The organism is Lacinutrix iliipiscaria, assembly GCF_042686125.1.
GTDB lineage: Bacteria > Bacteroidota > Bacteroidia > Flavobacteriales > Flavobacteriaceae > Oceanihabitans > Oceanihabitans iliipiscarium.
In genome coordinates, this window is the sequence record NZ_JBHUOV010000001.1 from 1,280,712 (window position 1) to 1,338,382 (window position 57,671).

At 33.8% G+C, this 57,671-nt stretch carries 53 protein-coding genes and 1 tRNA gene (2 of these 54 cut by a window edge); 32 read left to right on the forward strand and 22 right to left on the reverse strand.

Features of this window, described 5'->3' with window-relative positions:
- The 7 genes in view from ACFS5M_RS05815 to ACFS5M_RS05845 are tightly spaced (at most 60 nt apart) and all read right to left on the reverse strand, a layout consistent with a single transcriptional unit that may run on beyond the window.
- Nucleotides 1-753, reverse strand: partial view of a LytR/AlgR family response regulator transcription factor gene (locus tag ACFS5M_RS05815; protein ID WP_183486721.1) — the 5' portion only. The gene continues 75 nt to the left of window position 1, outside the view; the window shows 753 of its 828 coding nt (coding positions 1-753); its start codon is at nt 751-753; its stop codon lies beyond the left edge, outside the window.
- Nucleotides 754-813: 60 nt separating this feature from the next.
- Nucleotides 814-1,566, reverse strand: a complete 753-nt coding sequence (locus ACFS5M_RS05820; RefSeq protein ID WP_183486723.1) for a pseudouridine synthase — start codon at nt 1,564-1,566, stop codon at nt 814-816.
- Nucleotides 1,567-1,586: 20 nt separating this feature from the next.
- Nucleotides 1,587-2,411 (reverse strand): alpha/beta hydrolase, encoded by an 825-nt coding sequence (locus tag ACFS5M_RS05825; RefSeq protein WP_183486725.1) that lies wholly within the window; start codon nt 2,409-2,411, stop codon nt 1,587-1,589.
- On the reverse strand, nt 2,408-2,779 hold the full coding sequence (locus ACFS5M_RS05830; RefSeq protein ID WP_183486727.1) for a cupin domain-containing protein: 372 nt from the start codon (nt 2,777-2,779) through the stop codon (nt 2,408-2,410). The genes ACFS5M_RS05825 and ACFS5M_RS05830 overlap by 4 nt, the downstream gene beginning before the upstream one ends.
- Before the next feature lie 12 nt (nt 2,780-2,791).
- Entirely contained in the window at nt 2,792-3,763 is a 972-nt protein-coding gene (locus tag ACFS5M_RS05835) for a YitT family protein (protein WP_183486729.1), read from the reverse strand.
- 19 nt (nt 3,764-3,782) lie between these two features.
- Complete coding sequence (locus ACFS5M_RS05840) at nt 3,783-4,337, reverse strand: hypothetical protein (RefSeq protein ID WP_183486731.1); 555 nt, start codon at nt 4,335-4,337, stop codon at nt 3,783-3,785.
- A 41-nt stretch (nt 4,338-4,378) separates the two neighbouring features.
- The gene (locus ACFS5M_RS05845; protein ID WP_183486733.1) at nt 4,379-5,905 is read right to left on the reverse strand and encodes a helicase HerA-like domain-containing protein; all 1,527 of its coding nucleotides are present in this window, start codon (nt 5,903-5,905) and stop codon (nt 4,379-4,381) included.
- A gap of 95 nt (nt 5,906-6,000) precedes the next feature.
- On the opposite strand from ACFS5M_RS05845, the gene ACFS5M_RS05850 reads away from it, so the two are divergent.
- Nucleotides 6,001-6,633 (forward strand): 7-carboxy-7-deazaguanine synthase QueE, encoded by a 633-nt coding sequence (locus tag ACFS5M_RS05850; RefSeq protein ID WP_183486735.1) that lies wholly within the window; start codon nt 6,001-6,003, stop codon nt 6,631-6,633.
- 56 nt (nt 6,634-6,689) lie between these two features.
- Here ACFS5M_RS05850 and ACFS5M_RS05855 read toward each other — a convergent pair whose 3' ends face one another.
- Complete coding sequence (locus tag ACFS5M_RS05855; protein ID WP_183486737.1) at nt 6,690-7,229, reverse strand: DUF2911 domain-containing protein; 540 nt, start codon at nt 7,227-7,229, stop codon at nt 6,690-6,692.
- Nucleotides 7,230-7,459: 230 nt separating this feature from the next.
- Here ACFS5M_RS05855 and asnB point away from each other — a divergent pair, with 230 nt between their 5' ends.
- The 12 genes from asnB to secDF all read left to right on the forward strand — a co-directional run bounded on the left by asnB (nt 7,460) and on the right by secDF (nt 22,140).
- A complete protein-coding gene (gene asnB / locus ACFS5M_RS05860) occupies nt 7,460-9,124 on the forward strand; it encodes an asparagine synthase B (RefSeq protein WP_183486739.1) in 1,665 nt (554 codons plus the stop codon).
- Between the two features lie 91 nt (nt 9,125-9,215).
- On the forward strand, nt 9,216-9,947 hold the full coding sequence (locus tag ACFS5M_RS05865) for a DUF6090 family protein (protein ID WP_183486741.1): 732 nt from the start codon (nt 9,216-9,218) through the stop codon (nt 9,945-9,947).
- A 45-nt stretch (nt 9,948-9,992) separates the two neighbouring features.
- Nucleotides 9,993-10,667 (forward strand): DUF6090 family protein, encoded by a 675-nt coding sequence (locus ACFS5M_RS05870; protein WP_379898182.1) that lies wholly within the window; start codon nt 9,993-9,995, stop codon nt 10,665-10,667.
- 32 nt (nt 10,668-10,699) lie between these two features.
- Nucleotides 10,700-11,437 carry a DUF6090 family protein gene (locus ACFS5M_RS05875; RefSeq protein WP_183487322.1) on the forward strand — a complete coding sequence of 246 codons (738 nt, stop codon included), beginning with the start codon at nt 10,700-10,702 and terminating at the stop codon, nt 11,435-11,437.
- A 322-nt stretch (nt 11,438-11,759) separates the two neighbouring features.
- Entirely contained in the window at nt 11,760-12,332 is a 573-nt protein-coding gene (locus ACFS5M_RS05880) for a DUF4870 domain-containing protein (RefSeq protein WP_183486745.1), read from the forward strand.
- A 22-nt stretch (nt 12,333-12,354) separates the two neighbouring features.
- Nucleotides 12,355-13,068 carry a CPBP family intramembrane glutamic endopeptidase gene (locus tag ACFS5M_RS05885; RefSeq protein WP_183486746.1) on the forward strand — a complete coding sequence of 238 codons (714 nt, stop codon included), beginning with the start codon at nt 12,355-12,357 and terminating at the stop codon, nt 13,066-13,068.
- Nucleotides 13,069-13,578: 510 nt separating this feature from the next.
- Nucleotides 13,579-15,528: a DNA topoisomerase (ATP-hydrolyzing) subunit B gene (gyrB, locus tag ACFS5M_RS05890; protein WP_183486748.1), complete on the forward strand. Its 1,950-nt coding sequence runs from the start codon at nt 13,579-13,581 to the stop codon at nt 15,526-15,528.
- Nucleotides 15,521-16,489 (forward strand): DUF6588 family protein, encoded by a 969-nt coding sequence (locus ACFS5M_RS05895; protein ID WP_183486750.1) that lies wholly within the window; start codon nt 15,521-15,523, stop codon nt 16,487-16,489. Before gyrB ends, ACFS5M_RS05895 begins: the two co-directional genes overlap by 8 nt.
- A gap of 93 nt (nt 16,490-16,582) precedes the next feature.
- Entirely contained in the window at nt 16,583-17,509 is a 927-nt protein-coding gene (gene mdh / locus ACFS5M_RS05900; RefSeq protein ID WP_183486752.1) for a malate dehydrogenase, read from the forward strand.
- Between the two features lie 89 nt (nt 17,510-17,598).
- A complete protein-coding gene (locus ACFS5M_RS05905) occupies nt 17,599-18,261 on the forward strand; it encodes a hypothetical protein (RefSeq protein ID WP_183486754.1) in 663 nt (220 codons plus the stop codon).
- Between the two features lie 135 nt (nt 18,262-18,396).
- A complete protein-coding gene (locus tag ACFS5M_RS05910; RefSeq protein ID WP_183486756.1) occupies nt 18,397-19,017 on the forward strand; it encodes a hypothetical protein in 621 nt (206 codons plus the stop codon).
- 141 nt (nt 19,018-19,158) lie between these two features.
- Complete coding sequence (gene secDF, locus ACFS5M_RS05915) at nt 19,159-22,140, forward strand: protein translocase subunit SecDF (RefSeq protein WP_183486757.1); 2,982 nt, start codon at nt 19,159-19,161, stop codon at nt 22,138-22,140.
- 324 nt (nt 22,141-22,464) lie between these two features.
- Here the strand turns inward: secDF and ACFS5M_RS05920 are convergent, their stop codons facing one another.
- The 6 genes from ACFS5M_RS05920 to folE form a co-directional block, all read right to left on the reverse strand.
- On the reverse strand, nt 22,465-22,953 hold the full coding sequence (locus ACFS5M_RS05920) for a DUF192 domain-containing protein (RefSeq protein ID WP_183486758.1): 489 nt from the start codon (nt 22,951-22,953) through the stop codon (nt 22,465-22,467).
- 87 nt (nt 22,954-23,040) lie between these two features.
- A complete protein-coding gene (lgt, locus tag ACFS5M_RS05925) occupies nt 23,041-23,967 on the reverse strand; it encodes a prolipoprotein diacylglyceryl transferase (protein WP_183486759.1) in 927 nt (308 codons plus the stop codon).
- Nucleotides 23,968-24,194: 227 nt separating this feature from the next.
- Nucleotides 24,195-24,428, reverse strand: a complete 234-nt coding sequence (yidD, locus tag ACFS5M_RS05930; protein WP_183486760.1) for a membrane protein insertion efficiency factor YidD — start codon at nt 24,426-24,428, stop codon at nt 24,195-24,197.
- A gap of 29 nt (nt 24,429-24,457) precedes the next feature.
- Complete coding sequence (locus ACFS5M_RS05935) at nt 24,458-24,820, reverse strand: four helix bundle protein (RefSeq protein WP_183486761.1); 363 nt, start codon at nt 24,818-24,820, stop codon at nt 24,458-24,460.
- Nucleotides 24,821-24,909: 89 nt separating this feature from the next.
- Nucleotides 24,910-26,391: a cysteine--tRNA ligase gene (cysS, locus tag ACFS5M_RS05940; protein ID WP_183486762.1), complete on the reverse strand. Its 1,482-nt coding sequence runs from the start codon at nt 26,389-26,391 to the stop codon at nt 24,910-24,912.
- Nucleotides 26,392-26,415: 24 nt separating this feature from the next.
- Nucleotides 26,416-27,093, reverse strand: a complete 678-nt coding sequence (folE, locus tag ACFS5M_RS05945; RefSeq protein WP_183486764.1) for a GTP cyclohydrolase I FolE — start codon at nt 27,091-27,093, stop codon at nt 26,416-26,418.
- Nucleotides 27,094-27,300: 207 nt separating this feature from the next.
- On the opposite strand from folE, the gene ACFS5M_RS05950 reads away from it, so the two are divergent.
- The gene (locus tag ACFS5M_RS05950) at nt 27,301-33,885 is read left to right on the forward strand and encodes a T9SS type B sorting domain-containing protein (RefSeq protein WP_183487324.1); all 6,585 of its coding nucleotides are present in this window, start codon (nt 27,301-27,303) and stop codon (nt 33,883-33,885) included.
- 66 nt (nt 33,886-33,951) lie between these two features.
- On the opposite strand, the gene ACFS5M_RS05955 is transcribed toward ACFS5M_RS05950, so the two are convergent.
- Nucleotides 33,952-35,472: an OmpP1/FadL family transporter gene (locus ACFS5M_RS05955; RefSeq protein ID WP_183486766.1), complete on the reverse strand. Its 1,521-nt coding sequence runs from the start codon at nt 35,470-35,472 to the stop codon at nt 33,952-33,954.
- Between the two features lie 102 nt (nt 35,473-35,574).
- Nucleotides 35,575-36,558: a hypothetical protein gene (locus tag ACFS5M_RS05960; protein ID WP_183486768.1), complete on the reverse strand. Its 984-nt coding sequence runs from the start codon at nt 36,556-36,558 to the stop codon at nt 35,575-35,577.
- 101 nt (nt 36,559-36,659) lie between these two features.
- On the opposite strand from ACFS5M_RS05960, the gene proS reads away from it, so the two are divergent.
- The 3 genes from proS to rpsT all read left to right on the forward strand — a co-directional run bounded on the left by proS (nt 36,660) and on the right by rpsT (nt 38,640).
- Nucleotides 36,660-38,138, forward strand: a complete 1,479-nt coding sequence (gene proS / locus ACFS5M_RS05965) for a proline--tRNA ligase (protein ID WP_183486770.1) — start codon at nt 36,660-36,662, stop codon at nt 38,136-38,138.
- A gap of 152 nt (nt 38,139-38,290) precedes the next feature.
- A tRNA-Glu gene (locus tag ACFS5M_RS05970) sits at nt 38,291-38,362 on the forward strand.
- Nucleotides 38,363-38,388: 26 nt separating this feature from the next.
- A complete protein-coding gene (gene rpsT, locus ACFS5M_RS05975; protein ID WP_183486772.1) occupies nt 38,389-38,640 on the forward strand; it encodes a 30S ribosomal protein S20 in 252 nt (83 codons plus the stop codon).
- Between the two features lie 259 nt (nt 38,641-38,899).
- Here rpsT and rho read toward each other — a convergent pair whose 3' ends face one another.
- Complete coding sequence (gene rho, locus ACFS5M_RS05980) at nt 38,900-40,507, reverse strand: transcription termination factor Rho (protein WP_183486774.1); 1,608 nt, start codon at nt 40,505-40,507, stop codon at nt 38,900-38,902.
- Between the two features lie 195 nt (nt 40,508-40,702).
- On the opposite strand from rho, the gene ACFS5M_RS05985 reads away from it, so the two are divergent.
- Entirely contained in the window at nt 40,703-41,113 is a 411-nt protein-coding gene (locus ACFS5M_RS05985) for a DUF4293 domain-containing protein (protein WP_183486776.1), read from the forward strand.
- Between the two features lie 56 nt (nt 41,114-41,169).
- On the opposite strand, the gene ACFS5M_RS05990 is transcribed toward ACFS5M_RS05985, so the two are convergent.
- Nucleotides 41,170-41,661: a metallophosphoesterase family protein gene (locus ACFS5M_RS05990; protein ID WP_183486778.1), complete on the reverse strand. Its 492-nt coding sequence runs from the start codon at nt 41,659-41,661 to the stop codon at nt 41,170-41,172.
- Between the two features lie 105 nt (nt 41,662-41,766).
- On the opposite strand from ACFS5M_RS05990, the gene truA reads away from it, so the two are divergent.
- Both truA and ACFS5M_RS06000 read left to right on the forward strand, forming a co-directional pair.
- Complete coding sequence (gene truA / locus ACFS5M_RS05995; protein WP_183486780.1) at nt 41,767-42,516, forward strand: tRNA pseudouridine(38-40) synthase TruA; 750 nt, start codon at nt 41,767-41,769, stop codon at nt 42,514-42,516.
- The gene (locus ACFS5M_RS06000; RefSeq protein WP_183486782.1) at nt 42,509-44,275 is read left to right on the forward strand and encodes an ABC transporter ATP-binding protein; all 1,767 of its coding nucleotides are present in this window, start codon (nt 42,509-42,511) and stop codon (nt 44,273-44,275) included. Before truA ends, ACFS5M_RS06000 begins: the two co-directional genes overlap by 8 nt.
- On the opposite strand, the gene ACFS5M_RS06005 is transcribed toward ACFS5M_RS06000, so the two are convergent.
- Genes ACFS5M_RS06005 through folP form a run of 4 tightly spaced genes read right to left on the reverse strand, consistent with a single transcriptional unit; the run spans nt 44,272 to nt 47,376 of the window.
- Nucleotides 44,272-45,084, reverse strand: coding sequence for a DUF3667 domain-containing protein (locus ACFS5M_RS06005; protein ID WP_183486783.1), 813 nt, complete (start codon nt 45,082-45,084; stop codon nt 44,272-44,274). The two genes, ACFS5M_RS06000 and ACFS5M_RS06005, sit on opposite strands and share 4 nt — an antisense overlap.
- A complete protein-coding gene (locus ACFS5M_RS06010) occupies nt 45,084-45,869 on the reverse strand; it encodes a diadenylate cyclase (RefSeq protein WP_183486785.1) in 786 nt (261 codons plus the stop codon). Before ACFS5M_RS06010 ends, ACFS5M_RS06005 begins: the two co-directional genes overlap by 1 nt.
- A 35-nt stretch (nt 45,870-45,904) precedes the next feature.
- Nucleotides 45,905-46,552 carry a hypothetical protein gene (locus tag ACFS5M_RS06015; RefSeq protein WP_183486787.1) on the reverse strand — a complete coding sequence of 216 codons (648 nt, stop codon included), beginning with the start codon at nt 46,550-46,552 and terminating at the stop codon, nt 45,905-45,907.
- On the reverse strand, nt 46,552-47,376 hold the full coding sequence (folP, locus tag ACFS5M_RS06020) for a dihydropteroate synthase (RefSeq protein ID WP_183486789.1): 825 nt from the start codon (nt 47,374-47,376) through the stop codon (nt 46,552-46,554). Before folP ends, ACFS5M_RS06015 begins: the two co-directional genes overlap by 1 nt.
- A gap of 106 nt (nt 47,377-47,482) precedes the next feature.
- Here folP and ACFS5M_RS06025 point away from each other — a divergent pair, with 106 nt between their 5' ends.
- The 12 genes from ACFS5M_RS06025 to ACFS5M_RS06080 all read left to right on the forward strand — a co-directional run.
- Nucleotides 47,483-48,019 carry a DUF1599 domain-containing protein gene (locus tag ACFS5M_RS06025; protein ID WP_183486791.1) on the forward strand — a complete coding sequence of 179 codons (537 nt, stop codon included), beginning with the start codon at nt 47,483-47,485 and terminating at the stop codon, nt 48,017-48,019.
- A gap of 1 nt (nt 48,020) precedes the next feature.
- Nucleotides 48,021-49,331 carry a BT_3928 family protein gene (locus ACFS5M_RS06030; RefSeq protein WP_183486793.1) on the forward strand — a complete coding sequence of 437 codons (1,311 nt, stop codon included), beginning with the start codon at nt 48,021-48,023 and terminating at the stop codon, nt 49,329-49,331.
- Between the two features lies 1 nt (nt 49,332).
- Nucleotides 49,333-50,409, forward strand: a complete 1,077-nt coding sequence (locus ACFS5M_RS06035; protein WP_183487298.1) for an ABC transporter permease — start codon at nt 49,333-49,335, stop codon at nt 50,407-50,409.
- A gap of 20 nt (nt 50,410-50,429) precedes the next feature.
- The gene (locus tag ACFS5M_RS06040) at nt 50,430-50,921 is read left to right on the forward strand and encodes a TlpA family protein disulfide reductase (protein WP_183486795.1); all 492 of its coding nucleotides are present in this window, start codon (nt 50,430-50,432) and stop codon (nt 50,919-50,921) included.
- Between the two features lie 29 nt (nt 50,922-50,950).
- A complete protein-coding gene (gene tpiA, locus ACFS5M_RS06045) occupies nt 50,951-51,700 on the forward strand; it encodes a triose-phosphate isomerase (protein WP_183486797.1) in 750 nt (249 codons plus the stop codon).
- A gap of 36 nt (nt 51,701-51,736) precedes the next feature.
- Entirely contained in the window at nt 51,737-52,864 is a 1,128-nt protein-coding gene (locus ACFS5M_RS06050) for a helix-turn-helix domain-containing protein (protein ID WP_183486799.1), read from the forward strand.
- An 88-nt stretch (nt 52,865-52,952) separates the two neighbouring features.
- The gene (locus ACFS5M_RS06055; RefSeq protein ID WP_183486801.1) at nt 52,953-54,563 is read left to right on the forward strand and encodes a T9SS type A sorting domain-containing protein; all 1,611 of its coding nucleotides are present in this window, start codon (nt 52,953-52,955) and stop codon (nt 54,561-54,563) included.
- 42 nt (nt 54,564-54,605) lie between these two features.
- A complete protein-coding gene (prmA, locus tag ACFS5M_RS06060; RefSeq protein WP_183486803.1) occupies nt 54,606-55,442 on the forward strand; it encodes a 50S ribosomal protein L11 methyltransferase in 837 nt (278 codons plus the stop codon).
- 21 nt (nt 55,443-55,463) lie between these two features.
- A complete protein-coding gene (locus tag ACFS5M_RS06065; RefSeq protein WP_183486805.1) occupies nt 55,464-55,739 on the forward strand; it encodes an ATP-dependent Clp protease adaptor ClpS in 276 nt (91 codons plus the stop codon).
- Nucleotides 55,740-55,802: 63 nt separating this feature from the next.
- Nucleotides 55,803-56,342 (forward strand): isopentenyl-diphosphate Delta-isomerase, encoded by a 540-nt coding sequence (gene idi, locus ACFS5M_RS06070; RefSeq protein ID WP_183487300.1) that lies wholly within the window; start codon nt 55,803-55,805, stop codon nt 56,340-56,342.
- Nucleotides 56,326-56,736, forward strand: a complete 411-nt coding sequence (locus ACFS5M_RS06075; RefSeq protein WP_183486808.1) for a 6-pyruvoyl trahydropterin synthase family protein — start codon at nt 56,326-56,328, stop codon at nt 56,734-56,736. The genes idi and ACFS5M_RS06075 overlap by 17 nt, the downstream gene beginning before the upstream one ends.
- 4 nt (nt 56,737-56,740) lie before the next feature.
- Nucleotides 56,741-57,671, forward strand: partial view of a type I phosphomannose isomerase catalytic subunit gene (locus ACFS5M_RS06080; RefSeq protein ID WP_183486810.1) — the 5' portion only. The gene runs 41 nt beyond the window's last position; only the first 931 of its 972 coding nucleotides appear in the window; it begins with the start codon at nt 56,741-56,743; its stop codon lies off the right edge, out of view.

Genomic DNA, 57,671 nt, shown 5'->3' on the forward strand with positions numbered 1-57,671 from the left:
GTTTGGCGAATTTGAAAGATTGAGTTCTTTAGCCATAGTCATGTTTACTATAGCCTTTCTGTGTACACGTAAAAAATTAGTGCTTAGTTTTTCTTCAAGTGCTTTTAATGAACTTCGCATAGTATAAGAATCATTATTTATAGTGTGCACTTTAACACAGTAATCATCAGCTTCAATCCAGCTAATTGTTTCTACAGGTATTATTTTTCGTTTGTTACCAATTTTTATATTCAGTATAGTTGCTTTTTCATCAATATCTTTAACAAGGTCATTATAAGTATGACTGTCTGTTTTTTTTATTTCTGATAGCTTTTGAACTTGTATTTGAAGTTTTTCGTTTGCAAAATAAAGCTGTAAAATAATAGTTATGGCTATATAGCCTAAAGTATAAACTGGCGCTTTTTGAAAGGCAAAAAAGGTCATGTATTCACCAACTAAATTGCTAAATGAAAAGGAGTCGTTAGTAAGCCATATTTGACTTATAGATATAATAAGAATATTTGTAAAAACTAAACTAAAAATTAAAACGGCATTTTTTAAGACTAAAGAGCTCTTTTGTTTATGTGATGCGTTTTTTTTGGAAAACCAGACTAAAAAAGTAGAGAGTAATAACCATATTAACCATCTGTAAGACTGAGTTTTTAAGACGCTGAAAAAGGAGACGTCCTGAGCTAAATTAAAGCGTTTTATATAAAAAAGCTGTTGTAAGGTTTCAAACGTAATCGCCATAATTAATATAGTGATTATCATCATAATGATTCGTTTTGTGTGCGATATTTTTGTAGCGAAACTAAACATTATTGTCTTTGCGTTTTACTTAGGTTTTTTGCTAGTGTGATAGGTTTTGGTTGAAGTTTCTAAAAGCTGATTAAGTGCTTTTAATTCTTCAGCTGTAAATTCACGATATTCACCAACAGGAACATCTAAAACGATATTCATAATTCGTACTCGCTTTAATGTTTGTACTTCATAGGTTAAGTATTCACACATGCGCCTAATTTGACGATTAAGTCCTTGGGTTAAAATAATTTTGAACTCGTAAGTTCCAAGTTTTTCAACAACACAAGGCTTTGTCGTTCGGTCTAAGTCCTCTAAATAAATGCCTTTAGACATGCGTTCAACAAAAGTTTGAGAAATAGGTTTGTCAACCGTTACAAGATATTCCTTTTCGTGATTATTACTAGCTCGAAGTATTTTGTTAACAATGTCACCATCATCTGTCATAAAAATTAAGCCTTCACTAGGTTTGTCAAGTCTTCCAATAGGGAAAATACGTTTTGGGTAATTTATAAAATCAATGATGTTATCTTTTTCAACTCGAGTGTCTGTCGTACAAACAATACCAACAGGCTTGTTGAATGCGAGGTAAGTAAAAGCCTCTTTGGAGTTTATAACAGGTTTGCCATCTACATGAATTTCATCATTAGGACTGACTTTAGTTCCCATTTCAGGAACCACACCATTAACCGTCACTCTACCTGCATCTATAAGTCGGTCTGCTTCTCTGCGAGAGCAATAGCCAACTTCACTTAAATATTTGTTGAGACGTTTAAGAGGTGTTTCCATAGTACAAAGGTAGGATAACTTTATTCAGCAATAAAAGTTTTTATATGTTCTATAACAGTATCATTATTTAATGAATGTCCGAACCCTTGTGTGGTGATTAATTTTGCGTTTTTAAATTCCTGCTCATACTGTTTAGCATCAGAGTAAGGAATTACCTTGTCTTTTTCATCATGTATAATAAGTCCAGAAGCTGTAATGCTTTTTGAAAATCTGGCTGCTGAAAAATAAGAAGGTAATTGACCGAGTTTATTTAATACAATCTGATCAATTTGTCTGTTCACTTTAGCGTTGTATCCCATCATTTTGGAATAACGATTAAAAACACCTGTGAAATTAGAAGGTGATCCAAGTAAAACTAATTTTTCAAGTTCTGGGTTTTGGTATTTATATTGATAAAAAATTGAAGCCATTCCGCCAACAGAATGCCCAATTATAACATCTGGGTTAAATTTTTTAACAGCCACGTTAATGAATTCTGAGTATAAGATGGCATTAAACCTTTTGCTTCCAGAGCGTCCATGTGCAGGTGCATCTAGAGCAATAATATTATAATCCTGTTTTTTTAATTTTTCAATTAAAGTTTTCCACCTTGCAGCATTGCTTTCCCATCCATGAGCAAGAAGGATGGTTTTGTTTTTACCAACCCATCTATAGGTCATTACAGGAAATACTTCGTAGGATAACTCTTCCTTAAAAGCAGTGTCTAAAAAGTCAAAATCTTTTTCATTGATTCTTCCTCTGAAAGGCGTAGAAAATAAAGTTATTGCTAAATGTCCAGCAAATTTTTTAGATATAAAACTTAATGTATTTATTTTAAAACCAATTATTTTAGCAATAATACTCATTCATTTTCTCTGTTAACTAAATCCATTGAAAATGCAGGTAAACAAATAGCAATGTATTCACAAGCTAATGTAAATGGATTTGAATATTGTACTCTGGTGTTTTTATTTATTTTGATAGATTGTCCAGCTTCTAAAATTATAACTTCATCTTCAATAATAAATTGCTTTTTACCTTTAATTATATAGGTGTATTCGTCAAAATCTGGTGTTTGAAAGGGTTCGCTCCAACCAGCAGGAGCTATCATATGAGCTATGCTTAGTTGTTTGTTATTATTACTTGCAAGCCCAAAATGTTCTTCAATAACTTTGCCGTCTGTAGTAGGAAATACAAAAGGAGAGGTTTGAATGGTATATTTTTTTGTAGTCACTAATTCTATAATTTATTTTAAAGGTTTCTTTTTAATCATTCCACCTTTTAAATCTTTAACAATGCCTATAACGACAAAAGCATTTTTATCAATTTTATCGATTTCAGTGTATAGCTTAGCTAATTCTAATCTCGTCATAACTGTATAAATAATATCTTTATCGTAGCTTTTTCCGTTTTTACCATAACCTCCTTTTCCAGCATAAATTGTGCAGGCGCGCTGTAGTTTTTCTGTAACCATAATTCTCATGGCATCGTGTTTTTCAGAAATAATTGTGATTCCAACATATTCTTCAACACCATCAACAACAAAATCTACTGTTTTTGCTGCAGATAAATAGGTGAGTATCGCATAAAGTGCAGTTTCAACAGACAGAACATAAGCACCAAAAGAAAATATGACAATATTGATAAGTAATAATACATCTCCTACAGTTATAGAAAGCTTACGACTTAAGAAAATAGCGAGTACTTCAGTGCCATCTATAACACTTCCACCTCTCATAGCCATTCCAATTCCTAGTCCTAAAAAGAAACCACCAAATATTGAGATTAAAAGTTTGTCTTCAGTAATTGTTGGGTAATCTAGATAATGCACTACTATGGCTAGAAAAGCAATGGCAACAACACTTCTTATAGCAAATTTAGCTCCAATAGTGCGTATAGCTAATAATAAAAAAGGCGTATTAACAAGAAGTAATAAGATACCAAGATTTATAGGTGTAATATTCTGTAATAATAATGAAATACCAGTGGCTCCACCATCAATAAATTGATTTGGTAACAAGAATCCTTTAAGTCCAAATCCTGCTGAAAACACACCAATAATAATAAAAATATATTCTTTTATAGCATGCGTCCATTCGACTTGAATATTTTTTATAATTGGAGTAATTTGTTTTTCGGTATATGGTGCTGTTGCATGCTTAGACTTAAGGCGTCTACGTGCTGCATCTGCTAATAATTTACCGAAAAATGGATTCATAAGTTTTTAATTATTGTGGTTAATTCCAACCAAACATGAAATACTTAATCTTAGCTTGGTCAGGAATTTGAATCGCTTCAATTTGTTTAGACATATCAAAACGTAATTCAGCAGGTAATTCTTTTTTGTCGATAGTAAAAAAGCCATTAATATCGTTGACAAATACAACCACATTCTTTATTGTATTTTGGATGCTTGATATTTTATAATTCTTTTTTATATCTCCAAAAGTACTTTCTACATTTAAGCCTTTTTCTGTTTTGTATTTAGAATCTATAATCTTAATTGTAGATATTGTAGTTAATGAATCTAAAGCTTGCTGAGGTGTTAAAACAAGTAATGGGTTTCCCGCTTTATCAAAGATTTCTATGTCATTGATGCTGCCTGTAAATTCATCACCTCCAATACGTTTTACGACACTGTCATTAATAAATATGGACTCGATGTCTTTAACTTTAGTTGAGTCGGTTAAAAGACCAATGCTGTTTTTTGTTATTAAATATGGATTGGCTTCTTTTTTACAAGAGGTCAATACTAGTGCAAATATGCAAAGTGAAAAAAATGTGTTTTTCATTAAAATGATATTAATTATTTATAGTTTGAATCTTCCTGAAATTATATGACTTTCTTTAAAATCCCAAAAACAGCACGAATAAACGTAGCGCTTGTTAATACTTTAACAACAGGATTTTGTCTTGTGCTTTTTCTTGAGCTGCTTGTACGAGTCGTAATCCTGCGTTCTTTTTCTTTGGCCTCTCGTTCTTTTTCTTTAGCTTTTACAAGTTCTGCTTTTTCAATTTTCTTGTTTAGCATTTCATAAGCACTTTCCCTATCTATAGTTTCATTGTATTTTAAAACCAATTTAGAATCGTCTAAAAGAGAATTTAATTCTGCATCTGTAAGCACATCCATGCGACTCATAGGAGCGCGCATCATGGTTGCAGCAAGTGGTGTTGGTCTTCCTTTTTCGTCTAAAGCAGAAACTAAGGCTTCTCCAATTCCTAAAGAAGTTAAAACTTCAGTAGTATCATAATAATCAGTATCAGGGTAATTTTGAGCAGTTAATTTAATAGCTTTTCTGTCTTTAGCAGTAAATGCTCTTAGTGCATGTTGTACCTTTAAACCTAGTTGGCTTAATACTGCTTCTGGAACATCTGTAGGATTTTGTGTCACAAAATACAAGCCAATACCTTTACTTCGAATTAATTTTACGATACTTTCAATTTGATTTAAAAGTGCTTTTGAAGCTTCATTGAAAATTAAATGCGCTTCGTCAATAAACATGATAAGTTCAGGTCTTCCAGAGTCACCTTGTTCTGGAAAGGTTTCATAAATTTCAGCTAATAAACTCAGCATAAATGTTGAGAATAATTTAGGCTTATCTTGAATGTCTGTTAAACGAATAATGTTTATATAGCCACGACCATCACGAGTAGTTCGAACTAAATCTTCAACTTCAAAACTTTTTTCGCCAAAGAAAAGATCGCCACCTTGTTGTTCAATTTCTACAACTTTACGAAGAATAGCACCAGTAGAAGCCGATGATATGCGTCCATAAGCATCTTCAAATTCTTTCTTGCCTTCTTGAGTAGCATATTGAAGCACTTTTTTGAAATCTTTTAAATCTAAAATAGGTAACTTATTGTCGTCACAATATTTAAAAATAACGGCAACGACTCCAGATTGAGTATCAGATAAATCTAAAATACGCGATAATAAAACAGGCCCAAATTCACTTACTGTGGCACGAAGGCGAACACCATCTTGCTCAGATAAAGACATGATTTCTACGGGGAATTTTTTAGGGTTAAAAGGGAGGCCTATTTTAGCATGACGTTCATCAATTTTAGCATGACCAGGACTTGGTTGTGCTAATCCGCTTAAATCTCCTTTAATATCCATGAGTAAAACAGGAATACCTTGCTCACTTAAATTTTCGGATAAAACTTGTAAGGTTTTTGTTTTACCAGTTCCAGTGGCACCAGCAATTAAACCGTGTCTGTTCATGGTTTTTAAAGGCACTTTTACAAAAGCATCTTTAATAGTTTCTCCATCTAACATGGCAGAGCCTAAGGTGATAAATTCGCCTTTAGTTTTATTGCCTTCTGTAATGTGATTAAAAAATTCTTCCTTTCTACTCATAATCATCAAAAATTTGGATAAAAATAGTGTAAATTTAGTCAACAATAAAATGGAAATATTAAAACTTATACCTTAAAAAACTATCTTTGCAGACTATGACAAGAAGTGAACGACAAGAGTTAATAGATAAAGGGTTATTATTACCATTAATGGAAGAGTTTTATACCATACAAGGTGAAGGCTATTATAAAGGTACTGCGGCTTATTTTGTTCGTATAGGAGGCTGTGATGTGGGTTGCCATTGGTGTGATGTAAAAGAAAGTTGGTTGCCAGAGTTACATCCTGCAACCGAAACATCTAAAATAGTTGCCAATGCAGCCAAGTATAGTAAGACTATTGTTGTCACTGGTGGCGAACCATTAATGTGGAATATGAACGAGCTAACAGGTCAATTAAAAGCTGAAGGCTTACAAGTGCATATAGAAACTTCTGGTGCATATCCTTTATCTGGAACTTGGGATTGGATTTGCCTTTCACCAAAAAAGAATAAACTTCCAACTGAAGCTGTTTATAATAAAGCACATGAACTAAAAGTGATTGTTTATAATAAGGATGATTTTCGTTTTGCTGAAGAGCAAGCTGCAAAAGTGAATGCCAATTGCATTTTGTATTTACAACCAGAATGGAGTAAAAGAGATAAAATGGTTCCTGAAATTGTAGACTACGTAATGGCTAATCCTAAATGGAAAGTGTCTTTACAAACACATAAATATCTAAATATTCCATAATAAAAAAAGCCTTCATCATGAAGGCTTTTTATTTTAGTCGCTATTAGATACTTTAATTATTTTATATTCATAGGTAAAGCTACTCTAGTATTTCCCCAGCCTAAATGCATGGTTCCTCCATCATCAAAAGCAATAGAAAACGCTTCTAGAGAAGTATCACTATTAGTCACATTTCCTTTTACTCTTGCAACATCATTAGCTTCGTTATAAAAATAAGTGCCCCAAACATTTAAGTCTGAGCTAAAAATGAAAGTCCATTCTGTTTCCCCAGGAATGGTAGATAAAGTATATGTTCCAGCTTTTATTAGTGTTCCAGCGACATCTGTGTCTTTGTAAAATGTGATTTCTGCAGCTTCATTTGCGCCAGTTCTCCATTGTTTGCCGTTTGGAGCTAAAGTTTCTAAAGATCTCCCTTTTAATTGTGGTCTGCTGTAAATGATTTTCACCGATTTGTTAGATTCTTTATAGTGGCTAGGAAAAGATGCAGCATCCATTGGACTTTTGTTTAAATCAGGAAATTCTTGCGCAGTAACAGTCAATGATAATAGCATTATAAATGCCATAGTTAGTGTTGAAATAAGTGTTGGTTTTTTCATGTTGATTTTATTTAGTGTTGATTAAAGTTATTGAATATTTGATTTAAAAGTCGCAAGCTTTTGTTAAAGTTTACACTTTGTAAAAAAAATAAAAAAATGTAGTGTATTATGTTTTGTATTTATATAAAAACAGAATATATAGTATCAAATTATAAGTAAAAAATGATTTATGGTTTAATTTTAATACAATAGTATGCATATTTGAATTATAATTTAAAGTAAAATATATTATGTGTGGAATTGTATGTGCGTTTGATTTAAAGCAAAAAGTAACAAAATTAAGGCCTCAAGTTTTAGAAATGGCAAAAAAAATACGTCATCGTGGTCCAGACTGGAGTGGTATTTATAGTGACGATAGCGCTATAATGGCGCATGAGCGTTTGGCGATTGTAGATCCAGCTTCTGGAAAACAACCCTTATTTAGTGAAGACCAAAAATTAGTTTTAGCTGCCAATGGTGAAATTTATAACCATCGTGAATTGCGTCAACAATTTGATGGTAGGTACAACTTTCAAACACAAAGTGATTGTGAAGTTATTTTAGCTTTATACCAAGAAAAAGGATATGAGTTTATAGATGATTTAAACGGTATTTTTGGATTTGCGATTTATGATGTTGAAAAAGATGAATACTTTATTGCTCGAGATCATATAGGTGTAATTCCTTTATATATAGGTTGGGATCAACATGGAACGTTTTATGTTGCTTCAGAGTTAAAAGCTTTAGAAGGTACGTGCACAAAAATAGAGCTATTTCCTCCAGGACATTATATGTCAAGTAAGGATGGCGAATTTGTGAAATGGTATAAGAGAGATTGGAGTGATTATGAGGCAGTAAAAGCGAATACTACAGAAATAGCTGAAGTACGTCAGGCTTTAGAAGATGCTGTGCACAGACAACTAATGAGTGATGTGCCTTATGGTGTATTACTCTCAGGAGGATTGGATTCTTCAATTACTTCAGCCATTGCTAAAAAATATGCACAACGTCGCATAGAAGACGATGATAAGGCAGAAGCCTGGTGGCCTCAGTTGCATTCTTTTTCTGTAGGATTAGAAGGCTCGCCAGATTTGGCGGCTGCAAAGAAAGTCGCAGATCATATTGGTACTGTGCATCATGAAATTAAATTCACGATTCAGGAAGGTTTAGATGCAATTAAAGATGTGATTTATAATATCGAAACCTATGATATTACTACAATACGTTCTTCGACGCCTATGTATTTAATGGCACGTGTGATTAAATCCATGGGTATAAAAATGGTGCTGTCTGGGGAAGGTGCAGACGAATTATTTGGAGGTTATTTATACTTTCATAAAGCACCTAACGCTAAAGAATTTCATGAAGAAACGGTTCGTAAATTAGACAAGTTACACATGTACGATTGTTTACGCGCCAACAAAAGCTTAGCGGCTTGGGGCATTGAAGGTCGTGTGCCTTTTTTAGATAAAGAGTTTATGGATGTGGCGATGCGCATCAACCCGCAAGATAAAATGATTAATGGAGAACGCATGGAAAAATGGGTCATTCGTAAAGCGTTTGAAGATATGCTTCCTGAAAGCGTAGCTTGGCGACAAAAAGAACAATTCTCTGATGGAGTAGGTTATAGTTGGATTGATACTTTGAAAATATTGGTGGACAAAGAAATTACAGATGAGCAAATGGAGAATGCGAAGTACAGATTTCCAATTCAAACACCACAAAACAAAGAAGAGTTTTATTATCGTTCTATTTTTGAAGAGCATTTTCCAAGTGATACCGCAGCTTATAGTGTACCACAAGAACCTAGTGTTGCTTGTAGTACTAAAATAGCCTTAGAATGGGACGAGGCCTTTAAAAACATGAATGAACCTTCAGGTAGAGCTATAGCAAATGTGCATGATGACTCCTACTAAATTTAATTTAGATTGATTATTTAAAACCAGCTTATTAGCTGGTTTTTCTATTTAAAAAATAGTTATCTTTAGGCATTAACCAAGCTATCAAATGATTAAGTTCTTCAAACGTATTCGTCAAAACCTCGTTACTGAAAACAAAACATCCAAATATTTTAAATACGCAATTGGCGAAATAGTGCTTGTGGTTATTGGAATTCTTATTGCGCTTCAAATCAATAATTGGAATGAAAAGCGTATAAACTCTAACAAAGAAACTGCTGTTTTAGCTAACATTCATAAAGAGTTTATGAAAAACAAAAAACAGTTAGATTCAGTTGTTGGTACGCATAAAAAAGTACATCGTAGTTGTAATGAAATTATTAATCTATTTCCCATACGCTCAAAACCAGAACCTAAAGTTTTAGATTCATTATCTGTTTGGTTATGGGATTCTTATGGAGGTGTCACTTTTAATCCATCTCAAACAAGTATTAATGCATTGGCGAGCACTTCTTCCTTTAATATTATAAAAAATGACACTTTACGCGATTTGTTAATTTCTTGGAACGATTTGATTACAGATTACCAAGAAGAGGAAGAGCGCTCCAGAGATCATATATGGGATGTCTATGATCCCTACTTTTCTAAACATTTTGATTGGAATATGAATTTTAAAGATGAACGGAACAATTTTGATGCCTTACAAACTTTAGAATTTGAATTTCTGGTAAAAAGCAGATACGATTTTAACGACCAAATTTTATATTCTAGTGGCGAATTGCAAATCGTTCAAAAGACGCTTGATAAAATCATTGAACTCACTCAACTGAAAAACAACTAGAATTTTATGATTAAATTCTTTAGGCAAATCCGTCAAAACTTACTCATGGAAAACAAAACAGGCAAATATTTCAAATACGCTATTGGCGAAATAATCCTCGTAGTTATTGGTATACTCTTAGCACTTCAAATTAATAATTGGAATGATGTACGGAAGAATCAAAACTACGAGCAAGAAATTTTGTATTTAATTAGCCAAAATTTGACAAATGATTCAATCGCATTGTCCAAAGAATTGTTTAAATCAAAAGAAGCTAATGAATTAACAAATCGATTAATTAAACAAGTTGCCTTAAAGAATTATAGTGATAGTTTAAATTTTTGGATGGGAAAAATTATTTCATTTGAAAGATTCAAATCTCAATCCAGTGCTTTCGAAGTATTAAAATCTAAAGGGATAGAGACGGTTTCAAATAATGACCTTCAATTGGCATTAATATCGTATTATGATGAAATGTTATATAATGTGTACCAGTCTCTTAATGATGTAGAACATGCCTTTAAAGTAGATTGGCAGCCAGTAATAAAACAAGAGTTTTCGGATTTTAAATGGAGAGAATATTGTGTGCCTATTGATTCAAAAGCATTTTTTGAGAATCCGTCTAACCCCACTTTTTTTAAACTCTATAAGGATAATAGATCTGGTTCAGTTAGAAATATAGGATTAGCATTAGAAAGGATATCTGAAATCAAAAGGCTTATTAAAAAAGAACAGCAATGATTAAGGTTTTCAGAAAAATACGATACGATCTCATGAAACAAAATAAAAAGGGTAAGTACTTTAAATATGCCATTGGTGAAATCATTCTTGTGGTTATAGGAATCCTGATTGCGCTTCAGATTAATAACTGGAATGAAAACCGCAAATTGCAACAACGCGAAGTTCAAATTTTAAAGGAAATAAAGAGTGATTTATATCAGACCAAAAAAGATATTGAAAGGGCTGTAACCATGCATAAAGAAGTATTGGTTACAAATAAATATGTATTAGATGCCATTCATCTTAAAATACCTTATTCAGATTCAATTTATGGCGGATTTGCAGATGCTAGTCAGGAATTTGAAATAGTACCAAAAACGAGTGGTTTTGAAAATTTGAAAACTATTGGACTCAATACCATATCAAACGATAGCTTACGTATTGCCATTTCTAATATCTTTCAATTACGATTTACACGTTTACAGAACGACATGCGATCAAAAGGCACAGAATTTAATATTCAAAGTATGTTATTTCCTCATCAAGATAAATACTTTGAGGTTGATTTCTCTAAAGCTCGTAAGATTCCACGAAAATATTCAGATACTCTTAAGATGTTTAGTCTCAAAATAAGAAATTATGACGATTTTTTAAAAGATACTGAATTGTTTAAATTTCTACAGCTAACCACGATTATTAGAAGTTCTATAGTAGAAGATGAAATGGAAGTTGTTGGAGAAATAGACCAAGTTATTGAAAGTATAGACCAAGAACTTAAGAGAAAAAATTAATCAATGATTAAATTCTTTAGTGCTTTCAAAAGGCGACTCCTACAGGTTGTCTATGCGTTATTTGCCACAGGTTTTAGAAAAAACAAATGCCTTGTTGGTTAAACTTCGAAAACTATAATCATGATCAAGTTTTTTAGACCTATTAGAAGATCAAGAATTAAATGTAAAATTAGATAAGTCATAAATCAGTTAAAGTTGTTAATTTGATGAAATTTAGCATGAAAACTCCTATAAAACCTATAAATGTCTGATAGGTGACATTTAAATGACGTGAAAAAATCAAAGACAACATTGTAGATTTGTACCAACAAAATGATACAAAATGAAAAAGCAATCGCTTAAAGACAATTTAGTTTATCAACGAAAGTTAAAAGGGCTTACTCAAGATGAACTTGCGGAAAAAACAACTGTTGGTGTTAGAACAATTCAACGTATTGAAAAAGGCGAAGTACAGCCGCATTTACAAACGATAAAATTATTAGCTGTAGGCTTAGATATAGAAGTCGATGATTTAATCGTGCTTAATAACCCAAAAGAAGAAACGATACAGCGCAAATGGATGCTTTTATTACATGCGTCGCCGTTTTTCGGATTAATTATTCCTTTTGCTAATGTGTTGTTCCCGCTTTTTACATGGATGGGTAAAGCCGAAGACAATAAAATATACGATACACATGGTCGTGCAGTGGTTAATTTTCATTGTACTATAAATCTTATGCTAATAATCTCATTATTGTTGTTTTTTCCTTTTCCAGGATATAATTTCATTATAACGGGACTTGTTTTTCTTTTTGGAATTGTATTTAGTCTTAAAAATGTGATGTCTGCTTTGGGTTCTGGCACATGTAATTATCCATTGTCTATTCCTTTTTTGAAACCTAAAATAAATAAATAATAACTTTAAATTGTATTGAAATATGTTAGGATTATTAGTCATAATAATAATCTCATGGATACTTTTGTATTTTATTGAGAAGAAAAATATAGATGTTTTAGGAATTGTCCCTAATAAAAAACGCGGATTACAATTTGTAATCGGATTTGTCTTTATAGTATTAATTACCCTTTCACTAGTTTATATAGAAACAATGATAAACTCAATTGTTTGGGAACAGAAATCTGTTGACTTCAGATTAATTTGTGATGCATTTGTGTATCATGTGAGATCTGCACTGACGGAAGATTTAGTCTTTAGAGGTGCTATTTTATACATACTCATTCGCAGGTTAGGTGCTAATTGGGGAATTTTGATTTCGGCTTTGTGCTTCGGAGTATATCATGTGTTTTCTTATGGCATGACTTCAGAAAGAATTGTACCTATTGTATATGTTATTCTGGTTACTGGTTTTACAGGATACGTTTGGGCCTATGCATTTGATAAAACCAAATCTATTCTCTTTGCACTCGGTTTGCATATAGGCTCTAATATGATTTTGACACTTTTCTTCCCATCACAAAATTACGGTGAGATCCTATTTACGGAACTGTCAAGAGTTCATCTTACAGAATGGAATGAGTTTTATTTCTCTTTATTTAAAGGGTTCTACGCTTCAGCAATGACCTTCTTGTTTTTGAGATTAATCTTGAAATCAAATTTTAAAATTTTTAAAACACCTCAAGAAACTGTATAATGAAATCACTCTTAAAAATGTATTCAACAGGTTTGTGAGTTAATTGTTATAACTAAAACTGTAAACTATTCAAGTGTTTTTTACACAGTAAAAATACTACTTTTGATGCAAGGTCATCATTTATAGGTTTTATTCTTGTCTTTAATAGTGTCTTTTTGTTGGTGACGTTTTTTGTTTGAAAATGGAATGGTTTTGGAGGTCAAAAATGAACATAAAATAGGCTGTTTTCGCTTCTAATAAAATTGTAAAATTTGAGTTTTAAGACGATTTGTAAATATAGCATTATCAAAAAGAATAAAAATACGTCTAAATCAATTTTAAGGTGTTTTTTAGTCGATTTAAGAGACTTTTAAGTAATTAACAATTGTTGATAATTTTCGTTCACCGCGTTTAAAATCCTTTTAAAAAGCGTTAAAAAGCCGTATATTTGTAAGTAATGAAAAATGATGCATTATGCGTCATTTTTTTATGCCAATAAAAACAAAATTTTAATACTAAGAATTAAATAATATGAGTCAAGAGAAAGAAGAGTTTAATAAACATAATTATTCCGCAGATAGTATTCAAGCACTTGAAGGTATGGAGCATGTTCGTATGCGTCCTTCCATGTATATTGGTGATGTTGGAACAAGAGGTTTGCATCATTTAGTATATGAGGTTGTAGATAACTCAATTGATGAGGCTTTAGCTGGTCACTGCGACAATATTACGGTAACGATAAATGAAGACAATTCCATAACAACAGAAGATGATGGTCGTGGAATTCCTGTAGATATCCATAAAAAAGAAGGTGTTTCTGCTTTAGAAGTCGTTATGACTAAAATTGGTGCTGGTGGTAAGTTCGATAAAGATTCTTATAAAGTATCAGGTGGTCTGCATGGTGTTGGGGTATCTTGTGTAAATGCCTTATCCGAACATTTAAAAGCAACAGTATATCGAGGTGGAAAAATTTACGAGCAAGAGTACGAACGTGGTAAAACTATGTATCCAGTAAAGCAAGTAGGCGATACGGATAAGAGAGGTACAACCGTAACTTTTAAGCCAGATCCTACAATTTTTACTCAAACCTTAGAGTATAGTTATGATACGTTAGCAAGTCGTTTACGTGAATTAGCGTATTTAAATAAAGGCATTACAGTTCATTTAATTGATAGACGACACAAAAAAGAGGATGGTGAATTTGAAGGAGAAACATTCCATTCTAAAGAAGGACTTAAAGAGTTTATAAAATTCTTAGATGGTAATAGAGAGCCTCTAATGAAAGATGTCATTGCTTTTGAAGGTGAAAAAAATGGTGTTCCTGTTGAAGTGGCAATGATTTATAATACATCTTATGCCGAAAACTTACACTCGTATGTTAATAACATTAATACGCATGAAGGTGGAACTCATTTGTCTGGTTTTCGTCGTGGATTAACACATACGCTTAAAAAATATGCAGACGAATCTGGAATGTTAGACAAGTTGAAATTTGACATTGCAGGAGATGATTTTCGTGAAGGCCTTACAGCTATTATCTCAGTAAAAGTTCAAGAACCACAATTTGAAGGACAAACAAAAACAAAGCTAGGTAATAGAGAAGTGTCTGCTTCTGTGAGTCAGGCTGTTTCTGAAATGTTAACGGATTATTTAGAAGAACATCCAGATGATGCTAAAACGATCGTACAAAAAGTAATTCTTGCTGCTCAAGCACGTCATGCTGCTCAGAAAGCTCGTGAAATGGTACAGCGCAAAACGGTTATGAGTATTGGTGGCTTGCCTGGAAAATTATCAGATTGCTCTGAGCAAGACCCAACAAAATGTGAGGTATTCTTAGTCGAGGGAGATTCGGCAGGTGGAACTGCAAAACAAGGTCGTGATCGTGCTTTTCAAGCAATTTTACCATTACGTGGTAAAATATTAAATGTGGAGAAAGCAATGACACATAAAGTATTTGAAAATGAAGAAATAAAAAATATCTTCACAGCTTTAGGTGTTACTATTGGAACAGAAGAAGATAGTAAAGCGTTAAATCTATCAAAATTGAGATATCACAAAGTAGTCATCATGTGTGATGCCGATATTGATGGTAGCCACATTGAGACATTAATTTTAACATTCTTCTTTAGATACATGAAGGAGCTTATCGAAAATGGACATATTTATATTGCAACTCCTCCATTGTACTTAGTAAAACGAGGTGCTAAAAAACAATATGCATGGAATGATGAGGAACGTGCTAAGATCATGGAAGAGTTTGGAGATGGAAGTAAGATACAACGTTATAAAGGTCTGGGAGAAATGAATGCGGAACAGCTTTGGGATACAACTATGAATCCTGGTTTTAGAACTTTACGTCAGGTTCAAATTGAAAATGGCGCTGAAGCAGATCGAATTTTCTCTATGTTAATGGGAGATGAGGTTCCTCCTCGTAGAGAATTTATTGAGAAGAATGCTGTTTATGCTAATATAGATGCGTAGCGTTCTCTTCCTAGTTGTGATGCTTCCATTTAGTGTAGCAGCTCAAGATGATCTTGCAAATGTTGCTGGAGATCTTATCTCGTTAACACAACAATACGTCTCGCCAGCTGTAGAAGCAACCACTTACCAATCATCTAGTGGTTGGTTTACAAGTGCTAAAAAAAAGAAGCTTTGGGAAGTAGAAGTCTCTGTACAAGGAAATTGGTTGTTTATTTCAAGTGGCAAAAAAACATTTGAAGTCAATGAAGCCAATCTTGTTAATATAGAAATTCAAGGCGCTGCCACTACAGCGACTATACCTACAGCTTTAGGAGGAGAAAGCGATGTGGTTTTACAAGGACAAATAGAAGGTGAAGCATTCGAGTTTGATGCACCTGAAGGTTTAGATGAATCTTATGTAAATCATTATCAAATGCAATTTGGTTTAGGACTTTGGAAAGGAACGACCCTAATTGGTAGATTTTCTCCAAAAATTAAAATTAATAGCACTTATTATCAGGTTGTTGGTGCTGGTGTACAACATAGTATTTCGCAATGGATTCCTAAATTAGAAGCTTCTTCTTTTGATGTGGCTGCTTTAGTGTCTTACGCGTCTTATAATGTAAGTGATGAATTTGATGCTGCAGATCTTACCTTAGGAACTATTAATTCAATTGATGTCGATGGCGATTCTTTCTTGTTTAATATTTTAGCTTCTAAAACAATCAAACAGTTTGATGTTTCTGCTGGTCTAGGCGTTAATGTGAGTAGTTTTTCCTATAAAATAGGTGGAGATGGTGAGCTTTTACTCGATGTATTAAATCAATCTTTACAATCGCTTGACAAAAGCACAACAAATTTTAATGCAGACCTAGGTGTGAATTACAATATTAAAAACTTTTCAGTTAATACAATGCTAACCTTTGGGAAGTATACAAATATTATTTTCGGATTAAATTACAATTTTAATAGGAAGAATTAGTCCTAAATTATCTTAGTTGAAATTTACTCAAAAGTGATTTATAAATATTAATTTTGTATTTCAATTAAATCAACACAAATAAAAAACAAACAAATGAAAGTAACAGTAGTAGGAGCAGGAGCAGTAGGAGCAAGTTGTGCAGAATATATTGCAATTAAAGACTTTGCTTCAGAAGTCGTTTTATTAGACATTAAAGAAGGCTTTGCAGAAGGTAAAGCTATGGATTTAATGCAAACAGCATCATTAAATGGCTTTGATACAAAAATCACAGGAGTAACAAATGATTATTCTAAAACAGCAAATAGTGATATTTGCGTGATTACTTCTGGAATACCTCGTAAACCAGGAATGACTCGTGAAGAATTAATTGGAATTAATGCAGGTATTGTAAAAATGGTGTCATCTAGTTTAATAGAACACTCTCCTAATACCATCATTATAGTCGTAAGTAATCCAATGGATACCATGACGTATTTAGTTCACAAAACAACTAACCTTCCTAAAAATAGAATTATTGGAATGGGAGGTGCTTTAGATTCTGCACGTTTTAAATTTAGACTCGCAGAAGCTTTAGGTGCACCAATATCTGATGTAGATGGAATGGTTATTGGAGGTCATAGTGATACAGGAATGGTGCCTTTAACTCGTCTTGCGACTAGAAATTCTGTGCCTGTTTCTAAATTTATTTCAGAAGATAGATTAGAACAAGTTTTACAAGATACTAAAGTAGGTGGAGCAACATTAACAAAATTATTAGGAACCTCTGCTTGGTATGCTCCTGGAGCTGCAGTTTCTGGTTTAGTACAGGCTATCGCTTGCGATCAAAAGAAAATGTTTCCATGCTCAACCTTATTAGAAGGAGAATATGGTTTAAACGATTTATGTATTGGAGCGCCTGTAATTTTAGGACGAAACGGAATTGAAAAAATTGTAGAAATTGAATTAAGCGATGCTGAAAAAACTCATCTAAACGCTAGCGCAGAAGGGGTTAAGAAAACAAATGGCTTATTAGATTTATAATAGTGAATTTTATTGTTTCTGTAGTTATGGCAAGATATTTGTCTTAATCACTGAAAAAAAACAAATATTTAACCTTAATAATTTTAACAATGAAAAAAATTTTATGCATCTTATTATTAGCTTTTAGTTTTAATACTATAGCCCAAGAGAAATTAACTGAAGGCGTTGTAACTTCTAAAATGACACTATCTTCAACGAATCCTGCAGCGCAATCGCAGTTTGATATGATCGGAGAAATTTTATCAACGACCTATTTTAAAGATAATAAAACGCGTTCTGAAGTTCAGAGCATGATGACTGGAGAAACGACTAACATTATTGATAATGACGAGAAGAAAATGTTAGTGTACATGAACAACCAAGCAGGAAAAGTTTATGCTGAAAGCACTTTTGATTCTTCTGAAGATGATTCAAAAAATGTAACAATTACTAAAGGTGAAGAAACTAAAACTGTAATGGGTTACGAATGTACTAAGTATAATGTTGTTGTAGAAAATGAAGGAACAGAAGTTAAGATGAATATTTTTGCAACAGATAAAATATCTGCCATTAGCCAACAAACAGTTACTTTTGGTGAAGAGTTTAAAGGATTTCCAATGTACATGGAAATTGAGATGAACCAAATGGGAATAGATATGACTATGACTATGGAGGTCACTAAAATTGAACCTCAAACAGTAAGTGAAGATAAGTTTGATATGACTCCTCCTGAAGGATACAAAAAAGTCGAGAGCTTACAACAAGGCATGTAATCTTAGCCATATTATAGTTAAAAAAAATGAGCAGCTTTTAAGTTGCTCATTTTTTTTAAGTGAACTTTGTATTCAACGTACTAATAATTATATAAAGACTTTAGTAATACAGTCTTTATTTTTTATATTAGCCACATGAAAACGAGATGGTACTTTAGTGCTCTAATTATTCTTGCCTTATTTGGTGCTTTAAGTCAGCAGCAAAATACAGTACCTAATCAAGAAATTGTATTGCAATTTGTTGATGCCAACATCTCCTCTCCTCAAGCTCAAAAAACAATTGCAAATGTAAAAGCGCAATTGCAAACCTTAGGAGTTCATAATATTCAAGTTGTTGAGAATATAGACGCTGGGACGCTAAAAATCACTTATTATAGCGATGCAGATGTTACTCATGTTAAAAGTATTCTTTCTAATGATGAAAAGCTTGAACTCGGTTTTGCTACAACAAATCAACATGAAGACCCAATAAGATTTCCTTCAGAAAAAGAAGCTGCAACATATAATTTTGATGTCTACAAAATCGCAGATACCAATGATTCTAATTCAGGTTTTGGTGGAAAATATGCCATACAACTCAATCAAGAATTTGATCGATTTTTTAATCCTACGATATACCCTTTAGGGAATCTAATTAAGACTTCAATTGAAAGTAATAATGTAAAAGTAGCTTATACTGTTAATAATGAAATTGCTGTAGCAATAAATAATATTCCTCATCAAATACCTGAAGGTCGAGCTGGACCTTCAGCTTAATTCATTAAGACTATCATATTAAATAGCTGTCATTATTCAATGAGTAAAGCTATAAATCGTATTTAAACATAAATAATTGTCAAATTATACCGTAAGTTTTATATTTGCGCGTTAAAAAATTTGACCACAAAAAAATAAAACATGCAAAATAAAGGATTAGTAAAATTATTTGCACTATTGTTTGGATTGGTAAGTATTTACCAATTGTCTTTCACTTTTAAAAATAATAGTATTGAAAGCCAAGCAAAAGCAATTGCAAATAGCGATACCGTAAAAGAAGCAAAGTACTTAGATTCATTATCTAATCAAGACGTTTATAACTTAGGAATAGCAAAATATACTTATAACGAAGTAAAAGAAAATGCTATGAACTTAGGACTTGACCTAAAAGGTGGAGTTAACGTGATTTTACAAGTGTCTGTAAAGGATATCTTAAAAGGGTTAGCAAATCAAACTTCAGACCCAACATTTAATAAAGCTTTAGACGATGCTTCAGAGCTTCAAAAAAACGGACAAAACACTTATTTAGAAGACTTTTTCATAGCTTTTGATGCCATAAAAGGAGATTCTAAATTAGCCTCTCCAGATATATTTTATACACGAGCATTAGATGGTGAGATCGATGGTAACATGACAGACGATGAAGTGAAGCCAGTTATCGAAAGAAAAATTGATGAATCTATTGTTTCTGCTTTTGAAGTATTGCGTAAACGTATTGATGAGTTTGGTGTGACATCACCTAATATTCAACGTTTAGGGAACTCTGGACGTATTCTTGTAGAATTACCGGGAGTTAAAGATGCTGAACGTGCTACAAAATTATTACAAAGTACTGCTCAATTAGAGTTTTGGGATGTATATAATAAAGCCCTTTTTAACGACTTTTTAATTCAAGCTAATGAGACCTTAAAAAATATAGCTAAAGCTAGTGAAACTACAACTATCGAAAACGTAGAAGAAGCCTCTACAGAAGATGATAAAATTTCTGACCTTTTAGGTGATGATCCAGATTCAACAGCTGTAGAGAAAAATCCATTAAGAGATTTACTGTTTCAAGCACAAGACCCTGCAGCTCTTGCCTTACTTAATATAAAAGACAAAGAAACGGTTAGTGAGTATTTAAATATGCCGCAAATCAGACATTTATTACCTGCAGAACAACGTAATGTTATATTTGCTTTTGGTAAACCTAAAAAAGATAGTGAGTTAATTGACTTATATGCTTTAAAAGGTAACAGAGAAGGTGTGCCAGAATTAGGTGGAGGTGTTGTTGTTGATGCTCGACAAGATTATGATCCAATGGGAAAACCATTAGTGTCAATGCAAATGAATAGTAAAGGAGCAAAAATCTGGGAAGAAATGACTGGACGTGCTTATACCCAAGGGAGTCAAATTGCCATTGTACTTGATAATATTGTGTATTCTGCACCTGGAGTAACTACTGGTGCTATTGCTGGTGGTAACTCACAAATTTCTGGTAGCTTCACACTTAACGAAGCAACAGATTTAGCTAACGTATTACGTGCTGGTAAATTACCAGCTAAAGCAGACATCATTCAAAGTGATGTGGTTGGACCATCGTTAGGACAAGAAGCAATCGATAGTGGTAAAATGTCATTTTTAATCGCATTAGGATTAGTGTTATTATGGATGATTTTCTATTATGGAAAAGCAGGTCTATTCGCAGATATAGCAATGCTATTTAATATCGTATTATTATTTGGTGTCTTGTCTGGTTTAGGCGCAGTATTAACGCTTCCAGGTATTGCTGGTATTGTATTAACCATTGGTATGTCGGTAGATGCCAACGTACTTATCTTTGAACGTGTTCGAGAAGAATTAGCTAAAGGTAAAGACCAAAAAACAGCTATTAAAGATGGTTTCGCTAATGCATTGTCTTCTATTTTAGATGCCAACGTGACTACAGGTTTAACAGCTCTTATCCTATTTGTATTCGGAACAGGTCCAATTAAAGGATTCGCTACTACCTTATTAATTGGTATTGGGACTTCTTTATTTACAGCTATCTTTATTACTAGATTGTTAGTAGATTGGTATGTGAATAAAGGTGGGAAACTAGAATTCTCAACAGGACTAACCAAAAACTTATTTAGAAATATCAGTATCAATTTCTTGAAGAAACGTAAAATCGCTTATGTGATTTCTGCGGTATTCATTCTTGTAAGTTTAGGTTCTTTGTTTACAAACAAATTAGATCAAGGTGTAGATTTTGTTGGAGGAAGAACATATCAAGTACGTTTTGCTGAGCCAGTAAGTGCTTCAGAAATCGCAGGTGTTTTATCTGCTGAAGATGTTTTTGGTTCTGCAGATGTGAAATCTATTGGAGCGAGTAATGATTTAAAAATTACAACAAAATATAAAATTAATGAAACTTCTGGCGAGGTCGATGAAGAAATAAGATCAAAGCTTTATAATGCTTTACAACCTCACTTAACTAATATTAGCTATGATGAGTTTAAAGATTTAAACGATGTCACTAAACAAATCGGTGTCATGGAGTCTTATAAGGTAAGTCCTTCTATTGCAGATGATATTAAACAAGCTTCATTCTGGGCCATTTTAGGATCTTTAATTGTTGTATTCTTATATATCTTATTCCGTTTTAAAAGATGGCAATTCTCACTTGGTGCAGTGGCAGCAGTATTCCATGATGTATTAATCGTTCTAGGAATCTTCTCTCTAACGTACAAGTTTATGCCTTTTACAATGGAAATTGACCAAGCGTTTATTGCAGCGATCTTAACTGTAATTGGATATTCGTTAAATGATACTGTGGTTGTGTTTGATAGAATTCGTGAATTCTTTAACGAACACACCTCTTGGCCATTTGATAAAGTCATCAATGCCTCATTAAGCAGTACATTAAGTAGAACTTTAAACACCTCTTTAACCACATTAGTGGTATTATTAGCCATTTTCATTTTTGGTGGAGATTCTATTAGAGGCTTTATGTTCGCCTTAATTGTAGGTGTAATTGTAGGGACATACTCATCGTTGTTTATTGCAACGCCAATCATGTACGATTCAGTAAAGAAAGCTGGCGATGCTACAGATGCTTTAAAAGTGAAAGAAAAAGAAGTTGAAGAAGACGCTAAAGCTTAAACCTTAACTTCATTAAAATATAAAACCTTTCAGTATCCTGCTGAAAGGTTTTTTTATGTCTTTATTTTGGGCGTTCCCAAGACTATAAGTCTTGGTCAGGCTTTCCGCAGTCGCTTTTTTTGATTTGTCCTTCTGCACTACACTGCAGAATCCATAAAAAAGAGCTCCAACAAATGCGTCAATCCTTAACGCAAAATAGCATTGAAATTAAATAGACATTATTTATTAAACCTTAAGGTATAAATGTTGTTTGCAAAGCAGTGCTTTATTATACTAACACCTCAACAACAAACAACCCAACAACAAACACCTCAACAACAAAACCTACTCTTTACGATATTCCATTCTGTCACCAACTTCTAAACGCCATTTTTCAGCAAGTCCAGCATTAACTTCTAGTACATATTGAGCAGGCACTTTAGAAGGTAACGACGACTCATCTAACGGATTTGCATTTTCTTGAAAACTCACAATAAATTGGTTGTCATCTAAATAGATTAAATCTAATGGAATTCGCGTGTTTTTCATATAAAAGAAACGTTCACGCATTGTAGGAAACACAAACAACATGCCTTGGTTGTCTTGCATAGAATTTCTATACATTAAACCCGTTTGCACATCGTAATCAGTATCCGCAATTTCTATATCTAATTTAGAAACAATAGAGTCTGTTATCGCTTTGTAAAGGGTTAACTCACCTTCTTTTTTAAAGGTGATTTCAATAGGCTTTATGACCTTTTTTTCTTCTTTACAGGAAGTCAGTAATAGTGAAGCGCAAAAAAGTGTAGTTGTAAGTAAGTGTATTTTTTTCATGATAAATGTCAGGTCGAGCGCAGTCAAGACCTACTTTTTAAATGGTAATTTTTAAGCTCTCGACTGCACTCGAGAAGGCCTTTTATTTTAATGAACTGCATTTTTAGGTTTGTAAACAAACATAAAGTACAATCCAATAGCAATAAAAGGAAGGCTTAGCCACTGTCCTGTGTTTAAAGCCCAAGTGGCACGTTCGTCAACTTGTGCTTCTTTAACAAATTCTACAAAGAATCTAACCGTCCATAAAAGGACTAAAAACAGACCAAATAAAAACCCTGTTTGATTGCCTTTATTGGTTTTTGTGTAGAAATACCATAAAATTAAAAAGACAAAGATATAACTGACAGATTCGTATAATTGTGCAGGATGCCTAAAAGGCACAGCATCTAATAAATTTTGAAATTGCGGATTACTAGCAATGGCGTTATAGGCTTCTTTTGGGTCTTGAATACCAGTAAGTTTTACCGCTTCTCTAGGGTTATATTCTTCTTGAATAAAACGAACACCAAAATTAGAATTTGTTTCTTTTCCAATAATTTCTGAGTTAATAAAATTCCCTAAACGTATAAAAATGGCACCAGAAGCGACAGGAATGACTACGCGATCTAGAATCCACATTAAAGATTTGTACTTGTATTTTCTTCGGTATAAATACATGCCAATAATTATCCCAATAGCTGCACCATGACTTGCTAAACCTTGAAAGCCAGTAAATTCAAATTCTGGCACAAAACGGAAGGGTAAAAAGATGCTAAAAAAATCTTGTGAAATTAATTCAGATTGGTAAAATAACACATGACCTAAGCGTGCGCCAAGCATAGTGGCAATAATAGTATATAAAAAAAGAGGATCGAGATAGTCTAGACTTACTTGCTCTCTTTTAAAAATGCGTTTCATGATTTGTAACCCTAATAGAAAGGCAATAATCCACATGACACTATAAAAGTGAAGTTTAAAGTTGCCAACAATGTCAATGCCTGTTAACGGATTCCAATCAAATATTAATGAATACATAGTTTTTATTTTCTGATGGTAAATATAGCACTTATGCTGAATTTAAATGAAACTCTTTTATAGGATTAACGTTATTTTATTATTTAGCGCGTTAAGGATTGACGCATTTGTTGGAGCTCTTTTTTGTGGATTCTGCAGTGTAGTGCAGAAGGACAAATCAAAAAAAGCGACTGCGGAAAGCCTGGCGCTACGCAGCTTGGCGAAGTAGGGAAACGCCCCAAAAGAAATTAATCTTCCTTTTCAGGAACAGGGTCGTAACCACTTTTTCCCCAGGGATGACAGCTAAAGATCCGTTTGAGTGCTAACTTTCCACCTTTAAGTAAACCGTGTTTTTCTAGGGCTTCTTTTGAATAATGCGAACAGGTTGGTTGAAATCGACACGTCGCAGGTGTTAATGGAGAAATTAGCGTTTGATAGATTTTGATGAGAATTAGAAATGGATATATTAAAATTTTTTTCACGAATTGTTGATTTGTCTGTTGTTGGGTTGTTAAGTTTTTAAAAAATGATTCCGTAAAGCGTTAATTTTATTTGTGATAGATTCTATTTCTTTTCTAAGATCAAGATAACTCTCGTTTGTTATTAAACTTAATTCTTTAGAAATAATTGCTTGATTTAACAACTCAATCGCGGAACCATAAGCAATAGTCATAAAGTGTGCTTTGTCTTTTGATGTCAACCTAGAGGTGCCTTCTGCAATATTTGAAGAAATTGAAACAGAGCATCTTCGCATTTGAGAAGACAAACCAAATTTTTCTCTACTAGGAAAGAGACCACTTATTTTATAAATTTTAATAGCAAGTTGAGTACTTTCTTTCCAAACTTCTAATTTTTCAAAAGAATATTTGTGCATTGTGTTTTATTTAATCACAAATATAGAATATTTTCTAAACACCTAAACACCTAAACACCTAAACACCTAAACACCTTTACAATTTTATACTAATTAGTCGAAAAAGTAGTCCCTTCTTTACCATCTTTAAGTTGAATGCCTGCAGCTGCTAATTCGTTTCTAATTTTATCAGACATCGCAAAGTCTTTATTTGCTCTGGCTTCCTGACGTAATTGAATTAAAAGTTCTACAGCGCTAGAAAGTTTATCAGTTCCTGAGTCTTCTTTAGTCACATTTTCGAGGCCTAAAATATCGAAAACAAAACTGTGCATAGTTGATTTTAATTCAGATAAATCATCTTTAGAAATAGTGGCCGATTCATCTTTGACTTGATTAATAAATTTAACAGCCTCAAATAAAGTGGCAATTAAAATAGGTGTGTTAAAGTCGTCGTTCATGGCATCATAACATCTTTGCTTCCAATCAGAAACAAGAAATGTAGAAGTAGAAGCCGTTGGCAAGCCATCCATTAAATTAATTGCATCTAGAAGTTTGAAGAAGCCTTTTTCGCTAGCTAAGAGACCATCATTAGTGAAATCTAAAATGCTTCTGTAATGCGCTTGAAGCATAAAGAATCTTGCGACACTTGGCGAATAGGCTTTAGTGATATGAGGATTCTTTCCAGAGAAAATCTCATTAGGTAAAATAAAATTACCAGTAGATTTTGCCATTTTTTTGCCATTCATAATAAGCATATTGGCATGCATCCAATAATTTACTGGCGATTGGTTTTTAGCAGCTTCATTTTGTGCAATTTCACATTCGTGATGCGGAAATTTTAAATCCATTCCACCACCATGAATATCAAAACGATCGCCTAAATATTTAGTGCTCATGGCTGTACATTCTAAGTGCCAGCCAGGAAAACCATCGCTCCAAGGAGAAGGCCAACGCATAATGTGTTGTGGTTCGGCTTTTTTCCAAAGAGCAAAATCTTGAGGGTTCTTCTTATCGCTTTGGCCATCAAGTTCACGTGTGTTATGAATAAGATCTTCTAATTTACGCTTGCTTAAAATGCCATAATTTTTAGATTCGTTATACTTGTGAACATCAAAATAAACGGAACCATTAACTTCGTAAGCAAAACCATTTTCAATTATAGTTTTTATAAGTTCTATTTGTTCAATAATATGACCAGTTGCAGTTGGCTCTATGCTAGGTGGTAAAAAGTTGAATGTATTTAAGATATTATGAAAGTCTACTGTGTAGCGTTGCACGACTTCCATTGGTTCAATTTCTTCTAAACGTGCTTTTTTTGCAATACGATCTTCACCAACATCGGCATCATTTTCTAGATGTCCAGCATCAGTAATATTTCTTACATAACGGACTTTGTAGCCTAAATGAAGAAGATAGCGATAAATGACATCAAAAGACATAAACGTTCTTACATTACCCAAATGCACATTACTATACACTGTTGGTCCGCAAACATACATGCCAACATATCCAGCATTTATGGATTTAAAAATGTCCTTTTCTCCTGAGAGTGTATTGTATATCTTTATGTTTTGATGATCGTATAGTGGCATACCAATAAATAATTACTATTTACATTAAAATTTAGTCTCTAATTTTATATAATCTAAGAATTCTCTACGGGTTTCTTTTTCTTTAAATTTCCCTCCAAATTCGCTAGTTACAGTACTGCTTTCAATATCTCTAATTCCTCTAGAATTAACACATAAATGCTTGGCGTCAATCACACAGGCAACATCTTTAGTATTTAATACAGTTTGTAATTCTTTAACAATTTGAATAGTTAAACGTTCTTGTACTTGAGGGCGTTTAGCAAAATAATCAACAATACGATTCATTTTGGAAAGGCCGACAACTGTGCCATTTGAAATATAAGCTACGTGTGCTTTACCTACAATGGGAAGTAAATGATGTTCGCAAGTTGAATATAAAGTGATATTCTTTTCAACCAGCATTTCACCATATTTATATTTATTTTCAAAAGTGGATGCGTTAGGTTTGTTCTTTGGGTTTAGTCCTCCAAAGAGTTCTTTAACAAACATTTTAGCAACTCGATTAGGCGTGCCATTAAGGCTGTCGTCTTTTAAGTCAAGCCCTAAAGTTTCCATGATATGTCTTACGTCATCCTTTATGATATCAATTTTTTCTTCATTTGTTAATGCGAAAGCATCTTTACGCATAGGTGTATTTGAAGAAGTTCCAATATGATCATCTCCTAGTGAATCAAATTCGTCCAATTGGCTTTCTAATTTCATTATATTAAATAATATTATTATAGTCTGCAAAGATAAGTAATTCCATTCTGTTATAGTTTGAAATTTTCATACATTTAATTTCATTGCATTTTAACTTATTTTCTGCTATTTTTTTCTTAATTTTCAAGACTATTTATATATAGTGCAAATTTCTATATATTCATAAGTATTAAATTGTAGTTATTATTATTAATAAAAATTCTTTTCATGAAAAGATTATTAACACTAGCCTCCCTACTTTTTATCAATTTTATATATGCTCAAGGTCCAGGTTGTCCCAATGTTAATGCTGGTCCGTCACAAGTTGATTTAGATTGTAATACACTATGTACAAACTTATCTGCAACTTTTTTAGAGACAGGTGAAACCACCTCTTATAGTGTGTCTTCAATTCCTTTTAATCCACCATCAAATTTTAATGGATTAGCGAATCAATTATTTGTTAGTACAGATGATATTTGGAGTGGAATCGTGAATTTGCCTTTTGAGTTCTGTTTTTTTGGTGTCAATTATAATCAAATTGTGGTAGGTTCAAATGGTGTACTTAGTTTTGATGTTTCCAATGCAAATACAGGAAATGAATGGGCGTTTACACAATCTTTACCTAATAATACTAATCCAACTTTGGCTGAGGCAAATATTTTTGGAGCAGGACACGATATAGATCCTGCCGCAAGTGCAGGAACGCATGAAATTGGTTGGGAAGTAAAAGGAACTGCACCATGTAGAACATTTGTTGTGAGCTATTTCAACGTTGCTAATTTTTCATGTAATGCACTAAAGAATTTTCAACAAATGGTGTTGTATGAAGGTACAAATACTATAGAAGTTTATATATTAGACAAACCAACATGTTTTACTTGGAATAGTGGAAATGCAGTAATTGGAATCCAAAATCCAGCAGGAACAGTTGCTTATACGCCACCTGGTAGAAATACAGGAAACTGGTCAGCTTCTGTTGAAGCTTGGCGTTTTACACCAAATGGATTGCCTAACTATGCAGTCACTTGGTACGATGGAAGTGGTAGTGTGATTAGTAATTCACCAACAGTAAACGTTTGCCCTTCAGCAGATGAGAGTTTTACAGTTGAAGTAGAATATACGAACTGTGATGGAAGCACATTTACAGATAGTGATTCTGTATTAGTAACGGTTGATGATCCAACAGATCCTTCTTTTAATATGACAGCAACTTGTGATGGTGGAACAGCTACTATTACTGGTGATGGAGGCGGAATGTTTAGTTTTAATCCTCCACCTGGAGATGGTGCAGTTATTGATCCGATTACAGGAACCGTAACAGGAGGAACCTCTGGTACGACTTATTCTATACAATATTCAACACCTGGAAATTGTGATAACAGTATCGAAACTGTAACTGCATTATCAACTGGAGATGCATCATTTACGATGACTGCAACTTGCGATGGAGGAACAGCAACAATTACAGGTGATTTAGGCGGAACGTTTTCTTTTAACCCTGCACCAGGTGATGGAGCAGTGATAGATCCGACTACTGGAACGGTAACGGGCGGAACTTCCGGAACAACGTATACAATAGAATATGCCACCTCAGGAGCGTGTGCTGATGATAGTACCGAAACAGTGACTGCGTTATCTACTGGAGATGCCTCATTTACGATGACTGCAACTTGCGACGGAGGAACAGCAACAATTACAGGTGATTTAGGCGGAACATTTTCTTTTAACCCTGCACCAGGTGATGGAGCAGTGATAGATCCGACGACTGGAACGGTAACAGGCGGAACTTCCGGAACAACGTATACAATAGAATATGCCACCTCAGGAGCGTGTGCTGATGATAGTACCGAAACAGTAACTGCGTTATCTACTGGTGATGCCTCATTTAATATGACTGCAACTTGTGATGGTGGAACAGCAACAATAACGGGTGATACAGGAGGGGCTTTTACTTTTAACCCTGTGCCAGGCGATGGGGCTTCAATAGATCCTACGACTGGAACGGTAACAGGAGGAACTTCAGGAACAACTTATACAATAGAATATGCCACTACAGGTTCATGTGCAGCAGATAGCACTGAAACAGTAACCGTACTTGCTTCTGAAGATGCAACATTTAACATGACAGCAACTTGTGATGGAGGAACAGCGACAATTACCGGTGATTTAGGTGGAACCTTTGCTTTTAATCCAGCGCCAGGAGATGGGGCTTCAATAGATACTGCAACAGGAACGGTAACAGGCGGAACCTCAGGATCAAGTTATACAATAGAATATACAACCTCAGGCACTTGCCCAGAAACAACTACAGAGAATGTTACTGTGTTATCCACAGATGATGCATCATTTACAATGAATCCAACTTGTGATGGAGGAACAGCAACAATAACCGGAACAGTTGGCGGAACCTTTGCTTTTAATCCGGCACCAGGAGATGGAGCTTCAATAGATACCGCAACAGGAACGGTAACAGGCGGAATCTCAGGTTCAACTTATACTATAGAGTATACAACATTAGGAACATGTCCAGATACTAGCACCGAAATGGTGACCGTACTATCTACTGGTGATGCCTCATTTAATATGACCGCAACTTGTGATGGAGGGACAGCAACAATAACTGGAACTACAGGAGGGGCTTTTACTTTTAACCCTGTGCCAGGTGATGGGGCAGTTATAGACCCTACGACTGGAACGGTAACAGGCGGAACTTCCGGAACAACTTATACAATAGAATATGCCACTACAGGTTCATGTGCAGCAGATAGCACAGAAACAGTAACCGTACTTGCTTCTGAAGATGCAACATTTAACATGACCGCAACTTGTGATGGAGGAACAGCGACAATTACCGGTGATTTAGGCGGAACCTTTGCTTTTAATCCAGCGCCAGGCGATGGGGCTTCAATAGATACCGCAACAGGAACGGTAACAGGCGGAACCTCAGGATCAAGTTATACAATAGAATATACAACCTCAGGCACTTGCCCAGAAACAACTACAGAGAATGTTACTGTGTTATCCACAGATGACGCTTCATTTACAATGAATCCAACTTGTGATGGAGGAACAGCAACAATAACCGGAACAGTTGGCGGAACCTTTGCTTTTAATCCGGCACCAGGAGATGGAGCTTCAATAGATACTGCAACAGGAACGGTAACAGGCGGAACTTCCGGAACAACTTATACAATAGAGTATACAACATTAGGAACATGTCCAGATACTAGCACCGAAATGGTGACCGTACTATCTACTGGTGATGCCTCATTTAATATGACCGCAACTTGTGATGGAGGAACAGCAACAATAACTGGAACTACAGGAGGGACTTTTACTTTTAACCCTGTGCCAGGTGATGGGGCAGTTATAGATCCTACGACTGGAACGGTAACAGGCGGAACCGCAGGAACAACTTATACAATAGAATATGCCACTACAGGTTCATGTGCAGCAGATAGCACAGAAACAGTAACAGTACTTGCTTCTGAAGATGCAACATTTAGTATGACCGCAACTTGTGATGGAGGAACAGCGACAATTACCGGTGATTTAGGTGGAACCTTTGCTTTTAATCCAGCGCCAGGCGATGGGGCTTCAATAGATACCGCAACAGGAACGGTAACAGGCGGAACCTCAGGATCAAGTTATACAATAGAATATACAACCTCAGGCACTTGCCCAGAAACAACTACAGAGAATGTTACTGTGTTATCCACAGATGACGCTTCATTTACAATGAATCCAACTTGTGATGGAGGAACAGCGACAATTACCGGTGATTTAGGCGGAACCTTTGCGTTTAATCCGGCACCAGGAGATGGAGCTTCAATAGATACTGCAACAGGAACGGTAACAGGCGGAACTTCCGGAACAACTTATACAATAGAGTATACAACATTAGGCACTTGCCCAGAAACAACTACAGAGAATGTTACTGTGTTATCCACAGATGACGCTTCATTTAATATGACAGCAACTTGTGATGGAGGGACAGCAACAATAACTGGAACGACAGGAGGAACCTTTACCTTTAATCCAGCGCCAGGTGATGGCGCAATGATAGATGGAGTAACAGGAACCATAACGGGAGGAACTTCCGGGGCAACCTACACTATAGAATATATAACTTCTGGGACATGTTTTGCAAATAGTACAGAAAACGTAACAGTGTACCCTTCAGAAGATGCTTCTTTTTCAGTCCTTGAAAATTGTGATGGTGGTACAATGACTATTCTTGGAGATGTAGGTGGTACCTTTGCTTTTAATCCAGTACCAAGTGATGGTGCGTCAATAGACGTTGTCACTGGAGAAGTAACGGGAGGGGTTTCCGGAGTTACTTATGTTGTAGAATATACAACTGCTGGTCCTTGTGCTGTAGCTACAGCTCAAAATGTTACTGTATTAACAACTGATGATGCATCATTTACTATGACCGCAACTTGTGATGGAGGAACAGCAACTATAACTGGAACAGTCGGCGGAACCTTTGCTTTTAATCCAGCACCAGGAGATGGGGCTTCGATTGATATGGCTACAGGAACCGTGACAGGTGGAACATCTGGAGCAAGTTATACTATTGAGTATACGACCTCAGGAGTTTGTCCGTCAGTATCAACACAAGGGTTAACTGTTTTAACAACTGATGATGCTTCATTTACTTTAGCCCCTACATGTGATGGAGGGACAGCAACAATAACCGGAACGGCAGGAGGAACCTTTACCTTTAGTCCAGCGCCAGGTGATGGCGCGATGATAGATGGAGTAACAGGAACCATAACGGGCGGAACTTCCGGGGCAACCTACACTATAGAATATACAACTTCGGGGACATGTTTTGCAAATAGCACAGAAACCGTAACAGTATTTCCTTCAGAAGATGCTTCATTTACAATGGACCCTACATGTGATGGAGGAACAGCAACAATAACAGGAGATATAGGTGGAACCTTTGCTTTTAACCCAGTGCCTAGTGATGGAGCTTCAATAAATTCTACTACAGGATTGGTTACTGGAGGAGTCTCAGGTGAAACATATTCTGTTGAATATACAACTGCAGGTCCTTGTGCTGTAACTACAACTCAAAATGTTACTGTAATTATTACTGATGATGCTTCATTTACAATGGATCCTACATGTGATGGAGGAACCGCTACAATAACCGGAACAGTCGGCGGAACCTTTGCTTTTAATCCAGCACCTGGAGATGGGGCTTCGATTGATATGGCTACAGGAACCGTGACAGGTGGAACATCTGGAGCAAGTTATACTATTGAGTATACGACCTCTGGAGTTTGTCCATCAGTATCAACACAAGGGTTAACTGTTTTAACAACTGATGATGCTTCATTTACTTTAGACCCTACATGTGATGGAGGGACAGCAACAATAACCGGAACGGCAGGAGGAACTTTTACCTTTAATCCAGTGCCAGGTGATGGCGCGATGATAGATGGTGCGACTGGGACAATAACCAACGGAACGTCTAATGTAACTTATACAGTAGAGTATACAACTCCTGGAGTTTGTCCTGCTAGCAGTATAGAAATGGTTACAGTTTTTCCATCTGAAGATGCTTCATTTACAATGAATCCAGGATGTGGTGGTGGAACTGCTAATATCATTGGAGATATAGGAGGAACCTTTGCTTTTAACCCAGTACCTAGTGATGGCGCAATGATTGATCCAGTAACTGGAACTGTGACTAATGGAGGTTCGGGAGAAACTTATACTGTTGAATATACAACATCTGGACCATGTCCTGAAAGTACTACTGAAAATGTGTTTATCTTTTTTGAAGATGATGCCTCATTTACGATGACGCCTAATTGCGATGGAGCAACAGCTACAGTTACAGGAACTTTTGGAGGTGTGTTTACGTTTGATATAGATCCTGCTGATGGATCAATAATTGATAGTGTTACTGGTGAAGTTACTAATGCTACACCGGAAACCACTTACTCAATATTGTATACAACTGCTGGAACATGTATGGCTTCAAGCGTGGAAACTTTTACTGTATATCCATTACCTTTTGTTGATTTAGAAGATTATGTGTTATGTATAGATAATGATGGTAACACTGTTAATACACCAATTATAGAAACTGGATTGTCAACTATAGATTATAGTTTTGAGTGGACAGAAGTTAGTAACCCAGGTGTGGTTTTAGGAACGGATTCGACCTATGAGCCTACACAAGCAGGAACATATAGTGTTGTGGTTACTGATAATATAACAGGATGTTCAACTGTTTTAGGAGACCCTAATACAATATCTATTGTCACAAATAGTCTTCCACCTTCAGGATTGATTGCGCAAGTAATTTCTGAAACTTTTGCTGATGTAAATGTCATTCAAGCTAGTGTGGATGATAATGGAGCAACATATGAGTTTAGTATTGATGGAGGTCCTTTTGAAGGTAATGGTACTAATTCATTTATATTTACAGATGTGATGCCAGGAGAGCATATTATAACTGTAAGAGATGCGAATGGTTGTGGTGATGATAGTACTGTTGTTCTTGTTGTAGATTACCCCTTATTCTTTACACCAAACAATGATGGTTTTAATGATACATGGCAAGTTGTAGGGATTGATAACCAGTTGGATGCAAAAATATATATATTCGATAGATATGGTAAACTTTTAAAGCAACTTAGTCCAAATGGAGCAGGTTGGGATGGTACATTTAATGGCTATCCATTACCATCAAGTGATTATTGGTTTTCATTAGAATATAGAGAGCCAAATAATTTGACAGATAGTTCTAAAAAAGAATTTAAAGCACATTTCACCTTAAAGCGATAATATAAAACCTATATAAAAAAAGCCTGAACTTTGTTCAGGCTTTTTTTATATTATGTCCAACTATTTTTATAAGTTAAAACTTAAGGACATAGTGATGTTGGAGTTTTTTACATCTAAATTTGCTGCATCAGTTAATCCTACTTGATATAATTGATAGTTCTGTTCTCTTTCAGAGTGATCATAAGTTAAATCTAATTTAATTTTCCCAAAACTGTAACCTAAACCTAATGAGTATCCAGTTAAATCACCAACAGTTTTCGAATCCTTATAAGGACTTTCTTCCATTCTATAACCACCTCTTAGGCTAAACTGTCTAATTTTATATTCACCGCCTATTTTATAGGTTGCTGCTGTAGTCAGGTTGTTATTGATGATATTATTTTGGCTAGAAAGATAATTGTCTGAAGTTGGTTTAAATTTAATATTACTATAATCTTTTAAAGAGTAGTCAAAACTAATCAAACCATAATTTCCGAAGATGTAAGCTAAACTTCCGGTTAATTTTCCTGGGGTTTGAAGTTTATATCGAGGAAATATATTTATAACTTGAGGATTTATGACTTGGGTAATCATCGTTCCAGAATCATCTCTTGTTGTTGCGATGTTTTGAGTGGTTTCCTCTTCTATGGTATACCATGTTGGAGTGTCATAAGCTAGACCTATTCTAAATTGTTCTGTAACTTTAAAAATACCTCCTAGCTGTATTGAAATTCCTGAGCCAATAGTAGATAAGTTATTTTCAAAACCAACTTCATTTATTAATGAGCCTTCATTATTATTACTCTCATATAAATAGGTTGAACGCTCATAATTGATAAAATGTGTGTTTAAATTTAAACCAAGAAACAAGTTGTCTCCATATTGTGTAGAAGCATTTATAGTGAATTTGCCATTATATCCTGTAGCAGAGTAGTTATATTCTTGATTGTACGTTCCATCAGCGATGTTAGACGTATAAACTGTATTTGCATCTTCATTTGTTTCTGGTTCTAATATATATGATTCATAACCTAAAAATGCTTGTTGGTTTCCATAGCCAAAGGCAGTTCCTATATCAATATAAGCGTCTGCATAAGACTCGCCTTCAAAAGCAGAAATCTCGTCTAATCTAATTCCATTCGCATAATTTAAAAAATAACTATCTATCGAGTTTCTGGTATTTGTTCCATAAGCAAACCAGTCATTATCATAATCCTCAACCTTATTATAGGTAATCCCTAAGGTGAATTTTTTCCAACTTGATTCCTCATTCCTGTTTTTAAATATAAAGGCAGCTCCAATTTGATTTAAGTCTACGTTAGAGTTTGAAGAATCATCTGATCCATTAAAATAATTAGTGTCACTTTTACTATTTAAATTAGACAAGGACAATGAGATATGACTTGAGTTAAAAATGGAAGAACCAGCTGGATTTATACTAACCGCACTCATATCTCCTCCAAGAGCTCCAAAGGCTCCACTTAAAGCTTTGTATCTAGCGGTTCCGTGAATATCATCTTTAGAATATCGTAGCGCATCAGTAATATCCTGCGCTTGTGTTAAAGACATAGATAGAATACCTATGCAAATTAAGATTCCTTTTTTCATATTTAATTTTAATTAATAATAAATAAAACGAGCTAACACCTAAAGAAATATAGTTTGGTTGTTAGCTCGTATTTATAATCGTTTTTTTTTTTATTTTATTTATTACCTTCTTCCTCTTCTACTAGATGAACTAGCTCTTGGTGTGCTAGAAGGTCTTGAGCTTGTGTTGCTTCTAACTGTTCTTGGCTTAGTTGTATTAGTTCTAGGTCTTGGAGTAGATGTATTTACTCTTGGTCTAGGAGTAGACGTATTAGTTCTTGGTCTTGGAGTAGAAGTTGTATTTGATCTTGGCTTCACTTTTGGTTTAGAAGTCTCTGAATTATTAGTTCTAGGTCTAGGTTGCTGAGTAGTGACGTTTGAGTTTCCTCTTCTAGGTTGAATATTTGGTCTTGTACTTGAGCTATTGCCACGAGTAATTAAATTCGTATTGCTTCTTCTTCCCAAAGTATTCATTCGACCTAGACTTGTTCCTCGCCTAGAATTGTGATAAGCAACTCTATTTCTTCCGTAGTAGGGATTATTGTAATACCCATTGTGGTAAGGATAGCCATAATAACCACCATAACCATAAAATCCGCCATAGCCATAATAATTACCGTAACCATAATATGGAGAACCCCAGAATGGATCATAAAAACCATAACCCCAACCAGTATTCCAGAAAGGTGAATAACCCCAGCCTATCCTGTAAGGTCTGTACATCCAATTGTTATAAGCAAAACCACCACCATAAACATTAATTGTCACATCATTATTTTCTTGTCCCCAACCAGCATAAGATTCTTGTTCAACAGTATCTTGTTCAACATATTGACCCTCATAGGAGTCTATATCAGTAAAAATTTCGCTTTCTTGAGTAATGTAATCGTACTCGGTAGATTTTTCTTTGAAATAATTTTTGTAATATGAATTACTATTATTTTGAACTTCTCCTACTTGCTGTTCAACAGGTTCTTCTGAAGCACCGTAAATTCCATCATTATCATCACCAGCATATTGGTATGAGCCACATGAAGATAGAACAAATACAATTGTAGTTAGCGCTAAAAATGGCATTTGTGCTTTTAAGTGTGTTTTTAATTGCATATCTCTTAAGATTTAATTGTTGAACAATACAAAAATAGTTAGTTTTGCTGAACTATTTTATTATTTAACATAGTCACAATATTTGTGCCAAAACACTGTGTATGAGCAAAAAACTTACAAGTAGAGAAGAAGATTACTCTAAATGGTATAACGAACTAGTTGTAAAAGCAGATTTAGCCGAGAACTCAGCGGTTAGAGGTTGTATGGTTATCAAGCCTTATGGATATGCAATTTGGGAAAAAATGCAAGCCGAATTAGATAAAATGTTTAAAGAGACAGGTCATCAAAACGCGTATTTTCCTCTTTTTGTACCGAAGAGCTTGTTTGAAGCTGAAGAAAAAAATGCAGAAGGCTTTGCTAAAGAATGTGCTGTAGTTACTCATTACAGATTACAAAACGATCCTGACAATGAAGGCAAACTTCGTGTAGATCCTGAAGCTAAATTAGAAGAAGAGCTAGTTGTTAGACCAACAAGTGAAGCGATTATTTGGAATACATATAAAGGTTGGATTCAATCTTATAGAGATTTACCATTATTGATTAATCAATGGGCCAATGTTGTTCGTTGGGAAATGCGAACACGTTTATTTTTGAGAACTGCAGAATTTTTATGGCAAGAAGGTCATACTGCTCATGCCACTAAAGATGAAGCTTTAAAAGAAGCGGAATTAATGAATAACGTATATGCTACGTTTGCTGAAAATTTCATGGCTATTCCTGTGGTAAAAGGTGTTAAAACAGAAAGTGAACGCTTTGCTGGAGCTGATGAAACCTATTGTATTGAAGCTTTGATGCAAGATGGAAAAGCATTACAAGCTGGAACGTCTCATTTTCTTGGTCAGAACTTTGCTAAAGCGTTTGATGTAAAATTCACCTCAAAAGAAGGAAAACAAGATTATGTTTGGGCAACATCTTGGGGTGTTTCTACACGTTTAATGGGTGCTTTAATCATGACTCATAGTGATGATCAGGGATTAGTTCTACCTCCAAGTTTAGCGCCAAATCAAGTTGTTATCGTGCCAATTTATAAAACTGATGAGCAATTCGAGGCGATAAATAAGGTTGTTAATTTAATAAAAACAGACTTACAAGCTAAAGGGATTTCTGTAAAATATGATGATAGAGATACATTCAGGCCTGGAGCAAAATTCGCGCAACATGAATTGCAAGGTGTACCATTGCGTATCGCTATAGGTCCTAAAGATTTAGAAAATGGAACTGTAGAAATAGCTAGAAGAGATACTAAAACGAAAGCGATAGTTGCTATAGATAATTTAACATCTACTGTAGAAAATCTTTTAGAAGAAATACAAAAAAGCCTCTATCAGAAAGCATTAGATTATAGGGATTCTCATATCACTAGGGTTGATGATTTTGAAGAATTTAAAAATGTTTTAGAAAATAAAGGTGGTTTTATTTCTGCTCATTGGGATGGTACAATTGAAACAGAAGATAAAATTAAAGAATTGACTAAAGCTACGATTCGTTGCATACCTATGGATACAAAAGACGAAGAAGGGAAATGTGTGCTTACAGGAAACCTTTCAAAACGTAGAGTATTGTTTGCAAAAGCGTATTAATTAAAATTATTTTTAAAAAATATACTTAAGGTATTGCAACATTTAAAAATAGTTGTATTTTTGCATCCGCAATGGAAACATTGAATGTTATTTGAAAAGTATTGTAAGTTATAATGATAACCTATATATTTGCAATCTCAAAAAACTAAAATGGCCCGTTCGTCTATCGGCTAGGACGCCAGGTTTTCATCCTGGTAAGAGGGGTTCGATTCCCCTACGGGCTACAATTTTTTAATAAAAAAAAGAACAAATGGCAAATCATAAGTCAGCGTTAAAAAGAATTAGAAGTAACGAATCTAAAAGATTAAGAAACAGATATCAGCATAAAACGACTCGTAATGCGATTAAGAAATTACGTGAGTTAACTGATAAGAAAGAAGCAGAGGCTTTATTTCCTTCTGTAGTTTCTATGTTAGATCGTTTAGCTAAAAAAAATGTAATACATGCTAACAAAGCTGCTAACCTTAAATCTGGTTTAGCTAAGCATGTTGCTGCACTATAAGCTATAATTCTTTATCTTTATACAACTAAGCTTCTCCATTGGAGGGGCTTTTTTTGTTTTCTTTATGTCGCGTTAGCGATTGCAGTGGCATCCTTTTTAATTGGGTTAAAAGCCGCTTTGATTATATTGTAAGTGTGTGCAATTAAAAAGATATAACGGAAAGCGCGACCACTTGTGGTAACGCCCAAATAAGTATTAAGATAGTGTATAAAAAAAGCCTTGAGAAATCAAGGCTTTAATTTTATGAGTTGAAAAGTTTCTAACCATTCATTGAGATTAAAAATTCTTCGTTGTTTTTAGTTTGTTTAAAACGTTCGTTAATAAACTCCATCGCTTCAACTGGGTTCATGTCTGCAAGATACTTACGCATTACCCACATACGTTGGATCGTGTTTTCATCTAATAGGATGTCATCTCTACGAGTACTAGAAGAAGTAAGATCGATTGCAGGGAAAATTCTACGGTTAGATATTTTTCTATCTAATTGTAGTTCCATGTTACCTGTTCCTTTAAATTCTTCAAAAATAACTTCGTCCATTTTAGAGCCTGTTTCTGTTAAAGCGGTTGCAATAATAGAAAGTGAACCTCCATTTTCGATATTACGTGCTGCACCAAAGAAACGTTTTGGTTTGTGCAAAGCATTGGCATCTACACCACCACTTAATATTTTACCAGATGCAGGTTGTACAGTATTATATGCTCTTGCTAAACGTGTAATAGAATCTAAAAGAATAACGACATCATGTCCACATTCTACTAAACGCTTTGCTTTTTCTAAAACAATATTTGCAATTTTAACATGCTCATGCGCTTCTTTGTCAAAGGTCGATGCAATAACTTCACCACGTACATTACGTTGCATATCTGTGACCTCTTCAGGTCTTTCATCAATTAGTAAAATCATTTGATATACTTCAGGATGGTTTGCTGCAATTGCGTTAGCAACGTCCTTTAGTAACATGGTTTTACCAGTTTTCGGTTGTGATACAATCATACCACGTTGTCCTTTTCCAATAGGAGAGAACAAATCCATGATACGTGTAGAAATCGTACTTTGTTTTTCAGCAAGATTAAATTTTTCTTGTGGAAAAAGAGGTGTTAAGTGTTCAAAAGAAACTCTATCTCGAACCACATTTGGATCTTGACCATTTATTTTACTGACTTTAATTAATGGGAAATATTTTTCACCTTCTTTTGGAGGTCTAACATGCCCAAGAACAGTATCTCCTGTTTTTAGACCAAATAATCGTATTTGCGATTGTGATACATAAATATCATCTGGCGAGGACAAATAATTGTAATCTGATGATCGTAAGAAACCATAGCCATCTTGCATGATGTCTAGAACACCTTCACTTTCTATAATGGCATCAAATTCAAAGTCTGGCTCTCTATAACGATTTCTCGTATCCTTATTTCCATTGTTGCCAGAGTTTCTTTGATTTTTGTGCTGAGGTTTAGATCTGTTTTGATTATTGTCTCGAGCTTTGTCGTTCTTTTCTTTAGGCGCAGGTTTTTCTGCTTGAGCTTTTTGAGTCTCTTTTTTAGCTTGAGGTTTTGGTTGGTGTTTTGGCTTGTTTTCTACTTTAGAATCTGTAGTTGCAGGCTCTTCACTTTTTTGAGTGTCTTTAGGTGTAGGTTTTGGTGTTCTAGGTTTTTGAACACGTTGTCTAGGTTGTTTGTTTTCTGTTTTTTCAGTTGGTACAGGAACTGCAGCAACCGCTTTTGGGTTAGCTGCTTGATGATCTAGTATTTGATATACTAAGTCTAATTTTTTTAAAGTACGATACTTAGAAACTTTTAACGTTTTACCTATTTCCTGTAACTCAGGAAGTTTCATTTCTTTTAATTGTGAGATTTCAAACATTATGTTGAATTAAATATTTGGGTTAAATATAGAATTTGAATTATTCCGAAAAAAAATTGATTTATTCTGAAGAATTAACAACTTATAACTGTGAGTGTTATCTTTTGTTACTGCAATTATACAACTTTATTTTAATTTTTTCCGTTAATTTTATAAAAGAACTATTATTTTTGCACTCTATATATAAGGAAATTTATGATTCAACGTATACAAACGATTTATCTATTATTATCGGCTGCTGTTTCTGGAGGCTTAATTTTTGTATTCCATTTATGGTCTACTTTAAATGATGTCTTAGTTTTTGCAAAAGATAATATGCTGTACTTTGGCTTGTTTTTAGGTTCTGCTGCGTTGTCTTTATTATCTATATTTTTGTTTAAAAACAGGAAGTCTCAATTTATGTTGGGACGACTTAACATCATATTAAACTTTATTTTACTAGGATTATTTGTGTATCAATCACTAAATGTATCTGGAGAAACTAACGTTTCTGAGAAAGGTATTGGGATTTTTCTTCCTATTATTTCTATCGTGTTGTTAGCTTTAGCTAATAAGGCCATTAAGAAGGATGAAGATCTTGTAAAATCTGTTGATAGATTACGATAAACCTATCATCTTAGTAGTATTAGTGCGTGAGCCCAAGGTGAAGATCTTGGGCTTTTTTATTTTTTAAATTCTATAACTTCTAGATTTTTAATTGTAGAACCATCAATAATAAAACGAAGCATTGTTCTTACTTTTTGAAACCCATGTTTACCAACGGCTCCAGGATTCATGTGTAATAAGTTTAGTTTTTTGTCCTGCATAACTTTTAAAATATGGGAATGTCCTGAAATAAATAGTTTTGGTGGATTCTTTTTGATTTCCTCTCTTACTCTTTGGTTATATTTCTCTGGATAACCACCAATATGTGTTATCCATACATCAACATCTTCACAAAAAAATCGGTTATTTTCTGGAAATTCCATTCTTGCTTTATCATTATCGATATTCCCAAATACTGCGCGAAGTGGTTTTAGGGTTTTGATGGCATCTGTAACACTTAAATCACCAATGTCTCCAGCATGCCATACTTCATCTGCTTGTTTAACATGTTTTATAATGGAGTCGTCAATATAGCTGTGGGTGTCAGAAAGGAGTAATATTTTTTTCATTTTTATTTTCCGCGAAAGCGAAAACACTATATTAATTAACTTTTATTTGAAATTTATAGACCGATAAAATCTTATCTTTGCCTTTTACAAAAATACAATTTTAGCTTGAGATATTTTTTAGAACTTTCATATAATGGAACAGCTTATCATGGTTGGCAAAATCAGCCTAATGCTATTTCGGTACAAGAAGTTATAGAAAAGAATTTATCAATTTTATTGAAAGAAAATATTGCTATTGTAGGTGCAGGGCGTACAGATGCTGGCGTACATGCTTCACAAATGTTTGCGCATTTTGAAACTCAAGTTGTTTTTTTTGAAACCGATTTAGTGTATAGATTAAATTCAATTTTACCTAAAGATATTGCAATACATGATATATATAAGGTTAAATTAGATGCACATGCTAGATTTCATGCTGTTAGCAGAACGTATTTATATAGAATTGCACTTCAAAAGAATGTCTTTACTTTTAATGACGCTTTTTATGTAAAGCAAGACCTAGAGCTGTCAAAAATGAATGATGCTGCACAAATTTTATTACAGTATAAAGACTTTCAAAGTTTTTCTAAAAGCAATACAGATGTAAAAACATATCATTGTAAAATTATGCATGCTGAATGGGAAATTGTAAATCAAGAATTGCAATTTACAATTAAAGCCGACCGCTTCCTGCGAAATATGGTTAGAGCTATTGTGGGAACACTAGTAAACATAGGTTTAGGTAAGATTGAGGTAGAAAACATACATGACATTATAAAATCTAAAGATAGAAGTGAAGCTGGGTTTTCTGTTCCTGCACATGCTTTATATTTAAAACAAATAGAATACCCTGAGGCTATAAAATATAATGAGTAAAACACGAGATAAAATAATAGATGTAGGCTTATTTAAGCGGCTTTCAAGATTTATTAAACCTTATAAATGGGTTTTTGTGGCTGTGTTTTTAGCCGTTATTTTTTTGGCCATATCGACCGCTGCAAGACCATATATTCTGCAACAAGCAATAGATCATAATATTGCAACACGTACCCTTGAAGGTTTTCTGCCTTACATTATTGTTATGGGTGTTTTGCTTTTATTTGAAGTGGTTTGTCAGCTCGTTTTTATTTTCTATGCAGGCTGGTTAGGCCAAAATGTGGTTAAAGATATACGTGTAAAGCTCTTTAATCATATGCTAAAGTTTAAGATGAAGTATTATGATAATTCTTCTGTTGGAGTACTTATTACACGTGCAGTAACCGATATGGAGCGTATAGCAGATATTTTCGGGCAAGGTTTGTTTATGATCTTTAGAGACCTACTTACAATGTTTGTAGTCTCTGCAGTGATGGCATTTATGAATTGGAAATTAAGTCTTATTGTTTTTGCGATGTTACCATTAGTGTTGTATGCTACTCGAATTTTTCAAAAGTATATGAAACGTGCTTTTGAAGAAGTTAGAACAGAAGTTTCTAATTTGAATTCATTTGTCCAAGAGCGTGTGACAGGTATGAAGATCCTTCAACTGTTTACTCGTGAAGATACCGAATACAAAAAATTTAAAGCCATTAACGAAAGACACAAAAAAGGATGGCTCAAAACGGTTTGGTATAACTCGATTTTCTTTCCTATTGCCGAATTGTCTTCGTCTATTACTATTGGACTTATCGCTTGGTATGGCGGATTAAACACTGTTGTAGATGAATCTGCTTCTTTAGGTGATTTAACTGCTTTTATTATGATGATTCCGATGTTATTTCGACCATTACGTCAGATAGCTGATAAGTTTAATACCTTACAAATGGGAATGGTTGCTGCAAACAGAGTCTTTAAAGTTTTAGATACAACTTCTCAAATTAATGATACAGGAACACAAGAGGTTTCTCAATTTAAAGGAAATATAGCGTTTAACGATGTGCATTTTGGTTATGTTGAAGATGAAGAAGTGCTTAAAGGCATTTCATTTAAAGTCAATGCAGGAGAGACTGTTGCTATTGTTGGATCAACTGGAGCTGGGAAGTCCACAATTATCAACTTATTAAATCGTTTTTATGAAATTAATAAAGGTGTTATTACTATTGATTATTCTGATATAAAAGAACTAACATTAACGTCTTTACGCTCACAGATTGCTGTCGTATTACAAGATGTGTTTTTGTTTGCAGATACTATTTTGAATAATATTACTTTAAACCATTCAGAAATTACAGAAGCTCAAGTACAACAGGCTGCTAAAGATATAGGAATTCATGAGTTTATTATGAGTTTGCCAAATGGCTATCATTATAATGTAAAAGAACGTGGTGTGATGCTCTCATCTGGTCAACGACAATTGATTTCCTTTTTAAGAGCTTATGTTACAAACCCTAGTATTTTAGTTTTAGATGAAGCGACGTCTTCAGTCGATTCATATTCAGAACAACTCATCCAAAATGCAACCGATAAGATTACTAGAAATAGAACCTCAATTGTTATTGCTCATAGATTAGCAACCATAAAAAAAGCAGATAAAATTATTGTGATGGATGCTGGACAAATTGTTGAAGAAGGGACACATCAAGAGCTGCTTAAAAAACAAGATGGTTACTACCGAAACTTATACGAAGTGCAATTTATGAAAGAAGAAGTCGCTTAAGTTCCTGAAGCTTCTCGTGCTGCTTTTTGCGCTTCCATGACTTCTTGCATATCGCCAGTTAAAAACATTAAGACTGCTGATAAAATAGAGAATAATATAAAAAAGACACATAAAACAAGTAGGAAAAATAATGTTCGGAATATGATTTTCTTTACACTAATTTTAAATAAACGTTTTAAACAATAAGCAGAATAAATGATTTGCAGTGGAATAGAAATCATTGCTCCAACACCTGCAATGGTTTCTCCGAAATTGGCAGAAATAATCATAATAACTGCACCAACGATTGTCATTTGAGATAATATATACATGAATATAACAAGCAATTCAGTATAATTAAATTTCTTATTATCAAAAAACACAATCCTAGCCATTAACGCGTATATAGGTACAAAAAGCATCATAATTATAGACTGGTACTCTTGTACAAATTGCATGTTTTTTTGCTGTAAGGCAGCGGTCGCTTCATTAGTTCCTGTACCTGAGAATGCAATATCTAATGCCTCAGGAAAAAATTTATTGAGAATGTACATTTGTAACCCTGAGACGGTAATAGCTATAGCAAAATAACTAATAACATTTACGTATTTCTTTCTCGTGCCATTAATATATGAGCCAATTACAGCTTCAGGTTTGGTAAATAATTGAATAAACGTTTGAAAAAATTTATTGTCGTAATTTAAAAACTGTTCACTAAAATGCGCAAAAAGGTTGCTAACAGTCAATCGGTTTCTAATCACTTTTGCACCACATGCATTACAAAAATCATCTGTATCTTTTAAGATTGTATTACAATTTTTGCAATCCATTAGGTAAGGTCTTGTTTGATGATTTCAGAAAGTTCTTCAGTGTCTTTAAACATGACGAATTCGCCATTCTTAAAATATGAAATCTGTCCAGTTTCTTCGCTTACTGCTAATGCTAAAGCATCAGTTTTTTCGGTAATGCCAACTGCTGCTCGATGGCGTAGGCCAAAACGTTGTGGTAATGTTTTTTCATTATTCACGGGAAGTATAACGCGTGTTGCTTTAACCACATTGTTTTCAATAATGATAGCGCCATCGTGTAACGGGCTGTTCTTAAAAAAGATACTTTCTATAATAGGTTGTGTGACTTCAATATTCATTTCGTCTCCAGTCGCTTTTAAAAAATCTAAACTATTATTATGTTCTAAAACAATTAGTGCTCCAGTTTTAGTAGTTCCCATTTTAGTGCAAGCTGCAATTATAGCGTCAATGTTGGTGTCGTCGCTAGTTTCAGTCTTTAAAAATTTAAGCTGTTTAAAAAACTTGCGTTTGCTTCCAAAGTTGGTTGAACCAATCATCAATAAAAACTTCCTTATTTCTTGTTGAAAAACAACAATTAAAGCAAACATTCCTACACTTATAAATCCACCTAATATATTACTTAAAAGTTGCATTTGTAAAGCTTGAGTGACTTTCCAAATGATATAAATGATGACAATGCCAATAAAAATATTAATCGCTACAGTGCCTTTAACCAATTTGTAAACATAGTAGAGTAGTAGCGCCACAAGAATAACATCAATAATATCTACTGCAGTGAATTTTAGTAAGTCGTCAAATATTTCCAAAGGCAAAGGGTTTGTGTAAATTTAACAAAATTAGATTAATAAATAAATTCGTTATTATTTATAGTAATGCTTGGGTTTTTGATTGCGCTTAGTTTAGATTTAATAGTGATATATTCTTGAAAAGACATGGTCTTGTCAAAATTCAAAAGGAGTTGAGTTTCTTTAGAGAGAACCTCAATAGCATCAAGAGCAGATTTGTCTATGTCAAGTATTACTTCATCTAAATTATTTAAGCCTTGAGAAAAATTAAGTATGACATGGTCTGAAGCTTTATCCTTCAAGTAATTTTCTGCGGTTTGATCTAATTGAAAAACAACATCAGTAAACTCTATAAATCCTAAGTTTTTAATACGAGTATTATTGCAGGTGTAATAGTTTTTAGCCGCTTCATTTTTATGCATTTTTGCATTTCTTTTTTTCTCTTGAAGAAATATAATCGATGGAATAGCTTGCTCTAATGTTAATCGTTTATCAACATTAATTAACCAATTTGTAGTGCTAATTAAGTTTTTACGATTCAACTCTAAACTATCAGGTTTGGTTTCATCATAAAATAAATATGCAGGTGAAACATCTAAGACTTCATTTGTGTCTGAATGTATTATTTCTGGGAGTTGAACGACTTTTTTGTCTTGGCAAGAAGACAAAAAACAAAGGGTTATAATTGTAAACAAATATTTCATTATGCGTTAAGTTGTGAGATTAGTTTTATAGCTTCATTGGCTTCTTTCACATCATGTACACGTAAAATATTCGCTCCTTTTTGTAATGCAATCGTATTTAAAACAGTGGTGCCATTTAAAGCCTCTTGAGCAGAGAGCTCTAAAGTTTTATAGATCATAGATTTTCTAGAAAGTCCAACTAAAAGCGGTAACTCTAAGTGTTTAAAATGCTCTAATTGTTTGAGTAGTTCGAAGTTTTGAGCCACATCTTTTGCGAAACCAAAACCAGGATCTACAATAATATCTTTAAGACCTAAATGTTTCGCTTCAGCAATACGTTCAGAAAAATAAAAAAAGACTTCTTTTAACAAGTCGTTGTAATGCGCATGATTTTTCATGTTTTGTGGTGTGCCTTTCATATGCATCATAATATATGGCACTTGTAAGTCTGCTACAGTTTGCATCATATTGCTGTCGAGTTGTCCAGATGAAATATCATTAATCAAAGCAGCTCCATGGTTCACAGATTTTTTAGCAACATTACTTCTAAAGGTGTCTGTTGAAATGATAATTTCAGGAAATGTTTTTACTATTAAATCAACAATAGGAAGTAATCGTTTTAACTCTTCAGTTTCACTAATATGCTCAGCATTAGGCCGAGAACTATAAGCGCCAACATCTACAAATGTAGCTTCGTTTTTTAGCATCATATAAACTTGAGATAAGATCTCACTATCATTTTTATACTTGCCTCCATCGTAAAAAGAATCAGGAGTCAGATTTAAAATACCCATAACTTTTGGAGTCGATAAATCGATGAGTTGGCCTTTGCAGTTTATTGTCATTTGTACCTTGTAAATGGTTGTTGATTTAAGTATTGAAAACTTTAAACCCTAAACTTTGAACTTTAAAATTATTTATGCGAAATTTACGCAAAATTCATTTTAATTTATGCAAGATACTTCAAAACAATATGATGCTGCAATAAATACTTGTAGAAGCTTATTTATTAAAAAAATGTCAGATTATGGAAGCGCATGGAGAATACTGCGTTTACCTTCTTTAACCGATCAAATTTTTATAAAAGCACAACGTATTAGAGGGTTGCAACAAAATGCTGTTAGAAAAGTTGATGAAGGAGAAGTAAGTGAATTTATAGGTATTATAAACTATTGCGTCATGGCTTTAATTCAAATTGATAAAGGCGTCGTAGAACAGCCAGATTTGTCTACCGAAGAAGCTACAGTGCTTTATGATGAAAAAGTAGCAATCACGAAACAGCTCATGCAAGATAAAAACCATGATTATGGTGAAGCTTGGCGAGATATGCGTGTGAGTTCTTTAACCGATTTAATTTTGCAAAAATTATTACGCGTTAAGCAAATTGAAGACAATGCAGGAAAAACGATTGTGAGTGAAGGTATTGATGCTAATTATCAAGATATGATTAATTATGCTGTCTTCGCTTTAATACATTTAAAAGAATAATATGAAATACATCACACATCTTTGTAGATTACTCGTTGGAGGATTATTTATTTTTTCAGGACTTATAAAATTAAACGACCCTTTAGGGTTTTCTTATAAATTACAAGAATATTTTAGCGCAGATGTTTTAAATCTCCCTTTTTTAGAACCTTATGCTTTAGCGATTTCTGTCTTTGTTGTAGTTTTAGAAGTTGTCTTAGGTGTGTTTTTACTCATTGGATATAAACAAAAATTTACAGTTTGGAGCTTATTCGCTATGATTGTGTTTTTTACCTTCTTAACGTTTTATGCGTGGTATTTTGATAAGGTTAAAGATTGTGGTTGTTTTGGCGATTTCTTACCTATGAAGCCAATAGAAAGCTTTATAAAAGACCTTATTTTATTAGCCTTAATAGTGGTTTTACTAATTGGTTTAAGGTATATAAAACCGTTATTCAGTAAATTAGGAACCACGCTCTTAGCCCTTTTAGGGTTTGTAGGTAGTTTGTGGTTTGGATATCATGTATTGATGCATTTGCCAACTTGGGATTTTAGAGCTTATAAGGTTGGAGCAAATATACAAGAAGGCATGTTAACACCTGATGATGCTGCGGTTGCCGTAGTCGAATATGCTTGGAAATTTAAAGTGAATGGTGAAGAAAAAATTATTACCACAAACGGAAGCTATCCAACGGTTGATGGTGAATATATTGGTGTAGAAACGAAAGTCATTGAAGAAGGTTACGATCCACCAATCAAAGATTTTTCTATTGAGAGTAATGATGAAGATTTAACCGAACACTTTTTGAGTGTCGAACACCTTATCATGATTGTTTCATATAACTTAGATACTGCTGAAGCTGATGGTGTTGCTTCATTAAAAGCGACGACAGATGAAGCCATTAAAAATGGATACACCGTTATTGGTTTAACAGCTTCAGGTGCTGATGAAAAACAAAAAATTAAAACAGATTATAACTTGAATTTCGATTGGTATTTGTGTGATGAAAAAGCATTAAAAACTATCATTCGTGCTAATCCTGGAATTGTAAAACTGGAGAAGGGTACAGTAACTCAAAAACTACATTGGAATGATATTAATGATTTAGAGTTGCCAGAAGTAGAACGAACGCCTGAACCTGAACCATTAAAAGAAGTTACGATACTTTATTTTGTTGATGGTGAAGTGTCTTCAAAAGAAATAGTTGATGCTATAGATCCTGAAACTATTGAATCTGTTAATGTTATTAACGATTCAACTCTACTAAAAGACATAAGTGGCTACAATGAAAAAATATTAGAAGCTGTTGAAGTGACTTTAAAAAAGCAATAATCTGATTAAATACTTATTAAATAAAGCCTTTTACACCTTACTCACATTATTTGGAGTAGTCACTGTAATATTCTTTTTGTTTAATGTGCTTCCTGGAGATCCTGCTCAAATGATGTTAGGTCAAAACGATGATAGTGAACAACTGGCATTAGTCAAACAAAAATATGGTTTCGATAAACCCATCAGTACACAATACTTTTACTATTTAAACGATTTATCTCCAATCTCATTTCATTCCAAAAGGGCAACCGATTATACGTTTTTAAGTAAAAATAAATATACAGCAATACAACTGTTCTCTATAGGACAAACAACCACAGTGTTAAAGTTTCCGTATTTAAGAGAGTCCTTTACTAAACAAGGTAAAAAAGTGAGTCAAGTCTTAGCAGAGACACTTCCAAATACTTTTGTGTTAGCAGTTTCAGCAATTGTAATCGCCATGTTGTTGGGTATTTTTTTAGGGATCATTTCTGCATTAAAAAAGGACTCTTTTTTAGATAAGGCTATTCAGATTTTTAGCACTATTGGTATGAGTGTGCCGTCTTTCTTTTCAGCAATTTTATTCGCCTGGCTATTTGGTTATGTGTTGCATAATTATACGAATCTTGAAATGACAGGTAGCTTATACGAACTTGATGATTATGGCGAAAACATGCATGTCAAATGGAAAAACCTTATTCTTCCTGCTATTGTTTTAGGCATTCGACCTTTGGCTGTAATTATTCAACTCATGCGAAATTCATTACTAGAAGTGTTTAATCAAGATTATATTCGTACTGCTCGTGCTAAGGGTTTAAGTGCGTTTCAAATCATTAAAAATCACGCCATTAAAAATGCACTTAATCCTGTGGTAACAGCTGTTTCTGGCTGGTTTGCTTCAATGCTTGCTGGTGCAGTTTTTGTGGAGTATATTTTTGGATGGAACGGCTTAGGGAAAGAAATTGTAAATGCTCTAAATACTTTAGATTTACCAGTAATTATGGGTTCTGTTTTAATTATTGCAACGCTCTTTGTAATGATTAATATTTTTGTCGACATAATCTATACTTGGTTAGATCCAAAAGTGAAATTAGAATAATTCAATCCCAATCATTTCAAATGAAAAAACTAGCATACTTAACCACTATTTGTTTACTTGCTTTTAATTGTATAGCTCAAGAACCATTTACAGAGTTTCCCCAAGAGGCTCTAAATGATACTTTTATAACTTTAGAAGACGAAAATATAGCCTTTAAACAGATATTAGAACAACATAAAGGCAAAACTATTTTAATTGACGTTTGGGCGTCTTGGTGTGGCGATTGTATTAAAGGCTTGCCTAAAGTTAAAGCTCTTCAAGAAGTGCATAAAGATGTTGTTTTCTTGTTTTTATCTGCCGATAGGTCTCTAGAACGTTGGAAAAGAGGATTGAAAAAATATAATATTAAAGGAGAGCATTATTTTATGCCAAAAGGCATGAAAAGTGTGTTTAGTAAAACTATAGGTTTAAATTGGATTCCTCGTTACATGATTATAGACCCAGAAGGCCAAATAAAATTATTTAAAGCCATAAAAGCTGACGATAGTCAGCTAATTAAAGCGCTAAATTAATTACTTTTGCATAACGCTAAACATATATTATGAGAAAAAATATTGTTGCAGGAAACTGGAAAATGAATAACGACCTTCCGCAAACTGAAGTCTTAATTTCTAATTTAAAAAAGCAAACACAAACGTCTAATGCTGAGGTTATGATTGCGCCAACATTTACGAACCTTTGGCATGCTTTTGAAGCGTTAAGACAATCCAATATTGAAGTCATTGCACAGAACATGCACTTTGCAGAACATGGTGCTTATACTGGAGAAGTTAGCGCAAGCATGTTGCAAAGCGTAGGTGTGCAAACCGTTATTTTAGGACATAGCGAACGTCGTGCGTATTTTAATGAAACCGACGAGTTGCTCGCAAAAAAAGTAGATCAAGCTTTAAAAAGTAACCTGCGTGTTATTTTCTGCTTTGGTGAAGAATTAGCAGATCGAAAATCTAATAAGCATGAAGCTGTTGTGGCTTCTCAAATACAAAATGCACTATTTCATTTAGAGGCTTCGGCGTTTAAAAATATCGTTCTTGCTTATGAACCAGTTTGGGCCATTGGTACTGGTGAAACAGCTAGCCCAGAACAAGCACAAGATATGCACGCTTTTATAAGAAGGACTCTAGAAAGTAAGTATGGCCATATTGCTTCCAATAATGTATCAATTCTTTATGGAGGAAGTGTAAAACCAGGAAATGCTAAAGAAATTTTCTCTAAACCAGATGTCGATGGTGGATTAATTGGTGGTGCAGCTTTAAAAGCGGAAGATTTTTATGCAATCGTAAATGCGTTTTAAAATGCTTATCTTTTAGCATTGTAAACACTATGCTTATTGAATTTTAATATTTATAACAGTTTAATTTTAGCTGGAGTTATTCAAGGAATAATTTTCACTCTTGTTGTGCTTTTAACTAAAAGGTATAAAAGCAAAAGTGTTTACTTTTTAGCAGCACTAATCCTAACATATTCATTTAGTAATCTACAATATTATCTTCAAGATATTAGATATGTTGATTACACAGAATTGTTTAGTACTTTTTATGTGCCTTGGTCAGACTTAACACCTGCATTATTGTACTGTTATGTAATCTCATATTTATATCCTTCAAGAAAAATAACGAAGAAAGAGTTGCTTTTTTTTAGTCTTTTTGTATTTACTTTTATAATTAGTACAATCTATAAAATTAGCGTAAGAATAGAACCTAAAAGTGAAACTCTTGAAAATATAACGCTCCATTTAAGGTATTATATTGCTTATTATGCTGATTTGATTGCTGCGACTTTTAGTATCATTACTCTTGTGATAGTATTTACTATCATTAATAAATATATAAAGGAAACCGCCGAATTTAAATACAATTTTGTAAAACTGCAGCTTAATTGGCTAAAAAAAACCCTGTACATCTTAATGGTTTTAATTGCTATATGGGTGTTGCTTGTGGTTATGGATATGATATCTTTAGACGATGTTTCATTCTATCCTATTTGGCTCGGAATTGCGATTCTTATTTATTGGTTGGGACATGTTGGTATTTATAAGTATGGCATTGATGAAGAACGCCAAAAAATTCAACAAAAACGTAAAAGCAAAAAACAGCTTCTTGTTAAAAATAAAACAAAGCATATTATTATTGAAAGATTAAAACTATACTTAGTAGATGAAAAACGCTTCTTAGACTCATCACTTACATTAGAAAAAACAGCACAAGCGTTAGAATTAAGCCAAGGGCATTTATCCAAAATCATCAATACCGAATTACAGATTAGCTTTTCAGATTATATAAATTCTTTACGTGTTGAAGAAGCAAAATCTTATCTCGAAGACTCAGAGTTTTCAAACTATACATTAGTTGCTATTGGACTTGAAGCTGGTTTTAACTCAAAATCTGCATTTAATGCTTCTTTTAAAAAACATACAGGAAAGACACCCTCAGAATACAAGCAACAGCATGTAAAGTAGTCCTACTTTTTCATAATCACATAAAATAGCACTTTCATAATTGTTCTCATCGGTAGCTTTATCAATCTAAATGTTTAAAACAAAAACGATGAAACGATTTTTATTATTAGGTCTACTATTATTTATTTCAAACATATTAAACGCCCAAGGTTGGGGCGAAACTCAAAAAATTGTAAGTCAAGATAGATCTATTGCAGATTTTTTTGGATGGTCTGTCGCAATTGATGGAGATTATGCAGTAGTTGGAGCTAGAGGAGGAGGTCCTACAGGCACATTTAGAGGTATTGCTTATGTTTTTCACAACGATGGGAGTGGTGTTTGGATCGAAGTCGATCAATTAACAAATATTGATAATTCTAATTTTGATGGTTTTGGGTATTCGGTTGCTATTAGTGGAGACTATATTTTTATTGGAGCTACAGGGCAAGATTATATAGGAAATGGTGCGGGGAATTATTTGTCAGGAGCAGGAGCTGTTTATGTTTATGAAAATGATGGAGTTGGAAACTGGAATCAAGTTCAAAAAATCGTCGCATCAGATAGAGATACCGAAAATGGGTTTGGTAATGCATTAGCAATTCAGGGTAATTATGCTGTTGTAGGTGTTGTGAAACAATCTTATGATGTAACTGGTTCCAATTTTTTAGATAGTGCAGGAGCGGTCTATATTTTTGAACGCGATGAGAGTGGAGAATGGAATGAGGTTCAAAAAATTGTGGCTTCAGATCGAGCTGTTTTTGACTATTTTGGTAGAAATGCTGTTGCTATAGACGCTGATTTTTTAGTTGTTGGAGCAAATTATGAAGATGAAGATGTTTCTGGGATGAATACGATTTCTAGTGCAGGTTCTGCTTATGTTTTTGAGCGAGATGGTAGTGGAACATGGAATGAGGTTCAAAAAATTGTGGCTTCAGATAGAGAACAAGGAGAATGGTTTGGTGTCGCTGTGGATATTTACGGAGAAACTATAGCTGTAGGGTCTAGTCAGGAATATATTTCTGGAAATACAAGTGCTCAATATGGAGCGGTATATATGTATGAAAAAGATGGAGCAGGTATTTGGAATGAAACTCAGAAAATTAGACCTAGTAATTTAGACTATCAATCTGGATTCGGACAAGCTTTAGACTTAGTTGAAAACCATTTAATTATAGGTGCTTCTGGAATGGAAATAGGAAGTGTGCCTAATGGCGGAGCTGCGTTTATGTTTGAGAAAGATGGAGCAGATGTATGGAATCAAGTTGCTGTCATGTATGATACAAATGCTGCTGCTGCAGACTTTTTTGGTATTGATGTTGCTATAAGTGAAAATTATGCCATGGTTGGCTCGTATCAAGAAGATGAGGATGAATTGGGTGTAAACACTTTAGGTGAAGCAGGTTCAGTATATGTTTTTGAAATTAATGAGCCTAATACTTTAGAGCCTTTAGAAACCTTAAGTGTTTTTGAAAATACATTAGAGAGCACTATTAATGCCTATCCTAATCCAGTTGATAATATACTTCATCTTGATTTTAAAATTCATATAAATTTTATAACTGTTAAAGTTAGTAATGTCTTAGGACAAGTTGTTTTTTCTGAAAAATACTATAACTCTAAATCAATTGAATTACCCTTCGATATGTCAAAAGGAATGTATTTAGTTGAAGTCAAAATAAATAATAATGAAACCTCAGTTTTAAAGATTATTAAACATTAAGTTGAGAAAATTACATGTAACTTTGTTGTTTAAATTATTGACATGTCAAATACAATATATATTGGTTACTATTTTAAAGTAGAACCATTACAACCAGGCGTTGAAATTTTAATTGCGGAATTAGGTTATGCTGGTTTCGAAAGCTTTGTTGAAACTCAAGAAGGTGTCACGGCTTATATTCAAAAGGAAGAATGGCATGGCGATATTTTAAATGATATTCGTATTCTAAATGCTGAAGAATTTAAAATTTCTTATTCGTTTGAAGATATTGTTCAAACAAATTGGAATGCAGAATGGGAAAAAAACTTCCAACCTATTATTGTTGATGATTTATGTGCTGTTCGCGCACCTTTTCATGATCGTTTAAATACCAAATACGATATCATTATTGAACCAAAAATGAGCTTTGGGACTGGTCATCATGAAACCACACACATGATGATTCAACATATTTTACAAAATGACTTTCAAGATAAATCAGTTTTAGATATGGGTTGTGGTACAGGTGTGCTTGCTATTCTTGCCGAAAAAAAAGGAGCTACTCAGTTAGATGCGATAGATATCGATAACTGGTGCTATGTAAATAGTATAGAAAATGTAGAACGCAATAATTGTAGTAAGATTTCTGTTATTGAAGGTGATGCCACTTTATTAAAAGGAAAAAAGTACGATATCATAATTGCAAATATTAATAGGAATATCTTACTTCATGACCTAAGAACGTATTCAGAAAGTTTAAACCAAAACGGAATGCTATTCTTAAGTGGATTTTATAACAATGACATTCCGATTATAGAAGCTGAATGCAATAAGTATATGTTAAAATTGAGCGAAAAAATCGAAAAAAATAATTGGGTTGCTCTAAAATTTTTAAATTAGTAGAAGAATAAAGCTTTGAAGATGAGTACTAAAGAAAAAATAAAAGAAGAAGTCCTTGTTGAGACTTTAGAGCAAAACCTAAATGAAATTGTACTGTATAACGATGATGTTAATACGTTCGATCATGTTATAGATACACTCATTTACGCTTGCGATCATACTCCAGAACAAGCCGAACAATGCTCTATTTTAGTGCATTATAAAGGTCAGTGTACTGTTAAAACAGGAGTTTATGACGAGCTTGAACCTCGTTGTACAATCTTGCTTGATGCTGGATTAAGTGCAGAAATTATTTAGATTGTCGTTCACAAATCATCAAATCCCCTATTTTTTAACAATTAATACGTGTATTTTTGCACTATGGTAGAAGAACAAGTTATACTTGTAAACGAAAATAATGAGCAAATTGGTTTAATGCCTAAGCTTGAAGCGCATGAAAAAGCTGTATTGCATCGTGCGTTTTCAGTATTCGTGTTTAATGATGCTAATGAACTCATGTTGCAGCAACGTGCTCATCATAAATACCATTCACCTGGACTATGGACAAATACTTGCTGTAGTCATCAGCGCGATGGAGAAAGTAATATAGAAGCAGGTAAAAGACGACTTCAAGAAGAAATGGGTTTTGTTACACAACTTGAAGAGTCAATTTCTTTTATTTACAAAGCACCATTTGATAATGGTTTAACAGAACATGAATATGACCATATTCTTATTGGTAGATATAATGATGCGCCAATAATAAACGTAGAAGAAGTTGAAGATTGGAAATGGATGCCTCTCGAAGCAGTAAAAAAAGAAATCGAATCACAGCCTGAATTATATACAGCGTGGTTTAAGATTATTTTTGATAAATTCTATCTGCATATTAATATAACTCAAGATGCAAGTAACCGTTAGTAGAAAAGCACATTTTAATGCAGCGCACAGGTTGTACAGAAAGGAATGGAGCGATGAAAAAAATGCAGAAGTTTTTGGGAAATGCAGTAACCCTAATTTTCATGGGCATAACTACGAACTTATTGTAAGTGCTACAGGAACCATAAATCCAGAAACGGGTTTTGTTATAGATATTGAAGACTTAAAAACGATAATTAAAACAGAAGTTGAAGATGCTTTTGACCATAAAAACCTTAACGTAGAAGTTCCAGAATTTAAAGATTTAAATCCTACAGCTGAAAATATTGTCGTCGTTATCTACAATAAAATAAAACAGCATTTAGCTTCAGATTTAAAACTAGAAGTCACACTTTATGAAACACCACGTAATTTTGTAAGCTATTCAGGACAATAATTTCATGACAAAACCACTATATCCATTCAAATTTACACCCATTTTAAAAGATAAAATTTGGGGCGGACAAAAACTTAAAACTTTATTACATAAGGAGAGCGATTTACCAAATATTGGTGAAAGCTGGGAGATTAGTGATGTAGAAGGTGATACTTCAATAGTGAGTAATGGAGAATTAAATGGGACGTCTTTACAAGTGCTTTTAGAGACCTATAAAGCGGAGTTAATAGGTGAAAAAAATTATAAACATTTCGGCAACAAATTTCCTTTGTTAATTAAATTTATTGATGCTAAGGAAGATTTATCCATCCAGTTACATCCAAATGATGAATTGGCAGCAAAACGTCATAATTCGTTCGGAAAAACAGAAATGTGGTATGTCATGCAAGCTGATCAAGATGCAAACTTAATTGTAGGATTTAATCAGAAAATGACCGCTAAAACCTATTTAGAACACCTTGAAGCTAAAACTTTAACTCAAATTCTAAATTTCGATAAAGTAAAAGAAGGTGATACTTATTTTATAGAAGTCGGACGTGTGCATGCCATTGGCGCAGGTGTTTTACTTGCCGAAATACAACAGACTAGCGATATAACCTATAGAGTTTATGATTGGGATCGTGTAGATGACGAAGGTAAAGAAAGAGATTTACATAACGATTTGGCTATAGATGCTTTTAATTTTGATATGGACGACGATTTTAGAATCGCTTATTCTAAGACCGACAATCAATCGAATCCAATGGTAAGTTGTCCTTATTTTACAACCAACTATTTAGAAGTAACAAAAAGCTTAAACAAAACAAATGATTTAGATTCATTTATTATATATATTTGTGTTGAAGGCGAAGTAGAAATTATAACAAATCAAACTTCTGAAATTATTAAAAAAGGAGAAACATTATTGTTGCCAGCCGCAATAAAGTCTTATCAAA

Bases quoted from the DNA above. Each gene is read 5' to 3' on its own strand.
- ACFS5M_RS06055 (WP_183486801.1), top strand. From the start codon at position 52,953: ATGAAACGATTTTTATTATTAGGTCTACTATTATTTATTTCAAACATA.
- idi (WP_183487300.1), top strand. From the start codon at position 55,803: ATGGTAGAAGAACAAGTTATACTTGTAAACGAAAATAATGAGCAAATT.
- ACFS5M_RS05880 (WP_183486745.1), top strand. From the start codon at position 11,760: ATGAAAAAGCAATCGCTTAAAGACAATTTAGTTTATCAACGAAAGTTA.
- ACFS5M_RS05960 (WP_183486768.1), bottom strand. From the start codon at position 36,558: ATGCAATTAAAAACACACTTAAAAGCACAAATGCCATTTTTAGCGCTA.
- ACFS5M_RS05840 (WP_183486731.1), bottom strand. From the start codon at position 4,337: ATGAAAAACACATTTTTTTCACTTTGCATATTTGCACTAGTATTGACC.
- mdh (WP_183486752.1), top strand. From the start codon at position 16,583: ATGAAAGTAACAGTAGTAGGAGCAGGAGCAGTAGGAGCAAGTTGTGCA.
- ACFS5M_RS06075 (WP_183486808.1), top strand. From the start codon at position 56,326: ATGCAAGTAACCGTTAGTAGAAAAGCACATTTTAATGCAGCGCACAGG.
- ACFS5M_RS05850 (WP_183486735.1), top strand. From the start codon at position 6,001: ATGACAAGAAGTGAACGACAAGAGTTAATAGATAAAGGGTTATTATTA.
- rho (WP_183486774.1), bottom strand. From the start codon at position 40,507: ATGTTTGAAATCTCACAATTAAAAGAAATGAAACTTCCTGAGTTACAG.
- ACFS5M_RS06040 (WP_183486795.1), top strand. From the start codon at position 50,430: ATGAAAAAACTAGCATACTTAACCACTATTTGTTTACTTGCTTTTAAT.
- ACFS5M_RS06015 (WP_183486787.1), bottom strand. From the start codon at position 46,552: ATGAAATATTTGTTTACAATTATAACCCTTTGTTTTTTGTCTTCTTGC.
- ACFS5M_RS05935 (WP_183486761.1), bottom strand. From the start codon at position 24,820: ATGCACAAATATTCTTTTGAAAAATTAGAAGTTTGGAAAGAAAGTACT.
- tpiA (WP_183486797.1), top strand. From the start codon at position 50,951: ATGAGAAAAAATATTGTTGCAGGAAACTGGAAAATGAATAACGACCTT.
- ACFS5M_RS05905 (WP_183486754.1), top strand. From the start codon at position 17,599: ATGAAAAAAATTTTATGCATCTTATTATTAGCTTTTAGTTTTAATACT.
- folE (WP_183486764.1), bottom strand. From the start codon at position 27,093: ATGAAATTAGAAAGCCAATTGGACGAATTTGATTCACTAGGAGATGAT.
- ACFS5M_RS05920 (WP_183486758.1), bottom strand. From the start codon at position 22,953: ATGAAAAAAATACACTTACTTACAACTACACTTTTTTGCGCTTCACTA.
- ACFS5M_RS06005 (WP_183486783.1), bottom strand. From the start codon at position 45,084: ATGGATTGCAAAAATTGTAATACAATCTTAAAAGATACAGATGATTTT.
- ACFS5M_RS05870 (WP_379898182.1), top strand. From the start codon at position 9,993: ATGGAAAACAAAACAGGCAAATATTTCAAATACGCTATTGGCGAAATA.
- ACFS5M_RS06030 (WP_183486793.1), top strand. From the start codon at position 48,021: ATGAAATACATCACACATCTTTGTAGATTACTCGTTGGAGGATTATTT.
- ACFS5M_RS05910 (WP_183486756.1), top strand. From the start codon at position 18,397: ATGAAAACGAGATGGTACTTTAGTGCTCTAATTATTCTTGCCTTATTT.
- ACFS5M_RS05865 (WP_183486741.1), top strand. From the start codon at position 9,216: ATGATTAAGTTCTTCAAACGTATTCGTCAAAACCTCGTTACTGAAAAC.
- ACFS5M_RS05835 (WP_183486729.1), bottom strand. From the start codon at position 3,763: ATGAATCCATTTTTCGGTAAATTATTAGCAGATGCAGCACGTAGACGC.
- asnB (WP_183486739.1), top strand. From the start codon at position 7,460: ATGTGTGGAATTGTATGTGCGTTTGATTTAAAGCAAAAAGTAACAAAA.
- ACFS5M_RS05820 (WP_183486723.1), bottom strand. From the start codon at position 1,566: ATGGAAACACCTCTTAAACGTCTCAACAAATATTTAAGTGAAGTTGGC.
- ACFS5M_RS05845 (WP_183486733.1), bottom strand. From the start codon at position 5,905: ATGAGTAGAAAGGAAGAATTTTTTAATCACATTACAGAAGGCAATAAA.
- ACFS5M_RS05825 (WP_183486725.1), bottom strand. From the start codon at position 2,411: ATGAGTATTATTGCTAAAATAATTGGTTTTAAAATAAATACATTAAGT.
- ACFS5M_RS05875 (WP_183487322.1), top strand. From the start codon at position 10,700: ATGAAACAAAATAAAAAGGGTAAGTACTTTAAATATGCCATTGGTGAA.
- ACFS5M_RS05990 (WP_183486778.1), bottom strand. From the start codon at position 41,661: ATGAAAAAAATATTACTCCTTTCTGACACCCACAGCTATATTGACGAC.
- folP (WP_183486789.1), bottom strand. From the start codon at position 47,376: ATGACAATAAACTGCAAAGGCCAACTCATCGATTTATCGACTCCAAAA.
- lgt (WP_183486759.1), bottom strand. From the start codon at position 23,967: ATGTATTCATTAATATTTGATTGGAATCCGTTAACAGGCATTGACATT.
- ACFS5M_RS05985 (WP_183486776.1), top strand. From the start codon at position 40,703: ATGATTCAACGTATACAAACGATTTATCTATTATTATCGGCTGCTGTT.
- cysS (WP_183486762.1), bottom strand. From the start codon at position 26,391: ATGCCACTATACGATCATCAAAACATAAAGATATACAATACACTCTCA.
- ACFS5M_RS05885 (WP_183486746.1), top strand. From the start codon at position 12,355: ATGTTAGGATTATTAGTCATAATAATAATCTCATGGATACTTTTGTAT.
- ACFS5M_RS06000 (WP_183486782.1), top strand. From the start codon at position 42,509: ATGAGTAAAACACGAGATAAAATAATAGATGTAGGCTTATTTAAGCGG.
- prmA (WP_183486803.1), top strand. From the start codon at position 54,606: ATGTCAAATACAATATATATTGGTTACTATTTTAAAGTAGAACCATTA.
- secDF (WP_183486757.1), top strand. From the start codon at position 19,159: ATGCAAAATAAAGGATTAGTAAAATTATTTGCACTATTGTTTGGATTG.
- ACFS5M_RS06065 (WP_183486805.1), top strand. From the start codon at position 55,464: ATGAGTACTAAAGAAAAAATAAAAGAAGAAGTCCTTGTTGAGACTTTA.
- ACFS5M_RS05955 (WP_183486766.1), bottom strand. From the start codon at position 35,472: ATGAAAAAAGGAATCTTAATTTGCATAGGTATTCTATCTATGTCTTTA.
- ACFS5M_RS05895 (WP_183486750.1), top strand. From the start codon at position 15,521: ATGCGTAGCGTTCTCTTCCTAGTTGTGATGCTTCCATTTAGTGTAGCA.
- ACFS5M_RS05950 (WP_183487324.1), top strand. From the start codon at position 27,301: ATGAAAAGATTATTAACACTAGCCTCCCTACTTTTTATCAATTTTATA.
- ACFS5M_RS06025 (WP_183486791.1), top strand. From the start codon at position 47,483: ATGCAAGATACTTCAAAACAATATGATGCTGCAATAAATACTTGTAGA.
- rpsT (WP_183486772.1), top strand. From the start codon at position 38,389: ATGGCAAATCATAAGTCAGCGTTAAAAAGAATTAGAAGTAACGAATCT.
- gyrB (WP_183486748.1), top strand. From the start codon at position 13,579: ATGAGTCAAGAGAAAGAAGAGTTTAATAAACATAATTATTCCGCAGAT.
- ACFS5M_RS05855 (WP_183486737.1), bottom strand. From the start codon at position 7,229: ATGAAAAAACCAACACTTATTTCAACACTAACTATGGCATTTATAATG.
- proS (WP_183486770.1), top strand. From the start codon at position 36,660: ATGAGCAAAAAACTTACAAGTAGAGAAGAAGATTACTCTAAATGGTAT.